Origin of the sequence: Ornithinibacter aureus, from assembly GCF_009858245.1 — a bacterium.
GTDB classification, from domain to species: domain Bacteria; phylum Actinomycetota; class Actinomycetes; order Actinomycetales; family Dermatophilaceae; genus Fodinibacter; species Fodinibacter aureus.
This window is the reverse complement of record NZ_VMSB01000001.1, coordinates 3191059-3245339: the sequence shown is the minus strand read 5'-3', so window position 1 is coordinate 3245339 and position 54281 is coordinate 3191059. Positions and strand designations below refer to the sequence as shown.

Annotated in this window: 62 protein-coding genes and 1 pseudogene (1 of these 63 running past the window's edge); 32 read left to right on the top strand and 31 right to left on the bottom strand. The window is 69.5% G+C overall.

Features of this window, described 5'->3' with window-relative positions:
- Positions 1–123 precede the first annotated feature (123 nt).
- The 3 genes from C8E84_RS15540 to C8E84_RS15530 all read right to left on the bottom strand — a co-directional run bounded on the left by C8E84_RS15540 (position 124) and on the right by C8E84_RS15530 (position 2558).
- On the bottom strand, positions 124–759 hold the full coding sequence (locus C8E84_RS15540; protein ID WP_159903549.1) for a nucleotidyltransferase domain-containing protein: 636 nt from the start codon (positions 757–759) through the stop codon (positions 124–126).
- Positions 760–831: 72 nt separating this feature from the next.
- Positions 832–1434 (bottom strand): DUF305 domain-containing protein, encoded by a 603-nt coding sequence (locus C8E84_RS15535; RefSeq protein WP_246196977.1) that lies wholly within the window; start codon positions 1432–1434, stop codon positions 832–834.
- Positions 1435–1436: 2 nt separating this feature from the next.
- Positions 1437–2558 (bottom strand): GuaB3 family IMP dehydrogenase-related protein, encoded by a 1122-nt coding sequence (locus C8E84_RS15530; protein WP_159903547.1) that lies wholly within the window; start codon positions 2556–2558, stop codon positions 1437–1439.
- A gap of 185 nt (positions 2559–2743) precedes the next feature.
- Here C8E84_RS15530 and C8E84_RS15525 point away from each other — a divergent pair, with 185 nt between their 5' ends.
- Positions 2744–4378, top strand: a complete 1635-nt coding sequence (locus C8E84_RS15525; protein WP_159903545.1) for a DHA2 family efflux MFS transporter permease subunit — start codon at positions 2744–2746, stop codon at positions 4376–4378.
- Positions 4379–4481: 103 nt separating this feature from the next.
- Positions 4482–5555, top strand: a complete 1074-nt coding sequence (locus C8E84_RS15520; RefSeq protein WP_159903543.1) for a P1 family peptidase — start codon at positions 4482–4484, stop codon at positions 5553–5555.
- A gap of 167 nt (positions 5556–5722) precedes the next feature.
- Here C8E84_RS15520 and guaB read toward each other — a convergent pair whose 3' ends face one another.
- Together guaB and C8E84_RS15510 are read right to left on the bottom strand one after the other, a co-directional pair.
- Positions 5723–7300 carry an IMP dehydrogenase gene (gene guaB, locus C8E84_RS15515; protein ID WP_246196976.1) on the bottom strand — a complete coding sequence of 526 codons (1578 nt, stop codon included), beginning with the start codon at positions 7298–7300 and terminating at the stop codon, positions 5723–5725.
- Positions 7301–7402: 102 nt separating this feature from the next.
- Entirely contained in the window at positions 7403–8158 is a 756-nt protein-coding gene (locus tag C8E84_RS15510) for a hypothetical protein (protein ID WP_159903541.1), read from the bottom strand.
- A gap of 155 nt (positions 8159–8313) precedes the next feature.
- Between C8E84_RS15510 and C8E84_RS15505 the strand changes: the two genes are divergently transcribed.
- The 4 genes from C8E84_RS15505 (at position 8314) to C8E84_RS15490 (ending at position 11741) form a co-directional block, all read left to right on the top strand.
- On the top strand, positions 8314–10278 hold the full coding sequence (locus tag C8E84_RS15505) for a sensor histidine kinase (RefSeq protein ID WP_159903539.1): 1965 nt from the start codon (positions 8314–8316) through the stop codon (positions 10276–10278).
- Positions 10266–10913, top strand: coding sequence for a response regulator transcription factor (locus C8E84_RS15500; RefSeq protein ID WP_159903537.1), 648 nt, complete (start codon positions 10266–10268; stop codon positions 10911–10913). Before C8E84_RS15505 ends, C8E84_RS15500 begins: the two co-directional genes overlap by 13 nt.
- Before the next feature lie 164 nt (positions 10914–11077).
- Positions 11078–11368 carry a WhiB family transcriptional regulator gene (locus C8E84_RS15495; RefSeq protein WP_159903535.1) on the top strand — a complete coding sequence of 97 codons (291 nt, stop codon included), beginning with the start codon at positions 11078–11080 and terminating at the stop codon, positions 11366–11368.
- Between the two features lie 148 nt (positions 11369–11516).
- On the top strand, positions 11517–11741 hold the full coding sequence (locus C8E84_RS15490) for an RNA-binding S4 domain-containing protein (protein ID WP_246196975.1): 225 nt from the start codon (positions 11517–11519) through the stop codon (positions 11739–11741).
- A 51-nt stretch (positions 11742–11792) separates the two neighbouring features.
- Here the strand turns inward: C8E84_RS15490 and C8E84_RS15485 are convergent, their stop codons facing one another.
- From C8E84_RS15485 to groES, 5 genes are all read right to left on the bottom strand, one after another.
- Positions 11793–12905: an FtsX-like permease family protein gene (locus C8E84_RS15485; RefSeq protein ID WP_159903533.1), complete on the bottom strand. Its 1113-nt coding sequence runs from the start codon at positions 12903–12905 to the stop codon at positions 11793–11795.
- A 161-nt stretch (positions 12906–13066) separates the two neighbouring features.
- Positions 13067–13549 carry an ABC transporter ATP-binding protein gene (locus C8E84_RS15480; RefSeq protein WP_281348969.1) on the bottom strand — a complete coding sequence of 161 codons (483 nt, stop codon included), beginning with the start codon at positions 13547–13549 and terminating at the stop codon, positions 13067–13069.
- Positions 13550–13653: 104 nt separating this feature from the next.
- On the bottom strand, positions 13654–14049 hold the full coding sequence (locus tag C8E84_RS15475; protein WP_159903531.1) for a hypothetical protein: 396 nt from the start codon (positions 14047–14049) through the stop codon (positions 13654–13656).
- 47 nt (positions 14050–14096) lie between these two features.
- Positions 14097–15713, bottom strand: coding sequence for a chaperonin GroEL (gene groL, locus C8E84_RS15470; protein ID WP_159903529.1), 1617 nt, complete (start codon positions 15711–15713; stop codon positions 14097–14099).
- Positions 15714–15859: 146 nt separating this feature from the next.
- Complete coding sequence (gene groES, locus C8E84_RS15465) at positions 15860–16153, bottom strand: co-chaperone GroES (RefSeq protein ID WP_159903527.1); 294 nt, start codon at positions 16151–16153, stop codon at positions 15860–15862.
- A 219-nt stretch (positions 16154–16372) separates the two neighbouring features.
- Here groES and C8E84_RS15460 point away from each other — a divergent pair, with 219 nt between their 5' ends.
- Positions 16373–17629, top strand: coding sequence for a class I SAM-dependent methyltransferase (locus C8E84_RS15460; protein ID WP_246196973.1), 1257 nt, complete (start codon positions 16373–16375; stop codon positions 17627–17629).
- 27 nt (positions 17630–17656) lie between these two features.
- On the opposite strand, the gene C8E84_RS15455 is transcribed toward C8E84_RS15460, so the two are convergent.
- The 3 genes from C8E84_RS15455 to C8E84_RS18245 all read right to left on the bottom strand — a co-directional run bounded on the left by C8E84_RS15455 (position 17657) and on the right by C8E84_RS18245 (position 19860).
- Positions 17657–18505 carry a PfkB family carbohydrate kinase gene (locus C8E84_RS15455; RefSeq protein WP_159903525.1) on the bottom strand — a complete coding sequence of 283 codons (849 nt, stop codon included), beginning with the start codon at positions 18503–18505 and terminating at the stop codon, positions 17657–17659.
- Entirely contained in the window at positions 18502–19476 is a 975-nt protein-coding gene (locus C8E84_RS15450) for a nucleoside hydrolase (protein WP_159903523.1), read from the bottom strand. The genes C8E84_RS15455 and C8E84_RS15450 overlap by 4 nt, the downstream gene beginning before the upstream one ends.
- A gap of 72 nt (positions 19477–19548) precedes the next feature.
- A complete protein-coding gene (locus C8E84_RS18245; RefSeq protein ID WP_246196972.1) occupies positions 19549–19860 on the bottom strand; it encodes a hypothetical protein in 312 nt (103 codons plus the stop codon).
- Between C8E84_RS18245 and C8E84_RS15445 the strand changes: the two genes are divergently transcribed.
- The 3 genes from C8E84_RS15445 to C8E84_RS15435 all read left to right on the top strand — a co-directional run bounded on the left by C8E84_RS15445 (position 19826) and on the right by C8E84_RS15435 (position 21986).
- A complete protein-coding gene (locus C8E84_RS15445) occupies positions 19826–20857 on the top strand; it encodes a glycoside hydrolase family 3 N-terminal domain-containing protein (protein WP_246196971.1) in 1032 nt (343 codons plus the stop codon). The two genes, C8E84_RS18245 and C8E84_RS15445, sit on opposite strands and share 35 nt — an antisense overlap.
- Positions 20858–21142: 285 nt before the next feature.
- On the top strand, positions 21143–21385 hold the full coding sequence (locus tag C8E84_RS15440) for a helix-turn-helix domain-containing protein (RefSeq protein WP_159903519.1): 243 nt from the start codon (positions 21143–21145) through the stop codon (positions 21383–21385).
- Complete coding sequence (locus C8E84_RS15435; protein ID WP_159903518.1) at positions 21378–21986, top strand: Clp protease N-terminal domain-containing protein; 609 nt, start codon at positions 21378–21380, stop codon at positions 21984–21986. Before C8E84_RS15440 ends, C8E84_RS15435 begins: the two co-directional genes overlap by 8 nt.
- 203 nt (positions 21987–22189) lie before the next feature.
- Here C8E84_RS15435 and C8E84_RS15430 read toward each other — a convergent pair whose 3' ends face one another.
- Positions 22190–22792 (bottom strand): hypothetical protein, encoded by a 603-nt coding sequence (locus C8E84_RS15430; RefSeq protein ID WP_159903516.1) that lies wholly within the window; start codon positions 22790–22792, stop codon positions 22190–22192.
- Between the two features lie 250 nt (positions 22793–23042).
- Here C8E84_RS15430 and C8E84_RS15425 point away from each other — a divergent pair, with 250 nt between their 5' ends.
- Positions 23043–23570, top strand: coding sequence for a hypothetical protein (locus tag C8E84_RS15425; protein ID WP_159903514.1), 528 nt, complete (start codon positions 23043–23045; stop codon positions 23568–23570).
- A 96-nt stretch (positions 23571–23666) separates the two neighbouring features.
- Here the strand turns inward: C8E84_RS15425 and C8E84_RS15420 are convergent, their stop codons facing one another.
- Positions 23667–24056 carry an OsmC family protein gene (locus C8E84_RS15420; RefSeq protein WP_159903512.1) on the bottom strand — a complete coding sequence of 130 codons (390 nt, stop codon included), beginning with the start codon at positions 24054–24056 and terminating at the stop codon, positions 23667–23669.
- An 83-nt stretch (positions 24057–24139) separates the two neighbouring features.
- Between C8E84_RS15420 and C8E84_RS15415 the strand changes: the two are divergent.
- The 3 genes and pseudogenes from C8E84_RS15415 (at position 24140) to C8E84_RS15405 (ending at position 26343) form a co-directional block, all read left to right on the top strand.
- A pseudogene (locus C8E84_RS15415) lies at positions 24140–25047 on the top strand (IS5 family transposase).
- An 83-nt stretch (positions 25048–25130) separates the two neighbouring features.
- Entirely contained in the window at positions 25131–25499 is a 369-nt protein-coding gene (locus C8E84_RS15410; protein ID WP_211675627.1) for an ArsR/SmtB family transcription factor, read from the top strand.
- Positions 25480–26343, top strand: a complete 864-nt coding sequence (locus tag C8E84_RS15405; RefSeq protein WP_211675625.1) for a hypothetical protein — start codon at positions 25480–25482, stop codon at positions 26341–26343. Before C8E84_RS15410 ends, C8E84_RS15405 begins: the two co-directional genes overlap by 20 nt.
- 128 nt (positions 26344–26471) lie before the next feature.
- On the opposite strand, the gene C8E84_RS15400 is transcribed toward C8E84_RS15405, so the two are convergent.
- Complete coding sequence (locus C8E84_RS15400; protein WP_159903508.1) at positions 26472–27401, bottom strand: hypothetical protein; 930 nt, start codon at positions 27399–27401, stop codon at positions 26472–26474.
- A 198-nt stretch (positions 27402–27599) separates the two neighbouring features.
- Between C8E84_RS15400 and C8E84_RS15395 the strand changes: the two genes are divergently transcribed.
- Positions 27600–29162, top strand: coding sequence for a sensor histidine kinase (locus C8E84_RS15395; protein ID WP_159903506.1), 1563 nt, complete (start codon positions 27600–27602; stop codon positions 29160–29162).
- Positions 29159–29800 (top strand): response regulator, encoded by a 642-nt coding sequence (locus tag C8E84_RS15390; RefSeq protein ID WP_159903504.1) that lies wholly within the window; start codon positions 29159–29161, stop codon positions 29798–29800. Before C8E84_RS15395 ends, C8E84_RS15390 begins: the two co-directional genes overlap by 4 nt.
- Positions 29801–30055: 255 nt before the next feature.
- Here the strand turns inward: C8E84_RS15390 and C8E84_RS15385 are convergent, their stop codons facing one another.
- The 3 genes from C8E84_RS15385 to C8E84_RS15375 form a co-directional block, all read right to left on the bottom strand.
- On the bottom strand, positions 30056–30286 hold the full coding sequence (locus tag C8E84_RS15385) for a helix-turn-helix domain-containing protein (RefSeq protein ID WP_159903502.1): 231 nt from the start codon (positions 30284–30286) through the stop codon (positions 30056–30058).
- Positions 30286–30921, bottom strand: coding sequence for a DUF2975 domain-containing protein (locus C8E84_RS15380; protein ID WP_159903501.1), 636 nt, complete (start codon positions 30919–30921; stop codon positions 30286–30288). The genes C8E84_RS15385 and C8E84_RS15380 overlap by 1 nt, the downstream gene beginning before the upstream one ends.
- 351 nt (positions 30922–31272) lie before the next feature.
- A complete protein-coding gene (locus C8E84_RS15375; RefSeq protein WP_159903499.1) occupies positions 31273–32262 on the bottom strand; it encodes an IS5 family transposase in 990 nt (329 codons plus the stop codon).
- Between the two features lie 150 nt (positions 32263–32412).
- On the opposite strand from C8E84_RS15375, the gene C8E84_RS15370 reads away from it, so the two are divergent.
- The 3 genes from C8E84_RS15370 (at position 32413) to C8E84_RS15360 (ending at position 34058) form a co-directional block, all read left to right on the top strand.
- On the top strand, positions 32413–33120 hold the full coding sequence (locus C8E84_RS15370; RefSeq protein ID WP_159903497.1) for a 4a-hydroxytetrahydrobiopterin dehydratase: 708 nt from the start codon (positions 32413–32415) through the stop codon (positions 33118–33120).
- A 318-nt stretch (positions 33121–33438) separates the two neighbouring features.
- Positions 33439–33660 (top strand): type II toxin-antitoxin system VapB family antitoxin, encoded by a 222-nt coding sequence (gene vapB, locus C8E84_RS15365; protein WP_159903495.1) that lies wholly within the window; start codon positions 33439–33441, stop codon positions 33658–33660.
- Positions 33651–34058 carry a PIN domain-containing protein gene (locus tag C8E84_RS15360; RefSeq protein ID WP_159903493.1) on the top strand — a complete coding sequence of 136 codons (408 nt, stop codon included), beginning with the start codon at positions 33651–33653 and terminating at the stop codon, positions 34056–34058. The genes vapB (C8E84_RS15365) and C8E84_RS15360 overlap by 10 nt, the downstream gene beginning before the upstream one ends.
- A gap of 76 nt (positions 34059–34134) precedes the next feature.
- Here the strand turns inward: C8E84_RS15360 and C8E84_RS15355 are convergent, their stop codons facing one another.
- The 3 genes from C8E84_RS15355 to C8E84_RS15345 form a co-directional block, all read right to left on the bottom strand.
- A complete protein-coding gene (locus C8E84_RS15355) occupies positions 34135–35553 on the bottom strand; it encodes an IS1380 family transposase (RefSeq protein ID WP_159903491.1) in 1419 nt (472 codons plus the stop codon).
- Positions 35554–35854: 301 nt separating this feature from the next.
- The gene (locus C8E84_RS15350; RefSeq protein ID WP_159903489.1) at positions 35855–36448 is read right to left on the bottom strand and encodes a GNAT family N-acetyltransferase; all 594 of its coding nucleotides are present in this window, start codon (positions 36446–36448) and stop codon (positions 35855–35857) included.
- Positions 36449–36653: 205 nt separating this feature from the next.
- The gene (locus C8E84_RS15345; RefSeq protein ID WP_159903487.1) at positions 36654–36950 is read right to left on the bottom strand and encodes a hypothetical protein; all 297 of its coding nucleotides are present in this window, start codon (positions 36948–36950) and stop codon (positions 36654–36656) included.
- 176 nt (positions 36951–37126) lie between these two features.
- Here C8E84_RS15345 and C8E84_RS15340 point away from each other — a divergent pair, with 176 nt between their 5' ends.
- The gene (locus C8E84_RS15340) at positions 37127–38815 is read left to right on the top strand and encodes an ABC1 kinase family protein (protein ID WP_159903485.1); all 1689 of its coding nucleotides are present in this window, start codon (positions 37127–37129) and stop codon (positions 38813–38815) included.
- 122 nt (positions 38816–38937) lie between these two features.
- Positions 38938–39279, top strand: a complete 342-nt coding sequence (locus tag C8E84_RS15335; protein ID WP_159903483.1) for a hypothetical protein — start codon at positions 38938–38940, stop codon at positions 39277–39279.
- Positions 39280–39435: 156 nt separating this feature from the next.
- Here C8E84_RS15335 and C8E84_RS15330 read toward each other — a convergent pair whose 3' ends face one another.
- The 4 genes from C8E84_RS15330 to C8E84_RS15315 all read right to left on the bottom strand — a co-directional run bounded on the left by C8E84_RS15330 (position 39436) and on the right by C8E84_RS15315 (position 41820).
- Positions 39436–39789 carry a hypothetical protein gene (locus C8E84_RS15330; protein WP_159903481.1) on the bottom strand — a complete coding sequence of 118 codons (354 nt, stop codon included), beginning with the start codon at positions 39787–39789 and terminating at the stop codon, positions 39436–39438.
- A gap of 165 nt (positions 39790–39954) precedes the next feature.
- The gene (locus tag C8E84_RS15325) at positions 39955–40566 is read right to left on the bottom strand and encodes a hypothetical protein (protein WP_159903479.1); all 612 of its coding nucleotides are present in this window, start codon (positions 40564–40566) and stop codon (positions 39955–39957) included.
- Positions 40567–40765: 199 nt separating this feature from the next.
- A complete protein-coding gene (locus tag C8E84_RS15320; protein ID WP_048693104.1) occupies positions 40766–41440 on the bottom strand; it encodes a cation diffusion facilitator family transporter in 675 nt (224 codons plus the stop codon).
- Complete coding sequence (locus C8E84_RS15315) at positions 41437–41820, bottom strand: ArsR/SmtB family transcription factor (RefSeq protein WP_048700515.1); 384 nt, start codon at positions 41818–41820, stop codon at positions 41437–41439. Before C8E84_RS15315 ends, C8E84_RS15320 begins: the two co-directional genes overlap by 4 nt.
- Positions 41821–41868: 48 nt before the next feature.
- On the opposite strand from C8E84_RS15315, the gene C8E84_RS15310 reads away from it, so the two are divergent.
- The 4 genes from C8E84_RS15310 (at position 41869) to C8E84_RS15295 (ending at position 45416) form a co-directional block, all read left to right on the top strand.
- Positions 41869–42042 carry a hypothetical protein gene (locus tag C8E84_RS15310; protein ID WP_159903477.1) on the top strand — a complete coding sequence of 58 codons (174 nt, stop codon included), beginning with the start codon at positions 41869–41871 and terminating at the stop codon, positions 42040–42042.
- A 293-nt stretch (positions 42043–42335) separates the two neighbouring features.
- The gene (locus tag C8E84_RS15305) at positions 42336–43073 is read left to right on the top strand and encodes a hypothetical protein (RefSeq protein ID WP_159903475.1); all 738 of its coding nucleotides are present in this window, start codon (positions 42336–42338) and stop codon (positions 43071–43073) included.
- A 4-nt stretch (positions 43074–43077) separates the two neighbouring features.
- Positions 43078–44769, top strand: a complete 1692-nt coding sequence (locus C8E84_RS15300; RefSeq protein WP_159903473.1) for a sensor histidine kinase — start codon at positions 43078–43080, stop codon at positions 44767–44769.
- Complete coding sequence (locus C8E84_RS15295) at positions 44766–45416, top strand: response regulator (protein ID WP_159903471.1); 651 nt, start codon at positions 44766–44768, stop codon at positions 45414–45416. The genes C8E84_RS15300 and C8E84_RS15295 overlap by 4 nt, the downstream gene beginning before the upstream one ends.
- Before the next feature lie 129 nt (positions 45417–45545).
- Here the strand turns inward: C8E84_RS15295 and C8E84_RS15290 are convergent, their stop codons facing one another.
- Positions 45546–46964, bottom strand: coding sequence for an FtsX-like permease family protein (locus C8E84_RS15290; RefSeq protein ID WP_159903469.1), 1419 nt, complete (start codon positions 46962–46964; stop codon positions 45546–45548).
- Positions 46961–47794 carry an ABC transporter ATP-binding protein gene (locus tag C8E84_RS15285; protein WP_159903467.1) on the bottom strand — a complete coding sequence of 278 codons (834 nt, stop codon included), beginning with the start codon at positions 47792–47794 and terminating at the stop codon, positions 46961–46963. Before C8E84_RS15285 ends, C8E84_RS15290 begins: the two co-directional genes overlap by 4 nt.
- 158 nt (positions 47795–47952) lie before the next feature.
- Between C8E84_RS15285 and C8E84_RS15280 the strand changes: the two genes are divergently transcribed.
- From C8E84_RS15280 to C8E84_RS15250, 7 genes are all read left to right on the top strand, one after another.
- Positions 47953–49149 carry a sensor histidine kinase gene (locus tag C8E84_RS15280; RefSeq protein ID WP_170296290.1) on the top strand — a complete coding sequence of 399 codons (1197 nt, stop codon included), beginning with the start codon at positions 47953–47955 and terminating at the stop codon, positions 49147–49149.
- The gene (locus C8E84_RS15275; RefSeq protein WP_170296289.1) at positions 49149–49790 is read left to right on the top strand and encodes a response regulator transcription factor; all 642 of its coding nucleotides are present in this window, start codon (positions 49149–49151) and stop codon (positions 49788–49790) included. Before C8E84_RS15280 ends, C8E84_RS15275 begins: the two co-directional genes overlap by 1 nt.
- A gap of 239 nt (positions 49791–50029) precedes the next feature.
- A complete protein-coding gene (locus tag C8E84_RS15270) occupies positions 50030–50347 on the top strand; it encodes a type II toxin-antitoxin system RelE/ParE family toxin (protein WP_159903463.1) in 318 nt (105 codons plus the stop codon).
- A complete protein-coding gene (locus C8E84_RS15265) occupies positions 50340–50639 on the top strand; it encodes an addiction module antidote protein (protein WP_159903461.1) in 300 nt (99 codons plus the stop codon). The genes C8E84_RS15270 and C8E84_RS15265 overlap by 8 nt, the downstream gene beginning before the upstream one ends.
- A 133-nt stretch (positions 50640–50772) precedes the next feature.
- Complete coding sequence (gene vapB, locus C8E84_RS15260) at positions 50773–50985, top strand: type II toxin-antitoxin system VapB family antitoxin (RefSeq protein WP_281348952.1); 213 nt, start codon at positions 50773–50775, stop codon at positions 50983–50985.
- Positions 50982–51386 carry a PIN domain nuclease gene (locus C8E84_RS15255; protein WP_159903460.1) on the top strand — a complete coding sequence of 135 codons (405 nt, stop codon included), beginning with the start codon at positions 50982–50984 and terminating at the stop codon, positions 51384–51386. The genes vapB (C8E84_RS15260) and C8E84_RS15255 overlap by 4 nt, the downstream gene beginning before the upstream one ends.
- A 75-nt stretch (positions 51387–51461) precedes the next feature.
- A complete protein-coding gene (locus C8E84_RS15250; RefSeq protein WP_159903458.1) occupies positions 51462–52112 on the top strand; it encodes a GNAT family N-acetyltransferase in 651 nt (216 codons plus the stop codon).
- A 498-nt stretch (positions 52113–52610) separates the two neighbouring features.
- Here the strand turns inward: C8E84_RS15250 and C8E84_RS15245 are convergent, their stop codons facing one another.
- The 3 genes from C8E84_RS15245 to C8E84_RS15235 all read right to left on the bottom strand — a co-directional run.
- Positions 52611–52997, bottom strand: a complete 387-nt coding sequence (locus C8E84_RS15245) for a VOC family protein (RefSeq protein WP_159903456.1) — start codon at positions 52995–52997, stop codon at positions 52611–52613.
- 162 nt (positions 52998–53159) lie between these two features.
- Entirely contained in the window at positions 53160–53489 is a 330-nt protein-coding gene (locus C8E84_RS15240; protein WP_159903454.1) for a VOC family protein, read from the bottom strand.
- Between the two features lie 294 nt (positions 53490–53783).
- Positions 53784–54281 carry the 3' portion of a methyltransferase family protein gene (locus C8E84_RS15235; protein ID WP_159903452.1) on the bottom strand. Its footprint extends 48 nt past the window's final position, so only the last 498 of its 546 coding nucleotides appear in the window; its start codon lies beyond the right edge, outside the window; it ends in the stop codon at positions 53784–53786.

Here is a 54281-nt window from a genome sequence, read left to right as displayed (position 1 = left end):
TTCACTCCGGCGATGACGGCGGCAGATGTCGCGGATCCAACAATCCCGGATCGCGGCTGACTGAAGCAGCGTCGAGGAACTCGCGAGCCTTGCGCAGGTGCGTTCGCGCGGCGTCACGGGACGTCATGCGGAGGCCTGTGCCGCGGTGAGGATCGACCGGAGGTCGCGGCCACCCAGGTGGATGGCGTCAGCACGCAGTTCCCTGACCAGCCGGCCACCGTCCGTCGCAGCGTCGACAACCTCAGCCTCCGTCAGCTCCAGGATCTCGCAGCGATTGCCTGACCAGTCGAACACGCGCTGCGCCAACTGGTCGATCTGCCCCACCCAGATCGCCGCGTCGCGCTCCCCCTGCAGCCCTGATACGAGCACGATGTCCACGTCACTGCGCGGCCCGGCCTCGCCACGCGCTCCGGAACCAAACAGGCTCGCCGAGACCGGCGGGATCGGCCACGCAGCCACGTCGTGCCGAATGCGCTCCAGAAGCGTCTCGCGCTGTCGGCTCAGCGCCATGATGCCCTCAGCAGCGACGTGGTCACGGTTCAGGCGATACAGATACGCGGGCGGATGCCGTGCGCGCAGGACGATGCCCGTATCGACGAGGGCACCAAGGACATCGTTGACGCGGCGCTGGCTGGCTGCTCCCTGAGTGAGCGCCGCGACCTCGCGGCCGGACAGCGGCTGGTCGGTTCGGGCCAGCACAGCGAGCACCACGCCGTGCACGCCGGGGATGACGGACGTCATCGGGCTGGACAGGTTCATCGACTCACTACCTCAATGAGCAGAACATCACTCACATGAGTGAAATACTGCTCACTAGCGCCCGTCGCGACCTCAGCCCCCGAGCATCCCGGTCATCTGCGCGATCTCGGCCTGCTGAGCGGTAATGACCTGCTCGGCCAGGGCGCGCACGGCCGGGTCCGAGCCCTTCGCGATGACGTCCTTGGCCATGGTGACCGCCCCCTCGTGGTGGTCGATCATCATCTCCATCCACCGGCGGTCGAACGAGTCGCCCGTGAGGGCGGCGAGGTCGGCCATGGCCTCGTCCGACTGCATCCCGGCCATCCCGCCGTGCGAGGCGTGGTCACCCATCGCCGCGACGTCGGTGCCCCACCCCTTGAGCCATCCCTGCATCTGGGTGATCTCGGGCTGCTGGGCGTCCTTGATCTCCGTCGCCAGCGCCAGCAGGTCGGCGTTCGTCGTGCGCGTCGGGACCAGGTCGGCCATCTCCACAGCCTGCTCGTGGTGCGGGATCATCATGACCGCGAACATCCCGTCTGCGGCGTTGAACGTCGCCCCCGCCGTCGAGGATGCCGTCGGGCTGGCCGCCGCACCCGTCTCATGGCCGCTGTGGTCACCACCGCACCCGGCGAGCGCCAGTCCGGCGGCGAGCGCGAGAACGGTGGCGGCCTTGCTGCAGCGCGTCTTCAACCTCACGGTCAGCTGCGCTGGTAGGGCGCGACGACGACCTCGACCCGCTGGAACTCTTTGAGGTCCAGGTAGCCGGTGGTGGCCATGGCGCGGCGCAATGCACCCACGAGGTTGGTGGTGCCGTCGGCGGTGCGGCTCGGGCCGAAGAGGACCTCGTCGAGCCCGCCGACTGCTCCCACCTCCACACGCTCACCGCGGGGCAGCTCGGCGTGGTGCGCCTCAGGGCCCCAGTGGAACCCGCGGCCGGGAGACTCGGTGGCGCGCGCCAGCGCGGCGCCGAGCATCACGGCATCCGCGCCACAGGCCACGGCCTTGACGAGGTCGCCGCTCGTGCCGACCCCGCCGTCGGCGATCACGTGAACGTAGCGACCGCCCGACTCGTCGAGGTAGTCGCGGCGGGCCGCGGCGACGTCGGCGATCGCCGATGCCATCGGGGCGTGGATGCCGAGCGTTCGCCGCGTGGTGTGCGCTGCGCCGCCGCCGAAGCCGACGAGCACGCCGGCGGCACCGGTGCGCATGAGGTGGATGGCGGCGGAGTAGGTCGCCGCTCCCCCGACGATGACCGGCACGTCGAGCTCGTAGATGAACCGCTTGAGGTTCAGCGGCTCCGCGCGCCCTGACACGTGCTCGGCCGAGACGGTGGTGCCCCGGATGACGAACAGGTCGACCCCGGCATCCACGACGGTCTTCCACAGCTGCTGCGTGCGCTGGGGGGTGAGCGCTCCGGCAACCGTCACCCCGGCATCCCGGATCTCGCGCAACCGCGTCGTCACGAGGTCGGGGTCGATGTCGGCGCGGTAGATCTCCTGCATGCGCGTCGTCGCCACGGTCGGGTCGAGGGTGGCGATCTCGGCGAGGAGTGGCTCGGGGTCCTCGTAGCGGGTCCACAGGCCCTCGAGGTCGAGCACCGGCAGGCCGCCGAGGCGCCCGAACGCGATTGCGGTCGCGGGTGACGTCACCGAGTCCATCGGCGCGGCGAGCACCGGGATGTCGAAGTGGTAGGCGTCGATCTGCCAGCCGACCGAGACCTCCTCGGGGTCGCGCGTGCGCCGCGAGGGCACGATGGCGATGTCGTCGAAGGAATAGGCCCGGCGACCGCGTTTGCCACGGCCGATCTCGATCTCGGTCACCGCGCCAGCCTACCGAGACGGATGCCGCGCGCCCGCCACGGCGTCGCACTCGCGTCGCGACGGGGGTTGGGCTCACGTGGTCACGGTCGTGGCGCACCGCACGGGAACAAGCAGGCGACCCCCGGTGTTTGCACACCTCGGCCTTGGCCCACATCGTCCATCACCCTCTCGGACCTGGAGCACACGTGTCATCACCCAGCGCGCCCGCCGCGCCCCCAGCCCACCCCGGGTACCCCGACAAGATCGACGGTGCCGTCCTGAAGGTGGCCGGTGTCGTCGTCCTCGGCGCCATCATGTCGATCCTCGACATCACCGTCGTCAACGTCGCCCTGCCGACCTTCCAAGCCGACTTCGCCACCGGTGGCGAGCCGCTGCCCTACTCCACCGTCGCGTGGACGGTCACGGCCTACACCCTGGCCCTGGCGACGGTCATCCCGCTCACCGGCTGGGCTGCCGACCGGTTCGGCACCAAGCGCCTCTACATGACGGCGCTGCTGCTGTTCACCGCCGGCTCGGTGCTGTGCGCCGTGGCGTCGTCGATCGAGGCGCTCATCGCCTTCCGCGTGATCCAGGGCCTCGGCGGCGGCATGCTCATGCCGCTCGGCATGACGATCATGACCAAGGCGGCCGGCCCGGCCCGGATGGGTCGCCTCATGGCGATCCTCGGCGTGCCGATGCTGCTCGGCCCGATCTTCGGCCCCATCCTCGGTGGCTGGCTCATCGAGAACTACTCGTGGCACTGGATCTTCCTCATCAACCTGCCGATCGGCGCCGCTGCCCTGGTCTACGCGTGGCGTGTGCTGCCCTCGGACCGCCCGGAGCCCTCGGAGTCCTTCGACTGGGTCGGCATGGCGCTGATGTCCCCCGGTCTCGCGCTCTTCCTCTACGGCATCTCCTCGATCCCCGGTGAGGGCACCTTCTTCTCGAGCAAGGTCATCATCCCCGGCACCCTGGGTCTGCTCATGGTCGCGGGCTTCGTGGTCTGGAGCTTCCGCCCGGCCCACCCGCTGCTCGACCTGCGGCTGTTCAAGAACCGCAACCTCACGGTCTCGACGATCACGATGTTCCTCTTCGCGGCGGCGTTCTTCGGCGGCCTGCTCCTGGTGCCGACCTACTTCCAGCAGGTGCGCGGCGAGAGCGCCCTGTCGGCCGGGTGGCTGATGGCCGTTCAGGGTCTCGGCGCGATGATCACGATGCCGATCGCCGGCTCCCTGGTCGACAGGCTGCCCGTCGGGCGGATCGTGCCGTTCGGGCTCGCGGCGATCGTCGGCGGCATGTTCGCCCTCACCCAGGTCACCGCGACGACGAGCTACTGGTACATCCTGCCCGTGCTGTTCGTCATGGGTCTGGGCATGGGCGGCACGATGATGCCGCTCATGACCTCGGCGCTGAAGACGCTCACGTCGCACGAGGTCGCCCGCGGCTCGACGCTGCTCAACATCAGCCAGCAGATCGCCTCGTCGATCGGTGTCGCGATCATGTCGGTCGTGCTCACCAACGGGCTGAACAACGACCCGCTGCTCAAGGCCTCCCGGGCCTTCGGCGAGGCGAGCGCCGGGGTCACCGACCAGGCCCAGCTGGGCACCATCGCCGCGCGCTTCCCCGAGGTCGCGGCCCTGTTGGCCCGCGGCCAGGAGGCCCTCGTGGCCGCGGTCAACGAGGCCATGGCCAGCGCGTTCGCCACGACCTTCTGGGTCGCGGCCATCCTGCTGTCGCTGACGCTCATCCCGGCGTGGTTCCTGCCGCGCAAGCGCGAGGTCTCGCACCTGCTCGACGACGCGGACGCCGAGCAGGTCGCCCCGCCGATCGTCCTGCACTGAGCACCCCCCTCCCCCTCCCCGACTTCGTGCGACTTCCGTGCGGTCCAGCGCCCGATCCGGGCCAAAATCCGCACCGAAGTCGCACGAAGTCGGAACTGATCGGATGCCGGCCGCCCACCTCGGGCGGCCGGCATCCGGCATATTGGGGCAGGTGCAGCCCGGACCGGACGACGCCATCACCGACATCGGCGGCGTGCTCGTCGGCCACTGCACCCGTGACGAGCCGGGCTGGCTGACCGGCGTCACGGTCGTGGTCGCTCCCCCGGGCACGGTCGGCGGGGTCGCGGTGCGCGGCGGCGGGCCGGGGACCCGCGAGACCGACCTGCTCGACCCCCGAAACCTCGTGGACGCCGTGGATGCCGTGGTGCTCGCCGGCGGGAGCGCCTTCGGGCTCGCTGCGGCGGACGGTGTCGCGGCCGGGCTCTACGCCGCGGGGCGCGGCTGGCCGGTGGGGCCAGGCGACCACGAGCGGGTGCCGATCGTGCCCGCGGCGATCCTGTTCGACCTCGGGCGCGGTGGCGGCTGGCTGAACCACCCGGGGCCTGCCGACGGGGCGGCAGCCTTCGCCGCAGCCGGTGCGGGCCCGGTCCAGCAGGGCTCGGTGGGGGCGGGTACCGGCGCGCGAACGGGAGGTCTGCGCGGGGGCGTGGGCACGGCATCCGCCATCCTGCCCTCGGGAGTGACGGTTGGCGCGCTCGTCGTCGTCAACGCCGTCGGCGAACCGTTCGGACACGACGCTCGGATGCTGGCCGCCCACCTCGCTGCGGATCTCGACCTGCCGACGCCGGATGCCGGGCTGGTCGCCGCGTACCGGAAGGCTCGCGCCGCTGCGGTCGAGGCGCTGCGTGCCGGCACGGCGACCACCCTGGCTGTGGTCGCGACCGACGCGACGCTCACCAAGGCGGCGTGCAGCACGCTGGCCGGCGTCGCCCATGACGGGTTCGCGCGGGCGCTGTCACCGGTGCACACGGCATTCGACGGCGACACCGTGTTCGCCCTGGCCACCGGAGCCCGGCCGGGGGTCGCCGGGCTCGACGAGGTGGACCTGCAGACCGCCGCGGCCGACTGCGTGGCCAGGGCGATCATGCGCGCAGTGCTGGCCGCGACGTCGGCGGATCGCACGGCCGACGGCGGGCTGGCCCTTGCGTCCTATCGCGACGCCCTCATCGCCCACTGACCAGCCGTACCCACGTCGACCAATAGGTCACTGCAGGTACGCCACCAGCCGAGCAGAGCCGTACCCACATCGACCAATAGGTCGATCTCGGTACACCGCCGACCAAGAAGGGGCGTACCTCCGATGACCTATTGGTCGATTTCGGTACAGCCGGGGTCAGGCGAAGGTCAGCCCATGGAGTAGTTCGGCGCCTCGACGATGCCGGTGATGTCGTGCGGGTGCGACTCGCGCAGCCCAGCCGGCGTGATCCGGATGAAGCGGCCGCGCGCCTTCAGCTCAGGCACGGTTCGCGCCCCGACGTAGAACATCGACTGGTGCAACCCGCCGATGAGCTGGTGGGCAACCGCCCCGACGGGCCCGCGGTAGGCCACCTGGCCCTCGATGCCCTCGGGGACGATCTTGTCGTCAGAGGTGACGTCGGCCTGGAAGTAGCGGTCCTTGGAGTACGACTTCTTGCCCCGTGACGACATCGCGCCGAGCGAACCCATACCCCGGTAGGCCTTGAACTGCTTGCCGTTGATGAAGACGAGCTCGCCCGGGCTCTCCTCGCAGCCGGCGAGCAGCGAGCCGACCATGACGGTGTCGGCGCCGGCCACCAGGGCCTTGGCGATGTCGCCGGAGTACTGCAGGCCCCCGTCCCCGATGAGCGGCACGCCGGCAGGGCCACAGGCGAGCGACGCCTGGTAGATGGCGGTGACCTGCGGGACGCCGACACCCGCGACGACGCGCGTGGTGCAGATCGACCCCGGGCCCACCCCCACCTTGACGGCATCGGCACCGGCGTCGATGAGCGCCTGGGCACCAGCCCGGGTCGCGACGTTGCCGCCGATCACCTGCACGTGGCGGGTCGCCGGGTCACGCTTGACCCGCTCGATCATCTCGAGCAGCAGACGCGCGTGACCGTGGGCGGTGTCGACGACGAGGACGTCCACCCCGGCATCCACGAGGGTCGTGGCGCGCTGCCAGGCCTCCCCGAAGTAGCCGACCGCAGCACCGACGAGCAGGCGCCCGTCGGCGTCCTTGCTGGCGTTCGGAAACTGCTCGGACTTCACGAAGTCCTTGACGGTGATGAGCCCCTGGAGGCGCCCCTGGTCGTCGATGATCGGAAGGCGCTCGCGCTTGTGCTGGCGCAGCAGGAGGGTGGCCTCGTCGTGGCTGATGCCGACGTGGCCGGTGATGAGCGGCATCGGCGTCATGACGTCACGCACGATGGTCTCGGCCCACTCCGCGACCGGGGTGAAGCGCAGGTCGCGGTTGGTGACGATGCCGAGCAGGCGCTGGGACTCGTCGATGACGGGCAGCCCCGAGACGCGGTAGCGGCCGCAGATCTCGTCGAGCTCCTCGAGGGTCGCGTCGGGGCCGATGGTGACCGGGTTGGAGATCATGCCGGTCTGGGTGCGCTTGACGAGGTCGACCTGGTAGGCCTGGTCCTCGATGGAGAGGTTGCGGTGCAGCACCCCGAGGCCGCCGTGGCGGGCCATCGCGATGGCCATGCGGGCCTCGGTCACGGTGTCCATCGCGGCAGAGACGAGCGGGACGCGGAGGGAGATCTCGCGCGTCAGGCGGGCCGTGGTGTCGACCTCGCTCGGGATGACGTCGGTCTCGCCCGGCTGGAGCAGGACGTCGTCATAGGTGAGGCCGAGTTCGGCGAAGGGTGAGTGCGGCGCGGCGCTGGGCAGGTCGCTGCCCCGGCTGCTGCTGTCGCGGTCGTGGGTGGTGCCGATCTCGTCGAGTCCGAGGCTCATCACCCGATTCTACGTGCTGATCCGCAGGGCCCCTGCCGTGCTTCGCAACGTCCGGCAGGGTGGTCGCGCGAGCGACCACCCTGCCGGACGTTGCGGGCGGTGTCAGCGGCTGCGGGGCGGCAGGTCCCACTCGTCGTCGCTCGTGCGCAGCACGGCCAGGGCGACGATCGCGTACCCGAGCGTGGTCGCGCCCCACCCGAGGACGACGTCGAGCATCCGGTTCGGCACGATGACGGCCGAGACCACGTGGATCGGCTGCGCCACGGCGATGAGGGCGCCCACCCACCAGGCGACGACGCGGGCCCGGACCACCGCGATGGCGACGAGCACCATGCCGACGAGGTGGCCCACGACGAAGGCGATGGCCCCGGTCAGCATGGCCGGGGCGTCCATGAGCAGGGCGGCGTCCGCCGCGACGGACGCCTGGTCGTCACCGCGGGCGAGCAGGGTGGCGACGAGGATGTCGGGGGCCCCGACCGCGCTGCCGAGCGAGTAGGCGCCGAAGAGGACGGCTGCGCCCCACGTGGCGATCACCGGGGCCCGGCGCCTCGCGACGTAGCCCATGGCCAGGGCGCTGAGCATGAGGAACGGCGTGACGAGCACGGCGATCCAGTTCATCGCCGCCGCCCGCCCGGGAGAGGCGGCCATACCCGCGACCATCTCGGCCGTCGAGTCGTTCGTCCAGTACGGCATGACGGCCCGGATCAGGGTCACGCCGAGCGGGCCCAGGATCAGGGATGCCGCGGCGAGGCGTCGCCAGGTCCGCCGCAGGTCGCGGGGGGCGGCATCCGAGGTGGTCGGCACGGATGTCGACGTCGCGTCGTCGATGGGTGGGGTGTGGTGCTCGATGGCGCTCATGGCTGATGTGCTCCTGAGGTGGGGTGTGGTGTCGTCCCACGGTCGCGCCGAGAGCACCCCCTCGTCGTCCGAGGAGCCACGGCACCTCACCTGTGTGGTGGTGGGTGCGTGCTGGCACGGATGACGTGGCTCTCGTCCGCGGCCTAGCCTGAGTCATGACCTGGCCACGGCGCGTGACGTACGGCCTCTGGGCCGTCTCCGCGGCACTGCTCGTGCTGGCGTTCATCGCCGTTCGTGACAAGGGCGACCCGGCCGGCGCGTGGGTCGTCGGCGGGGTGGTCCTCTGCTCGGCGATCCCGTTCACCGCCGGTCACCTCGTGACACGTCACGATCCGTCGAACTTGGTGGGGCCCTGGCTGACCGCAGCAGGGGCCAACATCATCCTGCAGATGGCCCACGGCACCTGGGCCGAGGCGCTGGCCGAGCCGCCGAGCGGCCTCGTGGCCAGCGCCGAGCTCCTGAACCTCACCCAGGGCATCTGGATGGGCTGGTTCCTCCCCTTCGCGATGGTGCTGCTCCTGTTCCCCGACGGCCGCCCGGCCGACACCTGGGGGCGGCGCACCGCCATCGCCCTGCCCGCCCTCGTCGTCGCGTTCAACCTGCTGCTCGCGATCGCCCCCGGGCCCCTGACACCTCCCCTGCCCGACTGGCCCCGACCGTTCGGCACGCACTGGATCGGCTACGCCTGCATCCCCGTGCTCATCGCGTTCTACGCCGCTCTGGTCGCCGCGGCCCTGTCGACCCGGCGGCGGTACCGGGCAGCGGACACCGACCTCGAGCGTTCGCGACTGCGCTGGATGTTCCTCTCCTGCCTGAGCGTCCCGGCCACGATCCTGTTGTGCTGGGCCGGCTACCTGCTCACCGGCACCCCGATCATCGCCCTCGGCGGCCTCGTCGCGATGAACGTCGCCATCCCGACCGCCACGCTCATCGCCATGCTGCGGCACGACCTCTACGACGTCGACAAGGCGCTCGTGGCCACGGCCGCGTACTCGACACTCGCCTTCGGGGTGGTGGCGTCGTATGCCGTGCTGTCGGCAGTGATCGGACGCGCCCTCGGCGGTGACTCGGCAACCGCTGCCGTGATCTCGACGGTCATCGTCATGATCGCGCTCCTCCCGGCCCGGTCCGTGCTGTTGCGGGTGCTCGGCCGCCGCCTGCACCCGCGGCGCGAGCGAGGCGTCGAGGCGGTCCGTTCGCTCGTGACGGCCGTGCACGCGGGCGACGACCAGCCCGAGCGGCTCGAGCAGGTGCTGCGCGACGGGCTGCGCGACCCCGGGCTGCGGGTCGGGTACCAGCGGCCGGGCAGCACGACCTTCGTCGACGTCGACCAGAGCCCCGTTCCGGTACAGGGCAGCACCCCGATCACGTTGGCGGGCAACGTCGTCGGGGTGATCCGCCCCGGGGACGGGGGTGCCGGCATCCCCGACGAGGTCGCGCGTGAGGCCGGCCTGCTGACCGAGTCGGTGCGCCTTCGTGGAGAGCTCTCCGAGGCCCTGGCCGCGGTCGAGGCCAGCCGTCGGCGCCTGCTCAGCGCCGGGTACGAGGAGCGCCGCCGGCTCGAGATGGACCTGCACGACGGCGCCCAGCAGCGGCTGGTCTCCCTCGGCATGCGCCTACGGGTGGCCCAGCACCGGGCAGCCGGAGGTGACGGCCCGGACCTCGACGCCCTGGTCGACGGGGCGGTCGACGAGTTGTCCCTCGCCGTGGCCGAGCTGCGCCAGATCGCCCACGGGCTGCGCCCGAGCTGTCTCGACGACGGGTTGGCTCCGGCCCTGGAGAGCCTGACCCGCTCCAGCGCCCTGCCCCTCGAGGTCACCTACTCGGCCGACGACCTGCCCGACCACGTGAGCCTCACCGCCTACTACGTCGCGAGCGAAGGCGTCGCCAACGCCGTCAAGCACGCTGCGGCATCCCGGGTCGCCGTCGACGTGCGGCAGGAGGAGTCCGTCGTCCACGTCGCCGTGCGCGACGACGGGCGCGGTGGCGCCCGCCTCACGCCCGGTTCCGGGCTCGCCATGCTGAGCGACCGCGTGAACGCCCTGGGCGGTCGGCTGACCGTGTCCTCCGAGCCGCGTGGCGGCACCTCGCTCGAGGCGGTCATCCCGTGCGCATCGTGATCGGCGAGGACTCGGCGCTCTTTCGTGCCGGGCTGAGGTCGCTGCTCACCGAGGTCGGCCACGACGTCGTCGCCGACGCCCCCGACGCCCCGAGTGCGCTGGCCGCCGTGCTCGAGCACGGCCCCGACGTCGCGATCCTCGACGTCCGGATGCCGCCCGACCACGCCGACGACGGCGCCCGGGTCGCGGCACGGGTTCGGTTGGAGCGACCGGAGATCGGGGTGCTGCTGCTCTCCCAGCACGTGGAGTCGCGGCTGTCGGTCGACCTGGTGGCCGGCGGCCACTTCGGCTACCTGCTCAAGGACCGGGTCCTCGACGTCACCCAGTTCCTCGACGCCCTCGACCGGGTCGCCCACGGTGGGTCGGCGCTCGACCCCGAGGTGGTGGCTCGGCTCATGGTCGGCGGCAGCCCGGGGCTGGGCTCGCTCACCCCGCGCGAACACGAGGTACTGGCCCTGATGGCCGAGGGGTTGACCAACGCGGGGATCGCCGCCCGCGTGGTCATCGCCGAGCGCACGGTCGAGACCCACGTCGCTCGCATCCTCGGCAAGCTGGGCCTGGCCGAGGCGACCGCTCAGGACCACCGCAGGGTGCTCGCGGTGCTGCGATACCTCGAGGCGCACCGACCTGGTTGAGTGGTGAATAACGTTCTATAGCAGGCTTGTTGACGTCTGACTCACATCGCTGCAACTTTTTGACCAACTCCATACCTTTGACATACCCGACCTTTTCCAAACCACTCCTAGCGTGGTGAACCGGCCACTCAGGGAAGTGGCCGACACCACGTGAGGAGGTAGGCGTGTCGCAGGCCACCAGGCTCCCCGGGCCCGTTGCCGACCTGTGGGACTGGCAGCTCCAAGGGTCCTGCCGACGTGTCGGGCCCGACGTGTTCTTCCACCCCGAGGGCGAGCGCGGCACCAAGCGCCGCATCCGGGCAGGCGCAGCCAAAGAGGTGTGCTTTGACTGCCCGGTGATCGAGGCCTGCCGCAGCCACGCACTCGCCGTGCGCGAGCCGTACGGCGTGTGGGGCGGACTCACCGAAGACGAGCGCGAGTCCTTCTATGCACGGGGCCGCCACATCGCGTCCTGACGTCACCGTCGTGACCGGGACGCCACCAGACCGGGGGCGAGAAGCAGTCCGGGCCGCAGGGGCCGCTTCGACAGATCACACCTGTCGAAGCGACAACCCACCTGCGGCCCGGACAACGTCTCACGGCACGTCGCCGTAGCCTTGACGCGTGAGCACTCCCATCGAGGTCCCCATCCGTGACGAGACCATCCGCCTCGGGCAGTTGCTCAAGCTGGCGGGGGTCGTCGATGACGGAGCCATGGCGCGCGAAGTCATCGAGCGGGGCGTCGTGGCCGTCAACGGCGAGATCGACACCAGGCGCGGCCGACAGGTGCGCCCAGGCGACGTCGTGACGTTCGAGGGCGAGACCCTGCACATCACCGCCGCCCCCTGAGCGACCGCCTCACCACTGAGCCCCGCGCGATGTCGGATGCCGTGGGGCCAGTCAGGCCGGAACGCGCAACTGGGCAATCTTCGTAGTGCGGGTGAGAGCCGTTGACGCAGCGAGCGCGGCCACGCCAGCAACGACGACCAGGACGAACCCCCACACCAGCCACTCCATCCACGGCCACGGGATGGCAACCCAACCCAGCGACAGAGCAGGGTCGTCGGAATGAGGCACCGCCGACAGTCCTGTTCGCCACATCGCCAACGCAGCACTCCCCACGAGCCCGATGAGGATCGCCGGCACCGCGGGAATCACCGACTGGAGCACGAGGGCTCGGCGCAGCACCGACAGCGGAACACCGCTGGCCACCGCTGCCGCGTCCTCGCGCCGGCGCCTGAACGTCGACTCGGCAAGGACGACCAACAGCCCGAACGCGCACAACGCGATGCCGATGACGGTGGCGAGTCGAACCAACCCGAAGGACTGCTCCCAATAGGGCTCCTGAGCCCACCGCGAGCCCAATGAGAGTTCGAACTCCTCATTCAGCCATGACGAGGACCCTGCGATGGCTGCGGCGAGCCCGAGGATGAGCGCCGGGCGCGCCGTTGCGTGCGGCTCCTGGGCGAGGCGCCGGAGTGCGAGCAGGAGTGCCGGGTGTGACGCCCTCGAGGCAGCAGCGGCCGCCACGGACGCAAGGGCCGAACGCCGCGAACGCCTTGCTCTGACGGTACGCACCGACAGCACCGCCGAGGAAGCCGCCGCCAACGTGGCCGCGATGACGGCCAGCACAGGCGCCCACGGGGTGTCCGTGACGACGTTGGGCACCTGCGGTGCAGGGAAGTAGACCTCGTTGAAGACGAACACACCGGAGCCGTCAGCCTCGAGCCCGCGGACCGCGCCGTCGTTGACGGCGACCAGTGCAGCACCCCAGGTCAACACGCCGACGACGGACCCCAGGAAGACAGGGACCACGGCATCCGCGACGGCGACCCTTCGCAGCTCTCGTGGACCTGCACCGGCATCCCGAAGCTGATCGAAGCGCTGACGCTGTTCGATCGAACCCAGCCTCCACGCCTGCCCGGTGAGGTGGAGTGCCGGCAGGGCCATGAGAGCCAGCGCAAAGAGGACGCCGCCACGAGTGCCGGCGTCCGCGATCACCCCGACGCTCACGGGAATCATGCTGTTCACGCCGACCATCAGCAGGCCGAACACGGTGCACACCAGAGCGGCCGTCAAGGCCGACGACACCGCACTACCCCAGTAGCGGAGGCGATCGTTCGGTGTGCGCTGGCGCGACAGCCAGAGGGCTTCGGACCACGCCAAGGTGCCACTCATGCCGTCACCACGCCATCGTGAGTCGGCGCGTCCACGGCGTCTGCCGCGACCACCCCATCGACCCGCCCGTCCCACAGGTGCACCTCACGGTCGGCGTGCGCCGCGACGCGCGCGTCGTGGGTGACGAGGACGACTGCTGCCCCGGCATCCCGGGCGGCGGCGACGAGCTCGGTTGCCACGAGGTCGGACGCCACCGAGTCGAGCGCTCCGGTGGGCTCGTCGGCGAGGACCGCGCGCGGTCGGGTCACCAGGGCCCGGGCGAGCGCCACGCGCTGGCGCTCTCCCCCGCTCATCTGCGCTGCCGTGCTCATCGCGACGTGGTCGACACCGAGCTGCGCGAGCAAGGCCCTGGCCTGCGCGATGGCGTCACGACGAGGGCGCCCCGACAGCAGCGGCGGCATGGCGACGTTCTCCTCACCGGTCAGCTCGGGCACCAGGGTGCCGTACTGGAACACCACTCCCACCTTCTGGCGGCGCAGCGCCGCGCGGCCCTGCTCCCCCAGCGCGCGCAGGTCGACCCCCTAGAGGACGGGCGGCCCGTCGTAGTCGTGGGTGACACCTCGGCAGCTGAGCACTGGTGACGTCATGCGATTTCCCCCTCTAGGTCGTGGATCCGTCGGCGAGCCGACTCGATCCAGCGCAGGTCGGCGTCCAGGTGCGCCAAGGTGTGGTCGGCCGCGAGGACCTCCTGGAGAGCGATGCCGGGTTCGCGCTTGGCCGCAGTGAGCTCGCGCATCCGCGCGACCCGGATGGCGCGTTCACGCACGAGGTGCTCCACGGTGCGCTCAGCCCCTTCGGCCAGGAGCAGCAGCGTGACCTTGGTGGCCACCGGGTTGGCGGTGCGCTCGGGCAGTGGCTCGACCTGAGCCAGCCAGGACGTCAACTCGGCCCGACCGGCATCCGTGATCCGGTAGGCCGTGCGCTCGGGGCCGTCGCCCGACAACGCCGGATGCCGCCCGCTCGGGTGAGCGGACGGCATCCGGTTCGTGCATGGTGCGCCGTCAGGCGGCGCGGTGAGGATCAGCCTCAGTGGCCGTGCCCGTGGCCCTGGCCACCAGCGGCAGCCGGCTCCTCTTCCTTCTTGTCCACGACGAGCGTGTCGGTGGTGAGCACCATCGACGCGATCGAGGCGGCGTTGCGCAGCGCCGAGCGGGTGACCTTGACCGGGTCGATGACGCCGGCCTTGACGAGGTCCTCGTACTCGCCAGTGGCGGCGTTCAGGCCCTGGCCGGGCTCGAGGTCCTGGACCTTGGCGACGGCCACGTAGCCCTGCAGGCCCGCGTTCTCGGCGATCCAGCGCAGCGGCTCGGCCGCGGCCTTGCGCACGATGGCGGCACCGACGGCCTCGTCACCCTCGAGACCCAGCCCGTCGATGACCTTGACGGCCTGGATGAGGGCGGAGCCGCCACCGGCGACGATGCCCTCCTCGATGGCCGCGCGGGTCGCCGAGATGGCGTCCTCGATGCGGTGCTTCTTCTCCTTGAGCTCGACCTCGGTGTGGGCACCGACCTTGATGACGCAGACGCCACCGGCGAGCTTGGCGAGGCGCTCCTGGAGCTTCTCGCGGTCCCAGTCGGAGTCGGTGCGCTCGATCTCCTGCTTGATCTGGCTGACCCGACCCTCGACGTCCTCGTGGGCACCGGCGCCGTCGATGATGACGGTGGTGTCCTTGGTGACGACGACGCGGCGGGCCTGGCCCAGCGTCTCGAGGCTGACCTGGTCGAGCTTGAGGCCGACCTCCTCGGCGACGACCTGGCCACCGGTCAGCACGGCGATGTCCTGGAGCATGGCCTTGCGACGGTCACCGAAGCCGGGCGCCTTGACGGCGGCGACGTTGAAGGTGCCACGCATCTTGTTCACGACGAGCGTGGACAGGGCCTCACCGTCGATGTCCTCGGCGATGATGAGCAGCGGCTTGCCGGACTTCACGACCTTCTCGAGCACCGGGAGGATGTCGGCGATGGCCGAGATCTTGCCCTGGTTGATGAGCACGTAGGCGTCCTCGAGGACGGCCTCCATGCGCTCCGGGTCGGAGACGAAGTAGGGGCTGATGTAGCCCTTGTCGAACTGCATGCCCTCGGTGAACTCGAGCTCGGTGCTCGCGGTCGAGGACTCCTCGACGGTGATGACGCCGTCCTTGCCGACCTTGTCGAACGCGTCGGCGATCGTGGAGCCGATCTCCTTGTCCTGCGCGGAGAGCGAGGCGACCTGGGCGATCTCGTCCTTGGACTCGATCTCACGGGCGGTGTCGAGCAGCTCGGTGGAGACGGCCTCGACGGCCTTGTCCATGCCGCGCTTCAGGCCCGACGGGGACGCACCGGCCGCGACGTTGCGCAGGCCCTCGTGCACCATCGCCTGGGCGAGGACGGTCGCGGTCGTCGTGCCGTCACCGGCGACGTCGTTGGTCTTGGTGGCGACCTCCTTGGCGAGCTGGGCGCCGAGGTTCTCGTAGGAGTCCTCGAGCTCGATCTCGCGAGCGATGGTCACGCCGTCGTTCGTGATCGTCGGCGCACCCCACTTCTTGTCGATGACGACGTTGCGGCCCTTGGGGCCGAGCGTCACCTTGACGGCGTTCGCGAGGGCGTCGACGCCGCGCTCGAGCGACTTGCGGGCGGAGTCGTTGAACTCCAGTTCCTTGGCCATTGCTGTCCTTCGTGATCGGGATGCCGGGCGCGCTCGTCGCGCTGCCTGCGGCGGTTGGTCTGGTGGTCACCGTTACCGGACGCGCCCCGGTGGCACCCGGTGAGCGGGTGCGCACCGGGGCGCGGTCACGGCATACGAGTGCTGCGTCAGCCGACGATGGCGAGAACGTCGCGCGCGGAGAGGATGAGGTACTCCTCGCCGCCGCGCTTGATCTCGGTGCCGCCGTACTTGCTGTAGATGACGATGTCGCCGACGTTGACGTCGAGCGGGACGCGGTTGCCCTTGTCGTCGATGCGGCCGGGGCCAACTGCGAGGACCTCGCCCTCCTGGGGCTTCTCCTTCGCGGTGTCCGGGATGACAAGACCGGACGCGGTCGTCTGCTCGGCCTCGAGGCTCTTGATGACGATGCGGTCCTCGAGCGGCTTGATGGAAACCGACACGGTGTGCTCCTCCCCTGTGGGGTGAGTCGAAAGTGGACGGGACTGCGCGTTCCGGGGCCGCTTCGCCGTCGCGGGGGTCGAGGTGGACCCGGGGGTGCGCTGGCACTCACCGGGGGCGAGTGCCAATGAGGCAAATCTAGGTCGCCGATTAGCACTCGGTCAACTTGAGTGCCAACCGGCGGTCACGGAGGGCGAGGGACACGGCATCCGGTGGGCGGGATGGCAGGATCAGACCCCGTGGACGTCGGCACGGTGAGAGCCCTCGGGTCGCCCGAGGGTCGGGCGCTCCTGCGCTCGCTGCCGCCCTACGACGAGGCCGAGGTGATGCGCCTCGGCGACCGCCTGCGGCGCGAGGGCCACTCCCCCGACCTCGTCGCCACCCTGCTGACCCAGCACCGCCTCCAGGCACGGGCCGTGACCAAGTTCGGCGAGTTCGCCGACGAGATGCTCTTCACCCCCGACGGGCTCGAGCAGGCCTCGCGCCTCGAGGTCGCGGCCACCCACGCCGGGCGCTTCTACAACGCGAGCCTGGCGACCGTGCACGACCTCGGCTGCGGCATCGGGGCGGATGCCGTGGCGATGTCGGCGCTCGGCGTCACCGTGCAGGGGGTCGACATCGACCCGGTCACCGCGGCGATCGCCGACCACAACCTGCGCCCGTGGCCGGACTCGCGGGCCCGGGTCGGGCTGGCCGAGGAGTTCGAGGCACCGCGCGACCCCCTGCGGGCCCGGGTCGGCGTGTGGCTCGACCCCGCGCGGCGGGTGCCGGGGCACACCGGCCGCCACGGGCGGATCAAGCGGGTCTTCCGCCTCGACGAGATCCGCCCGACGTGGAAGTTCGTGCTCCAGGTCGCGACGGCCGTGCCTGCGACCGGGGCCAAGCTCTCCCCGTCGATGCCGCAGGATGCCATCCCGCTCGGCACCGAGGCGCAGTGGACGTCGTTCGCCGGTGAGGTGCTCGAGTGCGCCGTGTGGTGGGGGCCGCTGGCGCAGCGCCCGGGCCGCAGCGCCCGGATCCTGCGGGCCGGCCGGGCGCCGGTCGAGGTCGACGAGGCAGCCGCCGAGCCCGACCCACCGGTCGTGGAGTCACTGGCCTCGGTCGGTCCGTGGCTCTACGAACCCGACCGGGCGGTGACCCAGGCCGGGCTGCTCGGCGCCCTCACAGCGGCCACGCTCGGCAGCGAGGTCGACCGCGGCATCGGCTACGTGGTGTCGCAGGCGCAGGTCGACGTCGACTTCGCCCGCCGATACGCCGTGCTCGAGGCGATGCCGTTCACGGTGAAGTCCCTGCGGGCGTGGCTGCGCGAGCGGGGGGTGACCGGGCTGACGATCAAGAAACGCGGCATCCGCCTCGACGACGACGAGTTGCGCCGCCAGCTGCGGATCGGACGCAAGGCCGGCGACGGCGCCCAGGCCACGGTGATCCTGACCCGGGTGGCCGGGCAGCCGACGGTGCTCGTGGTCGACCCCGCTTGACCTCCTGCCCCGCAGGGTGGGGCCGCGTCAGGTGAGTTCGGGGTCGCGTTGCGCGCCCGGATGCCGTACTGCGGCGGCTCCGGCGGCAAGCGCGGCGTCCAGCCCCTCGGCGCGATCGGCGCCGCGGGCCAGCGCCGCGGCGAGCGCCCCGCAGAAGGCATCCCCCGCCCCGGTCGTGTCGACGACGTCGCTGGGGTCGACCCAGTGCGCCGGCGCCGTGACCCCGTCCCACGAGGCCCCGTTGGCACCGAAGGTCACGAGCAGCGAGCGAGGCTCGGCACCCGCCTCGGCCAGGGCCGCCATCTCGTGCTCGTTGGCGACCACGGGGTCGGCGAGGGCGACGATGTCGGGCGGGAGGGCGGCATACGGCGCGGTGTTGAGCACCACGCGCGCCCCGCGCCCGGCGGCACGACGCACCGCGGCGCACACGGCCAGCCGGTCGACCTCGAGCTGGAGCAGGAGCACGTCGCCAGGGCCGAGGGCATCGACTGCCGCGACCTCGAGATCAGCCACGTGGTCGTTGGCTCCGGGGATGACGACGATCGAGTTCTCGCCGCCGTCGGCCACCGTGACGATCGCCGTTCCGGTGGGCACCCCTGGGCACACGCGCACCCCGGCGACGTCCACGCCCAGGGCCTCGAGCCGGCGCCGGTAGGCAGCACCGCCGGCGTCGTCGCCGACACAGCCCACCATCGCCACCGACACGCCCGCCGCAGCAGCCGCCACCGCCTGGTTCGCGCCCTTGCCGCCGGCCAATCGCTGCAGGCCCTCACCGGCCACCGTCTCCCCCGGGTGCGGATGCCGTTCGACCCGCGTCACGAGGTCGACGTTGAGCGACCCGAGCACGAGCACCCGCCCGCTTCTCTGACCGCTCACGACGCCTCCCCCCGCACGGTGCGCACCCAGAGCTCGGCGATCCGCGGGCCGTCGATCGCCAGGCAGACGTCGACCTGCGCCGGCGCCAGTCCGTGCGGGTCGTGCACCAGGTGACCGTCCCAGTCGCGGCGGTCGACGACGGTGCGCCCGCGGGTCCAGGTGCCGGTGAGCTCGACCCGAACCGGCAGCCGCTGGGTCACCACCGCGTCGGGTTCGATGAGGATGCCGACCGCTCCCGCATCGCCGATCGTCGCCCCCGCGTTGGCGAACCGCCGGTGGTGGAAGGAGATCAGCCCGGCGGCGAGGTCGGCGACCGGGGTGCCGAGCGCGCGCAACCCGTCGACGTGGGTGTCGGTGACGAGCGGGTCGTAGAAGACGTCGAGGCCGTACATGGTCACCGGCACGTCGGCACTCGCGCAGGCGTCGAGGACGATCGCGGTGGCCTCGGGGTCGTGGAAGACGTTGAACTCCGCCGCCGCGGTGGCGTTGCTGATGTCGACCCCACCGCCCATGAACACCACCCGCCCGATGCGCGCGAACGCCTCGGGGTGAACGCGGGCGAGCAGGGCGAGGTTGGTCATCGGGGCGAGCGGCACGACGGTGACCGGCGTGCCGGCCTCGGCCGCGGCGGCGATGGTGTCGCGCAGGAGGTCCAGCGCGGGTCGCGAGTCGGGCGCGAGGGTCGGGGCCGGCATCCCGAGGTCGGCCATGCCGTCGGACCCGTGGACGTGCCGGGCGTCGACGGGGTCCTCGAGCAGCGGACGGGCGGCGCCGACCCCGACGGGCACGTCCCCGCGGCCGGCGGTCTCGAGCGCGGTGAGGGTGTTGCGCACGACGTCGGCGAGCGGCGCGTTGCCCCCGACGCAGGTCACGGCGCGCAGGTCCAGGGCGGGGTGGAGCGCTGCGAGCAGCAGGGCGCAGGCGTCGTCGACTCCGGTGTCGACGTCGAGGATCACGGGCAGGGGCGGCATGGGCTCGATCATGGCGCACGATCGAGTGAGCGCAACATGCCGTGCGCGTCGAGGCAACGCGGCGTGTTGCGCTCACTCGATGTCCCCCGAGGCCCGCCGGTCCGGGGCACTCACGTACCGTCGTCCCGTGACTTCTGCACCAGCACGGCGTTCCGGCGCCCTGGCTGCTGCCCTGACCTTGGTGCTCACCGGGTGCTCGGGCAGCCCGTCCCCGGGGGCGGACTCAACCGCCTCGTCGCCACCGGCCACCTCGTCGGCGACGCCGAGCGCGAGCGTGAGCGCCACGCCCACGGCGAGCGCGACGGCATCCGCATCGCCCGCCGCGTGCGTGGCGGCGACCGTCGAGTCAATGACGGCGCAGCAGCGGCTCGGCCAGCTGCTCATGGTCGGCTTCGACACCAATGCCCCGCTGGACTCGCTCGATGACCTGATCGCCGGCGAGCACGTGGGCAACGTCATCTACCTCGGCGGGTGGGACGGCGCGCCGAAGGTGACCCGCACGTCCACGCACCTGCAGGCTCTGGTCTCGCCGGAGGCCACCGGCGGGGTGGGGCTGCTCATCGCGGCCGACCAGGAGGGCGGCGTCGTGCACCAGCTGCGCGGCGAGGGGTTCACCCGCCCACCGACGGCGTCGGAGCAGGCGAAGATGTCCCCCGCCGAGCTGACTCGTGAGGCAACCGGCTGGGCGAAGGAGATCAAGGCCGCCGGGGTCAACGTCAACCTCGCCCCGGTGACCGACACCGTGCCTAAGGAGATCGGCAAGGCCAACGAGCCGATCGGGCGCTGGGGCCGGCAGTACGGCTCGACGCCCAAGGCTGTGTCGCGGTCGGCGACGGCGTTCCTCGAGGGGATGCTCGAGGGTGGCGTCGAGGCCACGGTCAAGCACTTCCCGGGGCTCGGGCGGGTGCGCAACAACACCGACTTCTCGGCCACCGGCATCACCGACACGGTGGCCACCACGGACGACCCGTTCCTCCAGCCTTTCGCCGACGGCATCGAGGCCGGCGCGGGCTTGGTGATGATGGCATCGGCCCGCTACCCCAAGCTCGACAAGGCCAACCCGGCGATGTTCTCGGAGAAGATCGTCACCGGGCTGCTGCGCGAGCAGATGGGGTACGACGGTGTCGTCATCACCGACGACGTCAACGCGCAGGCGCTGGATGCCGTGCCGGTCGGTGACCGGGCGGTGCGGCACATCGGCGCCGGCGGCGACATCGTGCTGACGGGTGCGGCACCCGATGCCGACGAGATGCTCGAGGCGCTGGCCGCGGAGTCGGCGGCGGATGCCGGTTTCGCAGAGAAGGTCGACGCCTCGGTCGAGCGGGTGCTCACCCTCAAGGAGCGGATGGGCCTGCTCCCCTGCTCGACCACGAAGCCCTGACCCGGCCCTCGGGGGAGGCGCCGACGACGAACCGCACGATCTGGCCGCGTCTCTGCGCCCACTGAGGGCGCGCCACTTCGTCCACGTAGGTCTACTCCGGGTGCGGCCTGCTTCAGGGTCTTGCCGAAGAGTACGAGCGCTATCTCGGTGGACGACGCGACCTGACTCATGCTTGGGGTGGCAACGAGGCAGCCTGCAGCGTCCACACGACTCGCCGACGTCACGGCCGATGCTGTTGTCAGACTGGGTTGACACCCGGGTCGTTGTCAGAGCAGGATGACACTCATGGACCTCGGGCAGGTGGAAGCTGCGGCATCGACCGAAAGTCCCAGTGATGGATTGCGGATGGTTCTGGCCCTGCACCGACTGGCCGACAGGTTGGAGGACCTGCACGTCGCCCGCGCGCGGGAGCAGGGGATGTCTTGGGCAGACATCGCGGTCGAGCTGCAAGTGACCCGCCAGACGGTCCACAAGAAGCACAGCCGCCCACGGGGACGACGGAGATGGAGCAACGATGCTGATGTATGACGACTCGTTCGTCGCGGCGATGACAGCGACCACGGACGAGGCCACCGCCTTGGGGGCACGGATTTACGGCTCGGAGCACGTCCTGCTCGGGCTGCTGGTAGCCCACGACCACGTGACCCAACATGTCGTGGACATGTTCCCCGGCCTCACCGCGCCGGCGGTGCGCGAGGCTGTGCGCGCTGCCCTGGACGACGCCCCGCACCTGGCTCGACTCGGACTCACCCTCCCCGCCGCCTCCGCAACGGCACCTTCTGACGGGGCGGCCAGGGGCACGCGGCCACGCGCCAAGCACACCCCAGAGTTGCAGTCGGCGCTGAACCAGGCGACGGCCAAGTGGGCCCACCTGCGCCGCATCGGGGCCTTGCCCAAGGAGCGGAAGGTGAGCAGCGCGGTGCTGTGGCTCGGGGTGCTCGAACCCTCTGCCCGCGGGCGGCGACTGCTGCATGCGATGGAGATCGACCCGGACGGCGTGCGAGCCGGGGTCCTGTCCGCCATCGTGCCGACAGGTGATGCAGTCCCCACGTGGCCCACTGAGGCGCCCGTCGGTCCGGCCACCCGCTTCACCCATTGGGTGTTCGGCCACTTGAACCTTCCTCGGTGAAGAGCGGTCCGCCCCCAGGAGCGAAACCGCCCGAGCGGCCTTCCGTCACCAAGCCAAAACCCATAGCCGTCACGTGGGGTCATCGGCGTACCTGATCGCTGGCGCACACCTCCAGCGCCGCTGCACGCACCTGTCCCACTTCGCCGCGAGAAGGTCTGGAAGGGTGCGGTCCCAGCGGCAAGGGAGTCCAGGTCTCCTTGGCTTCACGGGTTCCGGGCAGCCCTTGCCGGGAGGTGCTCGACAACGACCGGCCCCGGCGTCCAAGTGATTCCGTGGATCGAGCACAGCGGCGCAAATGGGTCGACTGCCCGCTGCCAAGCGACCGAAAGGCTGGCCGAGATCTCCGCTGCCTCGTCCGGGGATGCCCGGGCGGCCAACCGGCGCAACGCGTCCACGTCAGTGAGCTTGGCCGTGACCTTCCAGGTTGCCGTCCCGTGATCGACGGAGTCGCCCTTGACCTCGCTCTCCACCGACAGGATCCGCAGGGCGTCGGCGTCGAGCGCCTCATCCAGTCCCTCGGTGGGCCAGATCAGCCAGGCCAGCGCATCGAAGACGTCATCAACGGGCACCTCATCCGGTGACGCACCCTCGCCGTCCTCGACGCCCAGGTCCGCGCCTGGCAGGGAGAGCACGAAGCCCTCGTTCGCCCGCGCCGCGGCTTGCAGGGCCCAAGCGTCGGTGATCGCGACCTCGGCGGTGGCGGTCAGGACCCACACCTCTCGGTTCCTCCCGCGCTGCGGCCCTTGGGAAGAGACCTGCGGCTCGCAGTCGGGCACCTCAAAGAGGCCAGGCTGGTCGGCATCCATGCCGACCGACCCTATGCCCGTCAGCCCACATCCGATGTCCGGCGACCAGGGTCGCCGGAGCGATCGTGCGTCACTTCGCCGCGAGACGCGCGAGAGCGTCTGGCGGCCTGTCGACGTGCGATGAGCTGACTGGAGCGAGCCGGGCGCGGTCGCTAGTGTCGCGTCGGTGACCGGTCCATTCTCGTCGGGGTTCGACTCTGTCCCCGGCCAGCGCGCCGAGTTCGGCGAGCTGGCCCGCCAGTCGGGCCGCATGCTCAACGAACTGAGCTTTGCTCAGATCGCCGGGGCGGAGAACCTGTTCACCAAGGCGATGCGAGCGCTCGCCTCTGGGGAGGCCGACCGTGCGGAGCAGCTGATCCAGCGTGCCGCACACATGGCCTACGACGCGCGCGAAGCGGGGTCCCCGGGCGTGCGGGCCGCGACCTTGCTGGTCTACTCCCTCATCAGCGACCAGTTCGAGGCCTGCGAGGTCGATGACATGTCCTGGCTTGACGTGGCCATCGATGTGCATCCAAACCTGGACCCGACGGGTCGTGCCCAGGTAGCGTCGGTGGTTCACGGATTCGTCCTGCAAGGGGAGTTCTTCGACGTTTCCGCAGTCGAGAAGCGACGAATCCACCAGACCTTCGGTGATGCCCCCCTCGAGCCTGAACTGGGCGACGGGCCGAACTCAACGCTCGAGCAGCGGCACGACATCATCAGGTCCCTGGTCATGGCCGCCCTGGCACTGAGGGACGCCTACGCCGCAATCGCAGACGAACGGGGTACCAGAGCCTGAGCCGACGCCCGACCCAGGTCAGAGCGATCTGGCTCCCAATCGCCCGCGTCATACCGCCGCGAGCTTGCCAGGTCAGACAGTCCAGCCCCTTCTGCGTTAGGGCGTTCGGGTCACGGGGGCACCCGCTCGAATCGCCCGCGGGATCTCCGCCACCTCGTCAACAACCGTCCCGAGACGATCCACCAGATCCGACGGAGCGGGGGAGTCGATCATGACGGAGTACCGAATGCCGGTGGAGGACCACTCCTCGTCGAAGCCGCCGTCTGCTTCGACCGCTATGCCGTCCACCACGACGCCGAGCCGCCGCGCCTCACGGTAGGTGTCGTTCAAGACGCACAATGCCACAGACAGGTGAAGCACCTGGGCGCCGTTGGAAGCCTGTGAGACGGTCACTCCCTCGTCGGTCCACTGATGGCCAAGGGCGACGCCTGAAGAGGCGCGCATGGTGCCTGCCGTGGCGCGCACCCCGAATGGAGACAGTTCCATGCCGCGAGTGTGCCGAAGAAGCCGGCTGGCGACTAGGGCGTGTCTCCATAAGTTGAGCGTGGTCGTCGGTGATTGTTGGGCCCATGTCTCGAACCCGAGTGTTGACCGACGCGCAGTGGGAACTGATCTCGCCGCTGATGCCGTCTTCGGATGGCAAGCAGGGCAAGCCTTTTCGTGATCATCGGCAGGTGGTCGAGGGGATCATCTACCGGTACCGCACCGGGATCGCCTGGCGTGACGTGCCGGCGGAGTTCGGTCCGTGGCAGACGGTGTGGAAGCGGCAACCGTCGCTTGGCTGGGGACGGCACCTGGGACCGGGTCCTGGCCGAGTTGCTGGCCGACGCGGATGCTGCCGGGCTGATCGACTGGCAGGTCAGCGTGGACTCCACCGTCACCCGTGCGCATCAGCACGGCACGAACCTGCCCCGAGCGCAGCAGGTCACAGGGGGACCTACCGAACTACAAGAATCTGGGCGAGGAGCCGCCTGACCACGCCGTCGGCCGCTCCCGTGGAGGCTTGTCGACCAAGATCCACCAGCTGTGCGACGGCAACGGCCGGCCGCTGGTGGTGCGGCTCGGGCCGGGGCAGGGCAGCGACTCGCGGATGTTCTCGCACCTGCTGGACGCGCTGCGTGTGCACCGCCGCGGCCGCGGGCGTCCCCGCACCACCCCCGACGCGGTGTTGGGTGACAAGGCCTACTCCAGCCGCGGCCACCGTGCCCTGCTCCGCCGGCGGGGCATCACCGCCGTCATCGCCGAACCCCAAGACCAGAAGGCGAACCGCACACGCCGCGGCGCCAAGGGCGGGCGACCTCCCGCGTTCGACACGCAGCGGTACAAGAACCGCAACGTCGTCGAACGCAGCTTCAACACCTTCAAGCAGTGGCGGGCCCTGGCCACCCGCTACGACAAGCTCGCCCTGACCTACCGAGCCGGAGCTCTCCTACGCGCCGTCCTGATCTGGCTCGACGCGTTAGGAGACACGCCCTAGGGCGGAGGAGGTCACACACGTTCGCGGGGACGCGGCGTCAGAGGCGCTTGACATAGTTGCCAATATCGGTAATGGTTGCTGCCATGGGTGACGACGAGGCGGTGCTGGCCGAACTGCTGCGCGCGCTCGCCGACCCGGTCCGCCTCGCCGTCGTCGACGAGCTGGGCCGCGGGCCGCGCCCGGCCGGTGAGCTCGCCGACGTCGCCGGGGTGTCCGCCCCGACGATGAGCAAGCACCTTCGGACCCTGTTGCGGGCCGGCGTCGTCACCGACGAGCGCCGAGCCGACGACGCCCGGGTGCGGGTCTTCCGCCTCCGCGGCGAGTCGGTCGTCGCGGTCCGGGCGTGGCTGGACCAGGTGCAGGCCGGGTGGGACGAGCAGCTCGCCGCGTTCGCGCGGCACGTGGAGGACCGACGAGAGGACGGGGCGGACGATGGCCGGCACCGGACGTGACGAGGCGATGACGACGAGCTCGGAGGTGAAGGTTCCGGTGCCCCCGGGGGTGGCCTTCTCGGTGTTCACCGACGAGCTGGACCTTTGGTGGGTCCGGGGCCCGATCAACCACTTCTCCGGAGGACGGATGCGGGCGATGCGCTGCGAGCCGGAGGTCGGCGGCCGGCTGCTCGAGGTGTACGACGAGGCGGGTGACGATGTCCTCGAGCTGGCGCGGGTCACGGCCTGGGAGCCGGGCCGCCGGCTGGCGCTGGAGAGCTCGCTCGACGACGTCGCCACGGAGGTGACCTTCGAGCCCGTCGGCGAGGGCACCCGGGTGCGCGTCGTGGCCACGGTTCCGGTCGGCGGGCGCGACGCCGGGGGGACGGTCTGGGCGCGGGTCGTGCCGAAGTGGTTCGGGCCGTGGGTCCGTCAGCGTGACGAGGCCCCGCGGTCGGTGCGCGACATCGCGCGGCTCGGCCTCACGGTGCGCTACGAGCGGCCGGCCGCCGCGGCCCGCTGGCTGGCCGACGTGTTCGGCTTCGAAACCCCCGATTCGTTGCCGCGGGGTGAGGACCCGTTGCCGCACACCGACTACGGGCACCCGTGGCTCGAGCTGCGCGCCGGCGGGGCGTCGGTGGTCATCGAACCGCTGCCCGACGGCGAGAGTGCCCGCAGGGGCGGCGACCGCGACCTGCCCTGGGTGTACGTCGACGACGTCGAGGCGGTCCACCGGAGGGTGCGCGAGCGGGCCGGCGAGGCCGCTGCTGGGACGCTGGGGAGCCCGTGGGGGCTGCCGTTCTTCGACGCCACGGACTGCGAGGGGCGCCGCTGGCGCTTCGCCCAGGCCCGCCCGACGATGTGAGCCGCCGCGTCAGACGACGCAGAGCTCGTTGCCCTCGGGGTCGCGCAGAGGGCGCCACCCTCACGCTCAAGTTATGGAGACACGCCCTAGTGCAGGTGCGTCTCTTCGCCGCAAGTCGGCGTGGTGGGTTAGGTCGTGATGTTGACGGCGTGCGTTGTTGTGGTGTGGGCGCGTTGCTGTCGGGCCATGAGGATTGATGCGGCGATGAGCCAGAGGGGCAGGAGGAGGTAGGTGACGAAGCCGCCGGGTGGGATGCCGGCGGTGCCGAGGGCGCCGAGGGCGCCGAGAATGATGGTGGGGATGGTGAACCACTTCGGCAGCAGGGCCCCGCGGTGTCCGCCGAGCCCGGTCGCGATGAATGCGGTGGCCAGGCCGATGCCCATTCCGGCCCAGCCGAAGAAGTGCACGTAGCTCAGGGCCTTTAGTGCCGCGTCGTCCGCGGCGACCGCGGCGCCGTTGATCAGGCCCCAGTTCCAGGTGACCATCTGCGAGATGCCGGCCACGACCACGAGCCAGCCGCCATAGGCGATGTGCGAGAAGGTCGCCTCGCCGGGTTCGCCCGAGCGCAGCAGGTTGCGCACGGCCGTGGCGAAGATCAGCAGGCTCATGCCCATCAGGACCAGGCATGCCACGCTTGCGTAGTTGGTCGCGAGGTTGTCGCGGACGACGCTGGTGGTGGCTGCTCCTGGCGCGTCACGGGTTGAGGTCCTCTGCAGCGCTGACTGGCCGATCCAGCACAGGCCGGCGACCGCGCCGCTGTATGGCAGGAGGCTCTCGAATGTGTTGCGCGGCATGGTCTGTTCCCTCGCGTTCGTGTACCGGCGTCTCTCACCGGCGGGACAACCTTCGACCGTGACCAGACCCAGCCGCATGATGCAGCCGTCCCGCTCGAGTCGGGAACAGTTCCCGGGAAGGCTGACGGCTGCGGGCACTGCCGCCACAATGGCGACATGGTCTATGGAGCCGTCGCGGTGGGCGCTGGGGTCCCGCTCGCCTTGGGGATTCTTCTGGCGTTGCGCAGTGCCCAGCGTCGGATCGCGTGGCTGCTGCTCGCACATGGCGTATCGGTCGGGTTGCTGCTGGGTGCCTCTCGGACCACGGGCACAGGCACGAGCGCGCAAGCGCTCGATCAGCTGGCGCAAGGCGGCTGGATTCTCCTCTTCCTGTGGCTGGTGCTGGTGGCCTACCTGGTGCCAGATGGCCACCTTCTTTCCGCGGGCTGGCGGTCGTGGGTGGGCGCCGGTGTGGTCGGGGCGGTGCTGTTCGTGGTCGGGGCCGCCGGTGACGCGGACAGCTTCCGAGAGGAGCACCCCGGCCAGGATCCTCCCCTGGGCGCGCTTCCTCAGCCGCTCGCCGACGTTCTCGGTGTGGTCGGTCTCGCTCTGGTGGTGCTGCTGTTCATCGGCTCCGCGATCGCAGTGGGCGCCAGGTTGAAGAGCGCTGTCGGCGTCGTGCGGACGCAGCTGCTGTGGCTGGTCTGGGGTGCTGTGGCTGTTCCGCTCGGACTGATGGTGGGCTGGACCAACCACTTCCTCCTCGGTGACCACGACTGGCTGACTTATGCCGCGTTGACCGTTGTGGCCGTCGCGTTGCCGAGCGTCATCGCCATCGCCGTCCTGCGGCATCAGCTCTTCGACATCCAGGTTGTGTTGAGCCGAACGCTGACTTATGCAGCCCTGATGGTGGGCCTGGTCGTGGTGTACGCCCTGGTGCTCTTCGCCGCCGAGAGGGTCGGCGGCACGAGCACCCTTGGCGGCCTGCTGGCGGTCGGTGTCGTCGCGGTCGCGGTCTCCCCGGCCCACTCCTGGCTGCGTCGGCGAATCGAACGTGCGGTCTACGGCTACCGATCCGATCCACACCGGGCCCTGCGGCTGCTGGCCGACCGCGCCGAGGCCGCTCACGCCGAGACGCTCTCCGCGTCCATCACCGACGCCGTGGCGGAGGCGCTGCGCGTGGAGAAGGTGTGGGTCGACACCGGCAACGCCATCCACGAGGAGCACGTCGTCCGGGTCCCACTGCGACACCGCGGTCAGGAACTGGGCGACCTGGCGCTCGAAGTGCCACCCGGTCGGCGACTCTCGTTAGCCGACATGTCGCTGCTCGATGACCTAGCGAGATACGCCACGGTCCTGGTCAAGGCAAGCCAGGCGGGCGACCAGCTTCGCGTGTCCAGGTCCCGGATCGTCGCCGGCCGCGAGGAGGAACGTCGCCGGCTTCGCCGCGACCTGCACGACGGAATCGGCCCGTCGTTGGCGGCCATCGTGCTGATGCTCAACGCGGCCGGATCCCGCACCGACAGCACCGAACGCAGCGCGCTGCTGGACGAGGCCCGCGCAGAGGCCAAAGACGCCATCGCCGAGGTTCGGCGGCTCGTCGACGACTTGCGCCCGGCCGCGATCGACGAGGTCGGCCTCCTCGGCGCGATCCGCCAGCGCGCCATGGGCCTGTCCGGCGAGCTTGCCATCGAGGTGACCGGACCCACAGCTCTGCCCGCCCTGCCCGCGGCAGTCGAGGTCGCAGCGTACCGGATCGCATCCGAGGCCATGACCAACGTCGCCCGGCACTCCGGGGCGTCCCGCTGCCGAGTCACCATCGCCGTCAACGGCTCGTTGGAGCTCACCATCGCCGACAACGGGCACGGCGTCGAGCAGCCCATACACGGCGGTCTCGGATGGACCTCCATGCGGGAACGTGCCGCCGAGCTCGGCGGCACGTGCACCATCTCCTCTCGCACCCCCAACGAAGGCCTCATCGTGCACGCCATCCTCCCGCTCCACGACACACCGCACCAACCAGCCGACATCAAGGCCGAGCGATGATCCGCCTCCTCGTCGCCGACGACCACCCCGCCTTCCGGCGCGGACTCCAATTCATGCTCGCCGACACCGACGACATCAGCATCGAGGGTGAAGCAGCCACCGGCGCTAAAGCCGTCGAGCTCGCCAACCAGCTCGCTCCCGACGTCATTCTCATGGACCTTCGCATGCCCGACCTGGACGGCATCGAGGCAACCCGTCGGCTCAGCCGCAACAACCCCGCTCCAGCGATCGTCGTCCTGACCATGTTCGAGGACGACGACTCGGTCCTCGCCGCGATGCGAGCCGGCGCCCGCGGCTATCTCCTCAAAGGCGCCGAGCAAGACGAGATCGTGCGGGCGATCCGCGCAGCCGCTGCAGGCGAGGCGATCTTCGGCCCACAAATCGCCCAGCGCGTCATCGACCACTTCACCCACAGCGCCCGCTCGACAACCACGGCGTTCCCCGCTCTGACCGAACGCGAACGGCAGGTCCTCGAACTCATCGCCGCCGGAAAGGGCAACGCCAGCATCGCCCACGAACTGATGATCAACCTCAAGACCGTACGCAACCACGTCTCGAACATCTTCACCAAGCTCCAGGTCTCCGACAGGTCGGCCGCCATCGTCAGAGCACGACAGTCAGGACTGGGCGGCACCTAATCTGGGCGACGGAGGGCACGAGATCAGGCCCGAGCGATTCAAGGAAGCCGCCCATCCGAGCGGCGATGTGCGGATGCACCACCCCGAGCTGCGCAAGGTCGCCGAAGTCGATGACGAGGTCCGTCAGTGGCTAGCCGAGACCTATGCCAACGCGAGAACGTCATCGCCCCACATGCTGCGCGACGCCAACCACAGTGCTGCACTTCGCCGGGTGATGGGCGCAACTGGGGCGGCCGGTCTAGCGAGCGGGTGCGGTTAGCGCATCTCATGTTCGACGCTGAGCACGTCCCCTACTTGGCATTGGAGTACGTCGCAGATGGCGGTGATGGTGCTGAACCGTACGGCTTTGGCCCGGTTGTTCTTCAGGACTGAGAGGTTGACGACGGTGACGCCGACGGCATCGGCTAGTGCCGCCAGGGTCATGCCCCGCTGCTGGAGGAGGTGGTCGAGGTGACAGGTGACCCGGTGTGGTTCGTCGACCGGCATCAGATGAGCCCGTCGACGTCGTCGCGTAGCCGGCTGCCGGTCTTGAAGGCCTCGGCGAGTAGGGCCAGGAGCAGCCCGGCGATGAAGCCGGCCCAGGGGATGTCGATGGTCAGCGCGTAGGCCAGGCCGCCGAGGGGGATGTCACCCAGGAGCGCGCCCTGGATGGAGGTGGCGACGAAGAAGGTGATGGCGGGACCGAGCAGAAGCATGGCCGCAAGGGCTCGGAGCCTGCGGACGTTGACGGTGGAGAAGGGCTCCCCTGCCGCGATCGTGCGCATGACGGCGATGATGAGCCAGCAGCCCGCCGCCAGCAGTAGCACGACCAGGGTTCCGGGTACGAGGTCGAGGAGCCGTTGGGTGGTGCTCGGGTCGGCCAGGGTGACGGTGTAGTCGGCTGGTCCGTAGTTGGTTCCGACCGCGTCGAGCGCGGCCACTGAGACCTCGCTGCGGAATGGCACGGGGATGCCGTCACCGGCGATCCAGCGCTGGATGGGGACCACGATGGCGGCCATCGTGGTGGCCACGACGACTGCCGTGAGCAGGATGGCAAGGCCCCAGCGGTCGCTGCGGTCGAAGGTCCACCAGTCGCGTCGAGGTTTCTGCTGTGCCGGTGGGGGCGTCGGGTTGTGGGCCATGGTGGTTCCTCCTCGGCTGTGTGCATCGACTGTCGATACTACTGATTGACGATATGCATATCGTTTCTCGATGTCAACCCCCAGCGCTCCGGTCAGCGGCCCGCGGATCTCACGAAGGCGTGACGTGAGAATGCTGCCCGCCGGGAGGCGGGCGCGACCCGGCAGCAACACCTGCGATGAAGCGCTCGACGGCCCCTTGATCGGTCTAGGGAATCGCTGATCATCGAGCCATCCCGGGGGTGAGTGGCCCCGAGCGGCCTAATTGGGCGACCTGGAGGCGCGCTCGGCCCCCTGTTCGGCTTTCGGACCCCGGTTTCGGGGTCCTACCGGGTGGTTGCGGGCAGGCTGACGCTACGCCGTCGCCTGGGTCAAAGCGACGGCACGGGCCCGCATCAGCCAGTTCGCCGAGGCGAACAGCATGTGCAGGTGGTTACGGTTCTTGGCGATGCCGCGGTAGCGGGTCTTGACGAACCCGAAGTCACGCTTGACGATCAGGAACGGGTGCTCGACCTTGGCCCGCACACCGGCTTTGCGTGACTCGATCCCACGATCGTGCTCGGGCATCGTCTTCACCACGCCTTTGCGGGCGGCGATGCGCCACTCGATCCCCGAGTGCTGCTCATCACCGGCGATCTCGGGGCGCCTCTCGGCTCCTTGGTAGCCGGCATCGGCGTACACCACCCGATCGTCGACGCGGATGATGTCGCTGATCTGGTCCAGGTCATGGACGTTGGCTGGCGTACAGGTCACCGTGTGGACGCACCCGGTGCCGGCATCAACCCCGATGTGAGCCTTGAACCCGAAGTACCACTGGTTGCCCTTCTTGGTCTGATGCATCCCCGGGTCCCGTTTCCCGGTGGCGTTCTTCGTCGAGGACGGTGCCGCGATGATCGTGGCATCGACGATGCTGCCGCCGCGCATGATCCACCCCTGGTTCTCGAAGATCTCGTTCTGTGCCGCCAGCAGCGCCTGCCCGAGCTCGTGCTCCTCGAGCAGATGACGGAAGTGCAGCAGCGTGGTCGCATCCGGGACCTGCTCAGTGGCGAAGTCCAAACCCATGAACCGGCGCATCGCATACGAGTCATAGATCGCCTCCTCCACCCCCTCATCCGAGAGCGAGAACCACACCTGCAGCAGATACATCCGCAGCATCGTCTCGATCGGCTTGGCCTTACGACCCCGCTTGCCCGGCGCGTCTTGGAAGCAGTGCGGCTCGATAACCCCCACCCACACCGGCCACGGGATCGTGGCGTCCATCGTCTCCAAGAACCGCTCCCGGCGTGAAACCCGCCGCCGGTTGCCGTACTCGATATCGGTGAAACTCGGCTGATCACTGTCCATACCCCATCGTTTCGCGACCCACGCCGACGAGCCACGCGCCACCCCGGACAACCGAGAAGATCAGCGCATCCCTAGTTCAATTCCCCGGAAGGACGGGGGTGACGCGATGTGCGCCAGTGTGGCGGTGGATCAGCGGTAGGGTCCGCGCGTATGGACATGCTCAGGGGTGAAGAGATCGCCGAGGCCAACCTGGCGGACTGGCGCAAGCTGGCCCAGGGGCTGCACGCCCGGTACGTGGTCGACAACTTCCGCACTGGGGTGCGGTTCGTGGCCGCGGTGGGCGAGGCGGGCGACGGGCTGGGGCATTACCCGCGGGTGTCGATCGGTCAGGGGTATGTCGACCTGAAGCTGGTCAGCGATGACGCCATCTACCGCGACGAGGAGGGCACGGAGCATGTCCTGCAATGGGTGACTCAGCGGGACGTCGACCTCGCGCGACGGATCAGCGCGATCGCCGCCGAGCACCGGCTCGTCGCCGACCCGGCTTCGGTCAGCGAGATCGAGCTGGGCTTGGACACGGCGCGCTCGGCGACCATCGCGCCGGTGTGGGCCGCGCTGCTGACCGGCAGCGTCGACGCCCAAGGGCACGGCTCGCCCAGTGACGAGATCCGAGATGCCACGGGACGAGTCCCCAACCTGTGGTTCGGAGACGCCAACGAGGAGCAGAGCCGACGGCAGCGGTTCCACGTCGAGGTCTATGTGGCGCCCGACGTGGCCGAGCACCGGATCGCCGCCGCCGTCGCGGCAGGTGGGACCGTTGTTGATGACAGCAACGCGCCCGCGCTCACCGTGATCGCCGACCAGGACGGCAACACGGGCATCGTCTGTGTCGACGTATCAGCCGCGAAGAAGCCCTGAACCGCCGACTCCGGTGACTCGCCGACCACACAGCTCGCTCCCACGAAACACCTGCCCCAGGCACACAGCACGCGCGTCGCTCCGCCGGCTGCCGGGCTACAGAGCGCAGGTGCTGAACGGTCACCTACGGGCCGATCGCGTCGGACCCCGTGGCCGGTCCTTCTCGCCATGGTCGTGGCCGTTGTGGCCATGGTGGCAGCAATACGCGCTCTGGGCGAGGGCTGGTCCGATCTCCGCCGGCTCCTCACGCTCCTCGGGTAACGACCGTCAAGGATGCAGGCGGGCTCCTGGTATCATTTGATATCGGAGGTGGTCGCCGTGGCCGATGTGTTGATCCGTGATATCCCCGAGTCGGTACTCGCGGCGGTGGATGCGCACGCGTCTCGCATGGGTCTCTCGCGTGTGGAGTACATTCGCCGACGTCTCGCAGCGGACGCGGCCACCTCGGGTGCCTCGGTGTCAACCGCTGATCTGCGTTCCTTCGCCGAGAAGGTCACCGATCTCGCTGATCCTCAGGTGATGGGCGCGGCGTGGCAATAACCGAGTGGCTGATCGACAAGTCGGCGCTGGTTCGTCTGGCGGACAGCCCCGACGCCGAGCTATGGGCAGAGCGGATCGAGCGAGGCCTGGTCCGGATCACTACCGTGACGCGCCTTGAGGTTGGCTACTCCGCCCGCAGCGGCAAGGACGCCAGGTCGACGTTAACCAGCCCGCCCCTCTCAGCGATGCCGGTGGAGTACCTGACCCCGAGCATCGAGGAGCGCGCCGTGCACGTGCAGCTGCTCCTGGCCCGACAGGGGCAACACCGTGCGCCCTCCATCCCCGACATCATCATCGCCGCAACAGCCGAACTGGCAGGACTGACCCTCTTACCCTCGATCCACCGACGTCCTGGGTGGGGTGAGCTGATTTCGCCCAGGTCCGTGGTGGTGGCTTGAGGGCAGTGCGGTTCTCCTGACCTCGCTGTCAGGGTGTTCCACTTCGAGTTCGGGTCGCGCCGTGAGGGCTGGGTGGTCAGGGATTGACCGGTTCTGGTGGGCCGCAGTTCTGGGTGAACAGGCGGGTCCACGCTTCCTGCCAGGGCCAGGCGGTCGGTAGGTGCAGGGTGACCCGTCGGGCCGAGGACGCCACCCGGGCGGGGACGGTGATCAGCTTGCGGCGGATGGTGGCGGTGGTGGCTCTGGCGAGGTCGGCGCTGGCGATGGTGGCTGCGGTGCGGGTGAGGTTGAACGCGATGACGGCCAGCACGAGCCAGGCGGCGTTGGCGGTGAATTTGCCTGAGGGCAGGTGCGCCAGGGCGGAGTTCTTGAGGTCGGCGTGGACCTGCTCGATGATCGCGTGTCCGCGGTGGGTCTTATCCGCGGCGACGGTGTCCAGGTCGGTGGGGTCGGTGGTGGTGAAGAAGGCGTGGAAGCGCCAGGTGTCGAACAGGGTGCCCTGCCCGGTTGCCTTCTTCTTGTCAGCGTTGACGTCGGGGATGCGGCGCACCACCAGGCGCCCGGGAACCTGATCGGCCGCCTTCTTGGAGGAGAACGCGGTGAAGGGCACCTCGGCGACCTCAGCCCGCGACACCCAGGTGCCGCTGACCTCGTCGAAGACGGCGTCGGTGTACTCGATCGGGGTCCACGCGTGTTCGCTGATGGTGGTGATCGCGGCCTTGACCTTGGGGTCCAGGCGTACGGTGACCGACACCTGCGCCCCGGCGCGAACCGCGGCACCGACGGTGGGCGCCCCGTAGAACGCCGAGTCCGCCCGCAGCAACGGCTTGCCCTGACCGGGGTGCAACGTGCGCACGGTCTTGAGCGCGTCAGCGACCAACCGTTTGGCTCCGCGCGGGGACCCGCACGACCCTTTCCGCAGCCGCTGCGCCACGACCACCGGTGCCGACCCAGTGGTGGTGACCGTGGCCAGCAACGCGTTCAGCCCGCGGACCCCGGAGTAGCCGAACCCGGCACCCTGTTTGGCGTGGCCGTGCACCTGAATGATCGTGTCGTCGATATCGACCAACACCCGGCCACCGGTGCCGTCGCCGACGACCTGCGCGGCTCGCTCGCCTTGAGCTGCCAGGCGTGTGAGGAACCTCGAGGCGAGCGCGTCGAGCTGGCGGACGTGACCGAACGTGAACGAGCGCAGGAACGACCCCAACGTCGACGGCGCGTACGCCCGGGCGAAGACCCGGCCCATCCCACCGTGCCGCAGCAGCGCCATGTCATCGATGCTGTCGGCGCCAGCGACCATCCCCGCGACCAGCGAGGCGACCTTCAACCCGGCGTTGGCGCCCTTGTCACCCGGCACGCTCAGATGCTCATCCGCAAGGCGTCGCAGCCCCGCCCGATCAGCCAGGGCCAAGACCGGAACCAACCCGGCGGCCGACACAAGATTCGGGTCGTCGAAGACCGCCGAGGTCGCTGGGAGGGTGTGAGAGAGTTTCACCTACGAGATGCCCCTTGCGTGTGTGACGAACTGAAGCGTGAAGAACTCCAATTCTGTTGCCACACAGGGGCATTCTCATGTCCCGACACGCCTCCTCAGCCCACTACCACCCTGCCCATCGGTGGATCGAGGCTTACACGTGGACAAGGACTTCGACCTCATCGCCACCATCACCGGCCAACCCTCGGAGCGACTCCGCACATAGGGCATTCCGCCGGATAGAGCGGTTGCGCCAGATACGACTTCTCCGCCTGGTCGCGTACTCGGCTGCCGGGCCACCTCAGGTGAGCGCGACCAATAGTCAGGACAATGCGTCGAGTCGGTGTCGCACCACCCTGCGGCGCAGCGTGGGCGAGGCCTCGACCTCGTAGCCGGCGCCGAGGAACACTTGGAGCAGCCCGACCGAGGCCTCATCCCAGATCACGTTCTTGCCTGGCGGCGGCTCGGTGGGGTAGCCCTCAAGGATGCGAGCGCCCACCTGTCTGCCGTACTCGACGGTGGCGGCGGCGAGCTCGTACATCACCCCCTGTCGACGGAAACCCTTTCGAACGACGAAGCAGGTGACCGACAACACGCCCTCGAGGTCCGGGTCCTTGCGCATCCACGACTTCTGACGGGCCCAGATCCTCGGATAGTTCTCCCGCGGTTCGACCGCGACCCACCCAGCGGGCTCGCCGTCGACATACCCGACCAGGCCCGACGTGGGGCCGCTCGTACCGCAGCCGGCCTGCTCCAGCAGCGCGGTGTCGCGCTCCTCCTGGGTCGTGTCGCGCCAAATCCAGCCCGGGACCTTGAGGGCCTGACAGCGGCACTTGCGGGCGCCGCCAGCCTCGAACACCGCCTCGACGTCTTCGCACGTCACCTCGTTGGCCGGTCGCCAACTGAACTCGGGCACACCGCGAGACTAGCGGCACCCCCGGCGCCAGTAGCGACCCCGGGACAGTCGATCTCTAGCCTCGTCGGTGCGTCTATCCGCCGGCTGTTGGGCGCAACTTCGCGACAGTCGTGAGGTTCGCGTCACTGCGCCGCCAGTCGAGCGGGGAGAGGTGAAGAAGTCGACTGTTCAAGGCGAATAGCGGTGGAGCGGCCCAGAACGACTGTCAGATCCGCTGCTCGCCAATCCAGGCGATGACGGTGTCGATGTCACGGACGATGGGGGCTTGGGTGAACCCGCGGTCACCAAGACCAGCGACCGCGGGGAAGAAGACCTCGCGGTTGAAATCCTCGAGGTATTCGCGGCTGTCCCACAGTTGCATCACCTGCCAACCGTCCTCGACGGCGCCAGCGGCAAAGGCACGCCGGCCCTTCGGCGGTGGGACGTCACCAATGGCTTCCACGACATCCGCCCACTGCTCGGGTGTGCCGCCAGGGAAGAACGCAAGCCGCAGGAACGCCATGCGCCCACGCTAGATGTCAAGCCGCGCCCATGCACGGACTCAGCGCGTCTCTGTAGCCGCCTGACGCGCTCCGCCCGGATGCCGTGAGACGGCGCGCCCCCTGCTGCCGGGTCGTTGTGATCGTGCTCATGGGTGCGGGTGGTTCAGCGGGGTCGTGCAGCCGCAAGGATGGGCTCATGCGCAACCCTGTTGACAGCCGATATGTGGACCTCGTGCGGCTTCTGCGTCGTTACGGCCGATCTGATCTGGTGTCGGGGGCTCGGCTGGACGAGTTCTCGGTCGACGAGCCCGGTTCCGGTCCGGAGGATCCGATTACCGGGGATGCCGAGACGGCGGAGCGGTTGGCGGCCGACCTTGAGCGGATGGGGCCCACTTTCATCAAGCTCGGGCAGCTGCTCTCGACGCGCTTCGACCTCCTCCCGGCGGTTTACACGACCGCGTTGGCCCGGCTGCAGGACACCGTTGACCCCATCCCGTTCGCGGCGGTTCGGGAGGTCGTGGAGGGCGAGCTGGGTGCGTCGATCGGGGAGCGGTTCAGCGATTTCAGCGTCGACCCGTTGGCATCGGCCTCGATCGGGCAGGTCCATGCCGGGACGTTGCGCAACGGCCGCGAGGTCGTGGTCAAGGTCCAGCGGCCCGGGGTGCGCGAGACCGTCCGTGACGACATGGAGGTCCTGACCCGGCTGGCCAGCATTGCCGACAGGCGGACCGAGGCCGGCCGCCAGTTCGGGTTCGGGCAGCTGCTCGCCCAGTTCCGCCGGTCGGTGGCCGGGGAGCTGGACTACCGGCGCGAGGCCAAGAATCTGGTCACCTTCGGCGAGCTGACCGCCGAGTACGACCGGCTGGTTGTGCCCCAACCGGTCATGGAGTACACCACGAGCAGGCTCGTGACGATGGACCGCATCGAGGGCCGCAAGATCACCGACATCGGACGCCTGGGGCTGATGGACATCGACGCCCGACCGATCGTCGAGCAGCTGTTCCGCGCGTACCTGCGGATGATCCTCGACCACGGGGTCCTGCACGCCGACCCGCACCCGGGCAACCTCCTGATCACCGAGGACGGGCAGCTGGCCCTGCTGGACTTCGGGATGACCGCATCGGTCCCACCACGGGTGCAGGACCAGGTGGTGAAGCTCCTGCTCTCGATCAGCGACGGCGACGGCGAGGAGACGGCCGCGATCCTGGCAGCGATGGGCCACCCGATCGAGGGCTACGACGCCGCAGCATTCCGCGACGACGTCAGCCACCTGGTCTCCGAGGCAGTGGGCAGCGGTGCGGACCTGGAGGTCGGCACGGTCCTCGTCGACCTGAGCAGGCTGTCCGGCGTCCACGGGCTGCGCCCGCCGGCTGAGATGTCGATGATCGGCAAGGCCATGCTCAACCTGGACCAGGCCACCTCTCACCTCGACCCGACATTCGCCCCCGCCCAGTGCATCCGCGACAACGTCAGCGAGATCTTCGCCTCGAGCCTGAGGGCGACCCCCGGGGGGCTGCTGTCAGCGGCGATCGAGGCGAAGGACTTCACGGCCCAGCTGCCCAAGCGAGCCAACCGGATCCTCGACGCGATGGCCGCTGGTGAGTTCCGGCTGCGCGTGGACGCCATTGACGAGGAGCGCCTCCACCTGGTCCTGCAGCGCATCGCCAACCGACTCACCCTCGGCCTGATCATCGCCGCGACCCTCATCGGCGCCGCACTGATGATGCGGGTGCCCTCATCCTGGACCCTGCTCGGCTACCCCGGAATCGCCATTCTGTTCTTCCTCCTGGCCGCTGCCGCCGGTGTGGCCCTGGCCATCTGGATCCTCGCCACCGACCGCAAGGTCGCCCAAGCCAACCACCACCAACGCAGCACGACACAGTAGCCCCCGCGGCACCACGGGCGAAGCGAGAGCGGGTCTCTACGCCGCCTGATCGCGGCGTCTGCTCCCGCCCGGATCGCGGCAAATGAGGAAAGGTCCGGGCCCCTCCGTGCGACGATCTCGGCGTGGAGCAACTCGAGGACGGCTGGCAGAGGGAAGGTCGCGTCCTCTGGAAAGACTTCGAGTCCAACGGCGACCACTACTCGATCGCAGGCGGCCCGCGTGGTGTCTCCCTGTGGTCGCAGGGCAACGCTGGCATCGACATTCCCAGCGCCTTGATCTATGGCATCTGGAGCACCTTGGCAGGTGTGGCCTCTCGAATCAACGTGGTCAAGGTGCGACGCCGGAGGTGGGGTCCGATCCGGTTGCAGGTGCTGCGTCGAGAGTTCCCCGAGTCCAAGGACCTCCTCGAGTGCGTCAAGACGGTCGAGCAGGAAGTGCGCGACGGCGTCCCAGGACATGCCTGACTCGCCTTTCCCGCTTTCAGACCCTTGGTCGCACGCGCTACCCTGCCCAGCCACCAGCCACCCAGCTCGAGCATGGCCATGGCTCGGGTCGCCAGGTGGTAACCGTGCCTTGAGCCGACCTCTTGGGTCGCGGCATGAGCGGTAAGGCTGCGCCGCCTACTCGTTCGACAAGACAACGATGCGCTTGTCGCCGTGCCGCCAGACCTCACCTCGGTACGGCAACTCGCCCGGTGCGCCGGCCGGGGCCTTCCAGTCGACGACATCCTCGAAGTCACGCTCGCGTCGCGCCCACGCGTCGCGTGCGTCCGCACCCCGAAGCCACGCCAAGGCCGCGCCGCAGTCAACTACCACGACGTCACTGCCGTCTCTCGTCAGCCGCTCGATGGTGGTCCTGTCAGCACTCGGGTCGTCCAACGTCAGTTCGACACCATCGGGGTCAAACATGCGTCGACCACCGGGGCTCCACATCCGGCGACCAGCGCCCGAGGTGGCCCTCCGCTTCTTCGTCACAGCCACATTGTGCCGCCACGACTCATCTACTCGTAGAAGAACTCACCGCACGCTCATTGCAGGAGGGGATGGCCCTATCCGCGGCAATTGAGGACGTTGCTTGATGAGGTGCCGCTCCGGGGAACACGGCTCCGACGCGTGCGCTTTTGTCGAAACCCAGCGCAGCTAGGACTCCTCTCCGCTACAGAACGACTGCAGGTCGCGATGCCGCCCGGGAACCGGCGCCCGATCACCGAACCGGGCCAGGGCGCTGGAGTATCGGTCTCCGAGGCCCACCCGAGTCACGTCGCGGTACCACAGGCGAGCTGCATCGGTCTCCCAGACGCCTCGCGGGCCGATCAACTGGAGATCGAATTTGCGCGTGCCAAACCGAACTACCCGCCCGACGAGCAGCGGGTAGTCCTCTGCCGCCTCCAGGTGCACGCACACGAGGGCCGCGTGTTCGGCGGCAGCGCGGAGAACTGCATCGGCAGCGGCGCCCACAGGAAGGTGAAACCTTGGCTCCCGGCGCCCGAGGCCGGCGACCGCGCGTTCGATGTAGCCACCCTCACCGTCGGCCTCAACCTCGGTGACGTCCTGGATACGCACGACGTCGTAGCCGTCGACGTAGACGGCGTCCACCAGCCTTTGAACAGCCACCCAACCGTCAGAGAGGCTCACCACGAAGCCGGGCACGTCGTCTGGAGCCCATGACTGGTCACGACAGATGCGCACCGGAAACTGCGAACGAAGCGCTTCCTCCAATCTGTCGGTGATCACTGTGCTCGTTCGGGCCATGCCCGCATATTGGTCTACGGACTGGGGACTTGGCATCTCCGTTTCCGGAGCGACCGGGTGGCACTCGACCCCTACGTGAGCACCGAGGGCCTCGTTCCTAACGACTGTTCGGAGCCGGAGTCGGCTCGCACCACCGCACACGGAGTGCGGCAAATCCGGTAAACGCCTCACGCTGATGAGCGGACGTCAGCGACTCCAGTCAATCGTCGTCATCATCGTCCTCCACGAGTTCGCCCTCCCAGGCTTCGCGGCCCTCGTGGATGGCGAACGCAGCGATGACGAACCCGGCGACGGGGTCGAGCCACGCCGCGCCGGTGAGGGCGAACAGCACCAGCCCGAGCAGCGTCGAGATGCTGAGGAGGACGCAGATCCTGGTCTCGGCTGCGTCGGCGAGGATCAACTTGTCGCCGCCGAGTTGTTCGCCGACCCGCTTCTTGGCGCGCGCCAAGACCGGCATGACGATGAGCGACAGCGTGAGTAGGACGATGCCGACGACCGAGTTGTCCGGGGTCTCGCCGCCGACCAGAGACCGGATGCCCTCGAACGACACGTACGCGGCGAGAACGAAGAAGGTGACCGCGACCGCGCGCAGCGCCCGGCGCTCCTTGGCTTCGTCGGCCTCACCGTGGCGCAGGCGGGCGGCGAGCCGAAGGCCGACGAGGACCGAGGCGGCGGATTCGATGCCGGAGTCGATCCCGAACCCCACGAGTGACACCAGCCCGGCCAGCAGGCCCGCCGTGATCGCGACGGCCCCCTCCACCACGTTGTACGCGACGGTGAATTGGCACAGGCGGAGCCCGCGCCGGGTGAGGCGCTCGGTCTCGTCCTCGGTGAGGGTTGTCGCTCCTGGGACGTTGGGCGCGGGGCTGGTCATCGGGCTCCCTCGATGGTGGTCGTGCCGTAGGTCGGGCACAGGGTGACGGCTTCGCCGGTCAGGCTCAGCAGTCGTTCGGCAGCGGAGAACAGCTCCAGCACGGCCTCGGGGTGGGTCAGCGAGAAGACGGACGCACGGCCCTCGGGACGTGAGGCCACCAACCCGCAGTCCCGCAGGCAGGCCAGATGCTTGGAGACGGTGCTCTGCGCCAGGTTGAGGTGCGCGGTGAGGTCTACGACCCGGTGCTCACCGAGTGTGAGGTGCCGGAGGATCGTGAGCCGAGATGGGTCGCTGAAGCCGTTGAACAGGCACGCCGCCGCTGCCAACCCAACTGCTTCGAGTTCCAAGGATCGTCGAGTCGTCGCGGTTGCCTGAGTCATCGCCACACCGCGATGATAGCGAGGTCTGGTGGCCGTCCGCTCATCGGCATGAGCGCGAACATCGGGGTGCGTCTCAAGCGGGTGCGTCTCAGCGCCGCGAATGCGTCCGTGAGGCTTGGGACGTTCGACTTCCTCTACGGCTACGTTGATGCAGCAGAGTTGCCCGACGCCGACCAGCCCGACGAGCGAGTAACCCTGCGCGACCTGGCGTTGCCAAGGTAGCCACCGCTCCAACCGGACTCTGGCCCTCGCTACAGCAGGCCCCCGACCTACTCGAGGTGAGAACCCTGGTCCGCCGCGGCAGGACTGGGTGAGCACACAACCGCTCCGGCAACCTGCGTCACAGCGTCGGAAGTCGCGCGGCAAAGCAGCGTTCAGCACCCGGGACGGATGAGCGCTTTGTGTGCCGGTTTTGGTGCGTAGAGATGGTGCAGGTGACCCATGTGTCGGCCTATCTGATCGGGCGACGATGAGTCAGCCCGGGCAGACGGCCCGGCCGATAGGAGGACACCCGCATGACCGCACAGCACCTTGCCGCCCCCGCGGAGCTGAGCGAGATCCAAGCCCTGGACACCCGGCCGCCGCTTTCCCGCGCCGCCCAACTGGCCGTCGCAGCGAGCCTGATCGCGGCCGGCCTCCTCAACGGAGGTACCCAGTTCGTCGGCCATCTCGTCATCGATGACGGCAGCGGCGACTTCAGCGACCAGATCCGCTGGGGCGTCGAGCACCCCGTCTTCCACGGCGTGGAGCAGTTCGCGCTCTTGGCGAGCATGCTGTTCCTGCCGGTCGCCGTCCTCGGTCTGGCCCAGGTGACGCGGCACCGGGCGCCGCGGCTGACCGCCGCCGGGATCCTGCTCACCTTGTGGGGCTTCTGGGGTTTTCACAACATCCTCGCGCTGGGCTACACCGCCGGGACGATCGCACCGTCCGCGCTCGGGGTGGATGCCGCGGTCGGGCTCAATGACGCCTTTATGGAGCACCCCGGTTCGGTGTTCGGAGCGTTGGTGCCGCATCTGCTCGGCTCGTTCCTGGGCCTGATCCTGTTGGCGGTGGCGGGCTGGCGTGGCAGGAGTCTGCCGCGCATCCCGCTGGTCCTGCTGGTCGCGTTCCTGCTCTGGGACTTCCTCCTGCCGCCGGCCGGGCCGCTGGAGGCACACCTGCTGCTGCTGATCTGCTTCGGTTGGCTCGGAATGCACGTGGCGCGGATGTCGTGGCAGGAGTGGAGCGGGACGGCGGAGGTCGGAACATACTGACCCCATGAGCGGGAGCACTCCGGCGAGGGTGGGTCCATGGTCGGCGGCGGCGGCGACCATCGCCCTCTCCCTCGCCGCCGCGTGGGTTGCCGGGACCGGGCCTGGCGGGGCGGCGGGACTGGACGGGGTCGGTCTGAAGCTTCTGGTGATGCCGCTGCTGTGGGCCATCCCCGGGGCGCTCATCGCAGCCGTCGGCCCGCGGCTGCTCGGCTGGTCGATGATCGCGGTGGCGGCATTGTTCGCCCTCTCCGCCCTGGCCGGTGCGAGCCTGCACGCCGGCGTCACCTCGGGCGCACCCTGGTGGATCTGGTATGCCGACCGGGCCTCGGCACTGATCGTGCCGCTGACGCTGGTGGTGCTGCTCCTGGTGCCGGACGGACGGCTGCCATCGCGGCGCTGGCGACCCTGGGCTACGGCTGCGGTCGGGCTCCAGGTTCTGGCCGTGGCCGCCTGGGCATCCCTGCAGGGTCCGGCGGCGGCCTCGGACTCCTCGCTGCCGGCCTGGACGGGTGAGCTCGCGAACCCGGTCGGACTCCTCCCCGGCGGTTGGGGCGAGCCCTTACAGAGCTGGGCCGAGGTCGCGATCCAGGTGCCGTTCCTGCTCGTGCCGGTCGCGGTATACGGGAAGCTGCGCGGCGCCCACGGAGATACCCGCCGGCGGGTGGTGAGCGTCCTACTCGCCGTCGTGACCTTCACGCTCCTCATCGTCGTAGGACGCTGGCTCTGGCCGGCCGGCGGCGATCTGCTCGACATCGTCGCAGGCGGGCTGCTGGCTCTGACCGTGACGGCGAGCGTGCTCCGCTTCCGCCTGGGCTGGGTGGACCGGGTCGTGGGCCGGCTGACCGTCTTCCTCGTGCTCGCTACGGTGCTCGCCCTCGGGTATGCCCTAGTCGTCTCCCTCGCGTCCACTGCTGGGTCGCAGCTCTCACCGGTCGCGGTCGGCCTCATCGCCGCCGCGGTCACCCTCGCCCTAGCCCCGGCCCGAGCCCGCCTCCAGGACGCGGTCGACTGGGCCCTCTACGGCGACTCACGCGAGAGCGCCCGGGTGCGGCGCCTGACCGAAGAGCTGGCCTCCAGCCGGCACCAGCTCGTCACCGCCCGGGAGGAGGAGCGGGTGCTGCTGCGACGTCAGCTCCACGACGGCCTCGGGCCGACGCTTGCAGGAGTCGCGATGCAGCTGCGCGACCTGGACCAGATTGTCCAAGAGGATCCCGACCTGGCGCGGAGCAGACTGGACCGCCTGGCGCAGGCGACCCATCAGGCCCTGGACGAGGTGAGACAGATGAGCCGGCAGCTGCGCCCGCCGGCACTGGACGAGCTCGGGCTGGTCGGTGCCCTCGAAGAGGTCGCCGAGAGCCTGGGCCTCGACTGCGTGGTGGTCAGCGAGAACCTGGGTGCACTTCCGCCTGGACCCGAGGCCGCCGCATACCGGATCGGGCGCGAAGCGCTCACCAACGTCGCCCGCCACTCCGGATGCACGTCGGCGCAGCTGACGATCGCCCGACACCGCGACGGCGTGCAGCTCGAGGTGCGTGACCATGGTGCCGGGCGCAGCGGCCCAACCGGAGTGGGGACGCTGTCCATGCGGGAGCGGGCACACGAGCTCGGCGGGTCGCTCTCGATCGAGGACACCGACGGCGGCGGCACCACCGTCCGCGCCTGGCTGCCCCTCCCCGCGCAGGGAGGGATCCGATGAGCCCAATCCGGGTCGTCCTCGTCGACGACCACCCCATGTTCCGAGAGGGCGTGCGCTTCACGCTCCACCGAGCCGACGACATCGAGGTCGTCGCCGAGGCCGCAGACGGAGCCGCCGCGATCGCCGCCGTCGCCGACACCGCTCCGGACGTCGTTCTCATGGATCTCGCGATGCCGGGAGTCGGCGGCCTCGAAGCGATCACGAGGATCCTCCACGACCACCCGAGCGTCGCCGTCCTGGTACTGACCATGTCCGAACACGACACAGCCCTCTTCGCTGCGCTGCGGGCCGGGGCACGCGGATACCTCGTCAAAGGTGCACCCGGTCAGGAGATCGTCTCGGCGATCCGCTCGGTCGCCGCAGGTCACGTCCTGATCGGCGCGCCCGTCGCGGCCCGCACCCTCGAGGTCCTCACCGACCCCGGCCCGCCGGGGTCCGCGGACTTGGGCATCGACTACGGACTGACCGAGCGCGAGCATGAGGTGCTCGGACTTCTCGCCCGCGGCCTGACGAACCAACAGATCGCAGACCGACTCGTCATTTCACCAATAACCGCCCGAAATCACGTGAGCAAAATCTTGACGAAACTCCAGCTACGCAGCCGCCGGGACGTCATCCGCCGTTTCGGACGCCACGAAAGATCCTGAGCACAGGCCCCACGTCTGCAGCGCGGGCATGGATCGGCCTGCGCTCCTGCGCGATACGTGAGTCACTTCGCCGGGAGCCGCCGCAGGCACCCCTGTCGGCAGGCCCATCTTCAGCGGTGTGTTCTGCGCTCAGGTGGCTATGAAGCGGGAGATGACTGTGGGTGCCGGGGCGCCTAGGGAGCGAATGATTGGGCCGGTGGTGGCGGCGGTGACGACGATGAGGCAGGCGAGGACGCTGCCGGCCAGCAAAGCCCAGGGCATCACGAGCTGCGCCTGCGGCAGGACCTGACTCAGACCTAGGGCGAGCAGTGAACCGCCGACCGTTGCCATGATCAGGCCGAGGATGCTTGCGGTGAGGGTGATGATGAGCGCCTCGAAGATCGGGATCAGGATTTGCTGGCGTGGGGTGGCACCGATGACGCCGTCGAGTGCGAGTTCGGCGCTGCGCTGCCGTGACATCATCACCAGGTTCCCCACCGCGCCCGCGACGGCGACGGCCAGCGGGAGACCGGCGAGGGTGAGCATGCTGGTGGCCGAGGACCCCTCCAGCTGCCCGACGCCGAGGTGCTCAGCGATGCCGGCGAAGGTTGCTCCGACGGCCATGAGCCCGAACACCAGGCCGACGGAGAACATGACGGGGACGATTGAGCGGGTGAGCCGGTCCCGTTTGGCCAGGACGGTGTGGCGGGCCAGGTGCCAGGAGGCGCTGCGGGTTGGCAGGGCTCCGGTCCAGGCCCGGGTGACCGGTCCGACGATCCACGGCAGGATCGCGGTGAGTGCCAGGCCGGCGACCGGTACGGCGAGGAAGGCCTGTTGGGTGATCATGCTGACGAGGTCCTTGCCTGCCTCGGGCTCGGTCGCCGCCGTGTTGCCGGCCGCAGCCACGAACACGAACATGACGAGCAGGGCCGCGATTGAGGCGGCGAACCGCAGTGCCCGCAGGGTGCGGTGCAGCGGCCCCTCCGGTCGGGTGCCGCCGCTGGTGGCCTCCCGCAGCGCCTCGACCGGTGGGATGGCGCTGGCGGCGTGAGCCTGACGTAGTCCGCCGATGACGCAGAGCAGTGCGCAGCCGGTGGCGGTGCCTAGGAGGAGCGGCACCGAGACGGTCGGGTCGAAGCCGGCGAGGCCTCGGTCCTCGACGACGAGGCGTAGGGCGGTCGGGGCCAGTGCCACGGCCAGGATCGACCCCACGACCGAGGAGGCCAGTGCGACGGCGGTGATCTGGGTCGTCACCAGAAGCGTGACCTGGGCAGGGGTGGCGCCGGCGAGCAGCACCCGGGCGAGGGCGCCCCGGCGCGAGGTGACGACCAGGGCCGTCGCCGCCCCGATGACGGCCAGGCCGACAAGGCTGCTCAGGACAATGTTGGCGATGCCGTCCACGCGCAGCAGCTGGGTGCCGTCGGGGCCGAGTGCCGCTGTGGATGAGGCCGCGCTGGTCAGGGCGATGCCGGAGAGTGCGAGCGAGAAGTTGAGGGTGACGAAGCCGATCGAGACTCCGAGCCAGGCGAGCCATGAGTCCCTCAGGTCGGCCAGGGCGAGGCGGATCATGACGAGGCACCGGTGCCGGTGACGGCCAGGTCGGTGAGAAGCGCCGCGACTTCGGCTGCGCTCGGACTGGTCAGCTCGCGCGCGAGATAGCCGTCGTGGAGGAACAGCACCCGGTCACACTGCGCGGCCACGACCGGGTCGTGGGTCACGGTCAGGACGCACTGGTCCGGGCGGTGGGCGATCTGCCGGAGAGCGTCGAGGACGACGGCACCGCTGTGGGTGTCCAGTGCCCCGGTCGGCTCGTCGGCGAACACGATCCGGGGTCGCTGGGCGATCACCCGCGCCAGGGCGACGCGTTGCTGCTCGCCGCCGGACATCACGACCGGCCTGGTCTCCTCGAAGCCCTCCAACCCGACCAGGGCGAGGGCGTGGCGGATGGTCTCCGTCGGCGGCTTCTCGCCGCGCAGGCGGGCAGGCAACGCGACGTTCTCGAAGGCCGTCAGCGTCGGCACCAGGTTGTACGCCTGGAACACGAAGCCGACCTCGCAGCGCCGCAGTCGCGCCAGGGCGGCGCGTGACAGCGCTGTCGTGTCCCGCCCCAGCAGCTGCACCGTGCCGGTGCTCGGCAGCTCGAGCCCGGCGAGGGTGTACAGCAGCGTCGACTTGCCCGATCCGGACGGGCCCATGACGGCACACATCTCTCCGGGCTCAACGGCCATCGAGACGCCGTGCAGGATCTCCACCTCCCGACTGCCGGCGCGGTAGGCCTTGGTGATGTTGCGTCCGAGGACGAGCGGGCCGGGCACCTGCGGACCTGGTGCGGACCGTTCTGCTGCTGACGTACCTGCTGCGGATGAGGGTTCGGTCTGTGCCGACAGTGCGATGCTCATGACGCAAACTCTGCTCCGCCGCAGCGGCGGGCGCCTCCCCCTGCAGTCATGATCGGGTATCCCGTGGTCATGACCCGCGGGCCGCCTGCCCATGCCCGTGGTCATGAGTCGGGGTCCGGGACCGTCGCGGAGATCCGCGTGTCACTACCGTTGGCGGGGTGAGCGGATGGGACCCCTTCGCCAACCCCTCCAGGTGGAGTCGAATCCTCGACCTGTTCAGCGTGCTGGCGCTCGGGGTCGCGCTCTTCGGGGTGTACCAGGCATTCTCCGAGGGCGTCGGCAACGGCATCACTGCCGGGGCACTGTGCGTGGTGGCTGTGGGCCTGTGGACGCGGGTCCGTAGCGGGCAGGGGCGTTGGCCGCCCTACGCGCTCGTGCTCGTCTCCGCGGCCTTTCTCGTCGTGCCAGGCAGCGGCTACGCGGGCGGCTTCCACCTCACCGTGACGATCGCCCTGCTCGGCCTGCGTGAAGGCTTCCGCAGCGCGCTGCTGGCCAATCTCGCGGCGACTCTCACCCTGGCAGTCTGGCTTGCCTGGCGCGACGGCGTGAGCCTCGAGGACTCCATGATCTCGGCCGCCACCATAGTGCTCTTCCTCATGCTGGGCGTGGGGTTCGGCGCACTACTGCGGGACCTGGCGGTGGCCCGTGAGGTGGCGGCCCGCCACGGGGCGGAGCTCGCCGTCGCCAACGAGCAGCTGCGGGCGTCGATCGCGACCGAGCGCGAGCTCGTCCTGGCCCAGGAGCGGGCCCGCTCAGCGCGGGACCTGCACGACGGGCTGGGGCACCGGCTCACGCTCGTGGCGATGAGCCTGGACTTCGCTCAACGGATGCGGAACCGCGACCCGGAGGAAGCGTGGAACGAGATCACCAGCGCGGCGACCACGAACCTCGAGGCGCTCGACCACATGCGGCTGTGGGTCCGGGCCCTGGACCCGCCGGCATCGGCTGCCGGTCTGGGGGGTCCGGCCGCCTTCGCGGCGATCGCGGACGCCTTCCGGGGGACCGGGCTGACGGTGCGGGTGGCTCACCAGGGGTCCGTGGAGGCCCTGCCGGGGCCGGTCGCGGTCTTCGCGACACGCTTCATCCAGGAGGGGCTCACCAACGTGCTGCGGCACGCGCGCGCGGACGAGGTCGACATCACCATCCTGCAGAGCCCGCACCAGGTCCGGATCACGGTTACAGACAACGGGATCGAACGAGCGGCCGACGCACCCGAAGGCTTCGGCCTGCGGTCGCTACGCACACGGGCGGAGGAACTCGACGGCCGGCTCACCAGCGGACCGAGCGGAGCCGGGGGCTGGGAGCTCGCCACGGTGCTGCCGCTCGACGAGCAGGCCATAGTGAGGACAGGCTGATGCGGGTCGTGGTGGTTGACGACCAGGAGCTGATGCGCCGTGGCCTGACCATGCTGCTCGGCACCGAAGACGGCGTCAGCGTTGTCGGCGAGGCCGGCGACGGACACGCAGCCCTAGCCGTCATCGCCGCGACTGCGCCAGACATCGTCCTCACCGACGCCCGGATGCCGGTGATGGACGGAGTGAGCCTCGCCGCGGCGGTGCGCGAGGCATACCCCGAACTGCCGGTCGTCATCCTGACCACCTTCGACGACGACGACCTGGTCCAGCGCGCGCTCGGTGCCGGCGCCGCTGGCTTCCTCCTCAAAGATGCCACCACCGAAGAGCTCGTACTCGGCATGCGGCTCGCGCTCAAAGGTGGCCTGGTCATCGATCCGCGAGTGGCCCGCTCCGCGTTCACGACCCGGGCGCGCGGCGCGGACCGTGCTAGCACGTCAGCGGAGCCGTTCGCCGTCCTCACCCGCGCGGAACAGGCCGTCGCCCGCCTCGTCGCCACCGGCGCGACGAACAGCGAAATCGCGCAGACGCTCTACCTCGTCGAGGGCACCGTGAAGAACCATGTCTCCGCGCTGCTACGCAAACTGGACCAGCGGGACCGCACCGCCCTAGCCCTGCTCCTCGCCCGCTACCTCGGCCACTAGAGCACCCAGCCCTCAACCGTCGACACCGGAGGCAGCGCCGCTTCCCGAGACGAACGAATGCAAGTGCCCGCTGCACACCCAGGGCGCAACACTTGCTGCCGTGATGGGACCCGCGGCACTCCGCCGGGTGCTGGGCGTGGTCAGGGGTGGCCGCGGTGGCGGCGGGTGAGCGACGGGCCTCACCCTGAGGGGCATTCGCTCCCCTTGAGGGCCGACCATGTGTCAGTTATAGTCGACACATGGTCGAGGTCATCCGCACCGACGACTTCGACAAGTGGCTACGAAAGCTCAAGGACAGGGTCGGTCGACTCCGCATCGTCGAACGCCTCGACCGGCTCGCCTCAGGCAACCCAGGCGACGCCAAACAGGTCGGCCAGGGCGTCTGGGAACTCCGACTGATGTTCGGTCCCGGCTACCGCATCTACTACCTACACGACGGCCCGCGAGTGATCCTGCTGCTCTGCGGCGGCGACAAGGCAACACAGCAGCGGGACATCGAGCGGGCTCACCAGCTCGCGGACTACTACCGCAACGAGGAGGACAAGGACCATGGCTAGGAACGGCAAGTACACACGCTTCGACGCCGCCGACTACCTCGAGGATCTCGACGACGTCGCCACCTACCTCGAGATCGCCTTGCAGGAGTCGGCCGAGGATCCCACCGCCATCCCCCGGGCCCTGGGCGTCATCGCCCGTTCGCAGAACATGAGCGAGCTCGCTCGGCGCGTGGGCATGAGCCGCGACGGCCTCTACAAAGCACTCTCAGCCGACGGCAACCCGACCTGGTCGACCATCCTGAAAGTCACCAACGCCCTCGGCCTGCGCTTGGAACTGCACACCGTCGCCTGAACCGGCACACCCCTCCGCCACACGCCACACGAGAGAGAAGCACCCGCGTCACAGCGCCGGGTAACGCTCGTCAAGCACGGCCTGACGGCGCGGGTGCTATCGTTTGATATCGGAGGTGGCTCTAATCGCTGACGTGTTGATCCGCGACATCCCGGAATCGGTGCTCGCGGCGGTGGACGCACACGCGTCGCGGCTGGGGCTCTCGCGTGTGGAGTACATCCGCCGACGTCTCGCGGCAGACGCGGCGACCTCGGGCGCTTCGGTCTCCGCCGCTGATCTGCGTTCGTTCGCCGACAAGGTCACGGATCTGGCCGACCCGCAGGTGATGGGTGCGGCGTGGCAATGACCGAGTGGCTGATCGACAAGTCGGCCCTGGTGCGCTTGGCGGACAGCCCCGATGCCGAGCGGTGGGCAGAGCGGATCGAACGGGGCCTGGTCCGGATCACGACCGTGACGCGTCTCGAGGTTGGCTACTCCGCCCGCAGCGGCAAGGACGCCCGGTCAATGTTGACCAGCCCACCCGTCTCGGCGATGCCGGTGGAGTACCTCACCCCGGTCATCGAGGACCGCGCCGTGCAGGTGCAGTTGCTCCTAGCCGGACAGGGTCAACACCGCGCGCCCTCCATCCCCGACATCATCATCGCCGCAACAGCCGAACTGGCGGGGCTGACCGTCCTGCACGTGGACAAAGACTTCGAGCTCATCGCCACCATCACCGGCCAACCCGCCGAGCGACTCCAGACATAGGGCATTCCGCCGGGTAGCGCGACGCCGTTTGGGTTCTGCGCCCAAGATGACTGGCGTGGCGCAATGATGGGAGCGATGATCCGGACCTATACGCCCGCTGACCACGACCCGCTCGTCAAGCTCTTCGCCCGTGCGGGTGTCGACGCACCTGGCGGTGAGCTGTGGAGGCATCTGCCGTCAGAGCGGATGATCTATCTCGATCCCTACATCGAGTACTGCCCAGACACTCTGTTCCTCGCCGAGGTCAAAGGCGACCTGGTCGGCTACCTGACGGGATGTCCCGACAGTGCCCTGATTCCGAGCGAGGACGAGCGGTTCACCAAGGCAGTCATGGAGCACAAGCTGATGCTCAGGCCACGCTCGCTGCCGTTCTTCCTCCGGAGCCTCTCCGACGTGGTCAGGACGAAGGTGCGCGGGGGGGAGGTCGCGTCGGGTGAGGACGTGGACCATCGTTGGCCAGCTCACCTTCACATCAATCTGGCGCCGCAGGCACGCGGCACCGGTGTGGCCCAGGAGATGATGGAGCGCTGGCAGGACTGGCTCACGAACTCCGGCAGCCCTGGCTGTCACTTGCAGACCTTGGTCGAGAACACGCGGGCAACACGGTTCTTCGCGAAGTGCGAGTTCGTGCCGCATGGCTCGACCCCGCTGGTGCCGGGGGTCCGGTACGAGGGGCGGCCAGTGCATCAGCAGACCATGGTCTGGACTTCTCCGAAGGCTGGCTGAGGAGCGGCGCTCCGAACGCGAGACGCGGCGGGCATCCGCCGGACCCTGCCGCCGCGGGTCCGGCCTCGGGTCGTCGAGCAGTAGTGAGACAAGATCACTGCGTGGGCGCCGACGTCGTCTTCTTCAGCGGCCCCAGTGAGGCCGCGGCTGTCGAAGGCGAGCGTCCGGGAGGCGACTGGGCTCGGCCTGTGCAGGTGGGCACCCGCAATGCGGGCTGGTTTCGAAACGGAGGCCGTTCTCGAAGGAGCCGGGGCGGCATTCGACGGCTTCGCCTCGCGCGGCTACGACGGCGCTGATCGAAGAAGACGCCGCCCAACGATTCCAGCGAGAAGACCGAGCCCGCCTGCCGTGAAGCCGAGTAGTGCGGAATCCGGCCACGTCCGGGTCGTTCCACCTGCGTCTCTCCGCCGGGGGCTTGGCGTCGCCTTCGCGATTGGCTAGGCCAGCGTTCGCCGCCGGTCCAATTGCTTGGATACCGGGAACCGTGGTGGCGCCGGCTCAGGTCGCGGCGGCCATTACTTCGATGCGGTTGCCAAATGGGTCCTTGCAGTGGAAGCGTTCGTACCCGGCGAACGTGCTCCGCTCGGCCCAGCTGACCTCGAACCCGGCCTGGTCGATTCGGTCTCCGAGGTCCTTCAGCGCTTGGACGGAGTCGACCAAGATCGCGGGATGCGCCTTCCTCGCGGGCGTGAAAGGCTCCTCAACCCCGAGATGTATCTCGAGAGTCGTTATCTCGCCGTCGAGGTGTCGGAACCAGCATCCACCCCGCCCAGCGAGGTCGGGGGGCTTGCCTACCTCGGTCAGTCCCAGCGCATCCGAGTAGAAGCGCCGGGCCTGTTCCTCCTGACCGGCCGGCAACGCGATCTGGACGTGGTGGAACTGCATGCAGCCTCCTCGATGTCTTGATTTCAAGATAGCTGACCTTGTGTGCTCCGAGGACGTAGCGTTACATCGCCGGCTGTTCACCCCGTCTGGCTTCCGTCCAACGTTCGCCATCAGCACGATGCTGCCCCACGGTGCAGAAGAGTGGGCACTCTCGCCGGTGAGCTAGGCGTCGATGTTGATCACGCAGAACAGGGTGCCAGTCGGGTCAGCCAGCACCACGAAGTCGGCATTGTCCGGGTAATCCCACTCGACACGGGTGGCACCGAGAGAGACCAATCGCTCAATCGCGGCACGCTGCTCACCTTCGCTGTCTGTCCATAGGTCCAGGTGAGTGCGGTCCGTGCTGTCCAAGTGGAGGCGGCAGGCACCGCCCTCGCGGGGCAGCAAGAAATCTGGGTTGTCTCCACGGTCGAATCGCAGTGCCTCGCTCCAGAACGAGCCGGCGCGGTCGGTATCGGCAACGTTCAGCACGACGGCTCCGATGCGCAGCATCTCCTCAGGTTATTCGCCGACAGGACTGAGCGGTAGGAGGTCGGGTAACTTGGCGAATGCACGGATCTCCCGCGTCCGCAGAGGCTCGCTGCGCCGCCAATACGTGTGTAAGCCCTGGCGCGAATTCTGCGAGCGCGACGCTCCGGCGCCCTTATGAGCGAATCGCCGGCGCTCTCAGGGTGACGAATGTCGGCGTTCGGAGCGACTGCCCGAGCCCGACGAGATTCCCCAACCGGTTGACGACCTGCGTCACAGCGCCGGGAGCCGACCACGTGGTCTGTGGTTGCGCCTCGCTCAACGGCCAGGCACTTCCCGCACTTGCTCCCGCGGTGGCCTCCGCAACCGTAAGGGCACGAACCGTGGAGTGCGGGCGGCGTAGTCGGCGTATGCCTCGAATCGCTGGGCCAGGCGTGTTTCCTCCCATCGTGCTTTCACGTTCAGGACCAGGACCAGCGCTGCGAGGGTGAGGAGCCGGAGCCCGCTTCCGGCCGCCACTGTGATTGAGGCCATCATGAGCAGCAACCCGCTGTAGATGGGGTGCCGTGCGTACCGGTAGAGGCCGCCAGTACGCAGCTGTGCGTGGGCGTTCGGCAACGGCGTGGCCGTCAGACCTCGGCCGAGTCCCGTTGCGCCGATGACCATCACGGCCAGGCCTAGGACGGTGGCCGCGCTGCAGGCAACGGTCAGAGCGGCGGGCACCGGCCAGTCATCGCCATTCGGGAGCACCACGAGGATACCGATCAGCACGAACTGGCCAACGACCAGTAGCCGCGCGGTCCTGACATCACCAGA

What these genes read in the sequence shown, in the direction of transcription:
- C8E84_RS15540 (WP_159903549.1), bottom strand. Translation starts at nt 759, where the DNA reads ATGAACCTGTCCAGCCCGATGACGTCCGTCATCCCCGGCGTGCACGGC.
- C8E84_RS15520 (WP_159903543.1), top strand. Translation starts at nt 4,482, where the DNA reads ATGCCGGCCGCCCACCTCGGGCGGCCGGCATCCGGCATATTGGGGCAG.
- guaB (WP_246196976.1), bottom strand. Translation starts at nt 7,300, where the DNA reads ATGAGCCTCGGACTCGACGAGATCGGCACCACCCACGACCGCGACAGC.
- C8E84_RS15510 (WP_159903541.1), bottom strand. Translation starts at nt 8,158, where the DNA reads ATGAGCGCCATCGAGCACCACACCCCACCCATCGACGACGCGACGTCG.
- C8E84_RS15505 (WP_159903539.1), top strand. Translation starts at nt 8,314, where the DNA reads ATGACCTGGCCACGGCGCGTGACGTACGGCCTCTGGGCCGTCTCCGCG.
- C8E84_RS15475 (WP_159903531.1), bottom strand. Translation starts at nt 14,049, where the DNA reads ATGCCGTCCGCTCACCCGAGCGGGCGGCATCCGGCGTTGTCGGGCGAC.
- groL (WP_159903529.1), bottom strand. Translation starts at nt 15,713, where the DNA reads ATGGCCAAGGAACTGGAGTTCAACGACTCCGCCCGCAAGTCGCTCGAG.
- C8E84_RS15460 (WP_246196973.1), top strand. Translation starts at nt 16,373, where the DNA reads ATGGCAGGATCAGACCCCGTGGACGTCGGCACGGTGAGAGCCCTCGGG.
- C8E84_RS15450 (WP_159903523.1), bottom strand. Translation starts at nt 19,476, where the DNA reads ATGCCGCCCCTGCCCGTGATCCTCGACGTCGACACCGGAGTCGACGAC.
- C8E84_RS15445 (WP_246196971.1), top strand. Translation starts at nt 19,826, where the DNA reads ATGACGGCGCAGCAGCGGCTCGGCCAGCTGCTCATGGTCGGCTTCGAC.
- C8E84_RS18245 (WP_246196972.1), bottom strand. Translation starts at nt 19,860, where the DNA reads ATGAGCAGCTGGCCGAGCCGCTGCTGCGCCGTCATTGACTCGACGGTC.
- C8E84_RS15440 (WP_159903519.1), top strand. Translation starts at nt 21,143, where the DNA reads ATGGACCTCGGGCAGGTGGAAGCTGCGGCATCGACCGAAAGTCCCAGT.
- C8E84_RS15435 (WP_159903518.1), top strand. Translation starts at nt 21,378, where the DNA reads ATGTATGACGACTCGTTCGTCGCGGCGATGACAGCGACCACGGACGAG.
- C8E84_RS15430 (WP_159903516.1), bottom strand. Translation starts at nt 22,792, where the DNA reads ATGGATGCCGACCAGCCTGGCCTCTTTGAGGTGCCCGACTGCGAGCCG.
- C8E84_RS15425 (WP_159903514.1), top strand. Translation starts at nt 23,043, where the DNA reads ATGCTCAACGAACTGAGCTTTGCTCAGATCGCCGGGGCGGAGAACCTG.
- C8E84_RS15420 (WP_159903512.1), bottom strand. Translation starts at nt 24,056, where the DNA reads ATGGAACTGTCTCCATTCGGGGTGCGCGCCACGGCAGGCACCATGCGC.
- C8E84_RS15410 (WP_211675627.1), top strand. Translation starts at nt 25,131, where the DNA reads ATGGGTGACGACGAGGCGGTGCTGGCCGAACTGCTGCGCGCGCTCGCC.
- C8E84_RS15405 (WP_211675625.1), top strand. Translation starts at nt 25,480, where the DNA reads ATGGCCGGCACCGGACGTGACGAGGCGATGACGACGAGCTCGGAGGTG.
- C8E84_RS15400 (WP_159903508.1), bottom strand. Translation starts at nt 27,401, where the DNA reads ATGTGCGAGCAGCAGCCACGCGATCCGACGCTGGGCACTGCGCAACGC.
- C8E84_RS15390 (WP_159903504.1), top strand. Translation starts at nt 29,159, where the DNA reads ATGATCCGCCTCCTCGTCGCCGACGACCACCCCGCCTTCCGGCGCGGA.
- C8E84_RS15385 (WP_159903502.1), bottom strand. Translation starts at nt 30,286, where the DNA reads ATGCCGGTCGACGAACCACACCGGGTCACCTGTCACCTCGACCACCTC.
- C8E84_RS15380 (WP_159903501.1), bottom strand. Translation starts at nt 30,921, where the DNA reads ATGGCCCACAACCCGACGCCCCCACCGGCACAGCAGAAACCTCGACGC.
- C8E84_RS15375 (WP_159903499.1), bottom strand. Translation starts at nt 32,262, where the DNA reads ATGGACAGTGATCAGCCGAGTTTCACCGATATCGAGTACGGCAACCGG.
- C8E84_RS15370 (WP_159903497.1), top strand. Translation starts at nt 32,413, where the DNA reads ATGGACATGCTCAGGGGTGAAGAGATCGCCGAGGCCAACCTGGCGGAC.
- C8E84_RS15345 (WP_159903487.1), bottom strand. Translation starts at nt 36,950, where the DNA reads ATGGCGTTCCTGCGGCTTGCGTTCTTCCCTGGCGGCACACCCGAGCAG.
- C8E84_RS15340 (WP_159903485.1), top strand. Translation starts at nt 37,127, where the DNA reads ATGCGCAACCCTGTTGACAGCCGATATGTGGACCTCGTGCGGCTTCTG.
- C8E84_RS15325 (WP_159903479.1), bottom strand. Translation starts at nt 40,566, where the DNA reads ATGGCCCGAACGAGCACAGTGATCACCGACAGATTGGAGGAAGCGCTT.
- C8E84_RS15320 (WP_048693104.1), bottom strand. Translation starts at nt 41,440, where the DNA reads ATGACCAGCCCCGCGCCCAACGTCCCAGGAGCGACAACCCTCACCGAG.
- C8E84_RS15315 (WP_048700515.1), bottom strand. Translation starts at nt 41,820, where the DNA reads ATGACTCAGGCAACCGCGACGACTCGACGATCCTTGGAACTCGAAGCA.
- C8E84_RS15310 (WP_159903477.1), top strand. Translation starts at nt 41,869, where the DNA reads ATGAGCGCGAACATCGGGGTGCGTCTCAAGCGGGTGCGTCTCAGCGCC.
- C8E84_RS15305 (WP_159903475.1), top strand. Translation starts at nt 42,336, where the DNA reads ATGACCGCACAGCACCTTGCCGCCCCCGCGGAGCTGAGCGAGATCCAA.
- C8E84_RS15300 (WP_159903473.1), top strand. Translation starts at nt 43,078, where the DNA reads ATGAGCGGGAGCACTCCGGCGAGGGTGGGTCCATGGTCGGCGGCGGCG.
- C8E84_RS15295 (WP_159903471.1), top strand. Translation starts at nt 44,766, where the DNA reads ATGAGCCCAATCCGGGTCGTCCTCGTCGACGACCACCCCATGTTCCGA.
- C8E84_RS15290 (WP_159903469.1), bottom strand. Translation starts at nt 46,964, where the DNA reads ATGATCCGCCTCGCCCTGGCCGACCTGAGGGACTCATGGCTCGCCTGG.
- C8E84_RS15285 (WP_159903467.1), bottom strand. Translation starts at nt 47,794, where the DNA reads ATGAGCATCGCACTGTCGGCACAGACCGAACCCTCATCCGCAGCAGGT.
- C8E84_RS15275 (WP_170296289.1), top strand. Translation starts at nt 49,149, where the DNA reads ATGCGGGTCGTGGTGGTTGACGACCAGGAGCTGATGCGCCGTGGCCTG.
- C8E84_RS15270 (WP_159903463.1), top strand. Translation starts at nt 50,030, where the DNA reads ATGGTCGAGGTCATCCGCACCGACGACTTCGACAAGTGGCTACGAAAG.
- C8E84_RS15265 (WP_159903461.1), top strand. Translation starts at nt 50,340, where the DNA reads ATGGCTAGGAACGGCAAGTACACACGCTTCGACGCCGCCGACTACCTC.
- C8E84_RS15255 (WP_159903460.1), top strand. Translation starts at nt 50,982, where the DNA reads ATGACCGAGTGGCTGATCGACAAGTCGGCCCTGGTGCGCTTGGCGGAC.
- C8E84_RS15250 (WP_159903458.1), top strand. Translation starts at nt 51,462, where the DNA reads ATGATCCGGACCTATACGCCCGCTGACCACGACCCGCTCGTCAAGCTC.
- C8E84_RS15245 (WP_159903456.1), bottom strand. Translation starts at nt 52,997, where the DNA reads ATGCAGTTCCACCACGTCCAGATCGCGTTGCCGGCCGGTCAGGAGGAA.
- C8E84_RS15240 (WP_159903454.1), bottom strand. Translation starts at nt 53,489, where the DNA reads ATGCTGCGCATCGGAGCCGTCGTGCTGAACGTTGCCGATACCGACCGC.